The 57,671-nt window shown below is 51.9% G+C and carries 53 protein-coding genes and 1 other annotated feature (1 of these 54 running past the window's edge); of the genes, 46 read left to right on the top strand and 7 right to left on the bottom strand.

Annotated elements, in window-relative coordinates:
- The 7 genes from E0L13_RS06890 to E0L13_RS06860 all read left to right on the top strand — a co-directional run.
- Window positions 1-952, top strand: the 3' portion of a protein-coding gene (locus E0L13_RS06890; protein ID WP_087478865.1) for a PLP-dependent aminotransferase family protein. The gene continues 236 nt to the left of window position 1, outside the view; 952 of the gene's 1,188 nt are visible here — the last part of the coding sequence; the start codon falls outside the window, past its left edge; it ends in the stop codon at window positions 950-952.
- Window positions 953-1,076: 124 nt separating this feature from the next.
- Window positions 1,077-2,906, top strand: a complete 1,830-nt coding sequence (recQ, locus tag E0L13_RS06885) for a DNA helicase RecQ (protein WP_168061265.1) — start codon at window positions 1,077-1,079, stop codon at window positions 2,904-2,906.
- Between the two features lie 5 nt (window positions 2,907-2,911).
- Window positions 2,912-3,703, top strand: a complete 792-nt coding sequence (locus E0L13_RS06880; RefSeq protein WP_095629422.1) for a thymidylate synthase — start codon at window positions 2,912-2,914, stop codon at window positions 3,701-3,703.
- Window positions 3,704-4,192 carry a dihydrofolate reductase gene (locus tag E0L13_RS06875; protein ID WP_095629423.1) on the top strand — a complete coding sequence of 163 codons (489 nt, stop codon included), beginning with the start codon at window positions 3,704-3,706 and terminating at the stop codon, window positions 4,190-4,192.
- Window positions 4,193-4,325: 133 nt separating this feature from the next.
- Window positions 4,326-4,964, top strand: coding sequence for a hypothetical protein (locus tag E0L13_RS06870; RefSeq protein ID WP_168061263.1), 639 nt, complete (start codon window positions 4,326-4,328; stop codon window positions 4,962-4,964).
- Window positions 4,965-5,200: 236 nt separating this feature from the next.
- Window positions 5,201-5,398: a cold shock domain-containing protein gene (locus E0L13_RS06865; protein WP_087478254.1), complete on the top strand. Its 198-nt coding sequence runs from the start codon at window positions 5,201-5,203 to the stop codon at window positions 5,396-5,398.
- 352 nt (window positions 5,399-5,750) lie between these two features.
- A complete protein-coding gene (locus E0L13_RS06860; RefSeq protein ID WP_168061261.1) occupies window positions 5,751-6,692 on the top strand; it encodes an ornithine carbamoyltransferase in 942 nt (313 codons plus the stop codon).
- An 82-nt stretch (window positions 6,693-6,774) separates the two neighbouring features.
- Here the strand turns inward: E0L13_RS06860 and fosX are convergent, their stop codons facing one another.
- A complete protein-coding gene (gene fosX / locus E0L13_RS06855) occupies window positions 6,775-7,221 on the bottom strand; it encodes a FosX/FosE/FosI family fosfomycin resistance hydrolase (RefSeq protein WP_168061259.1) in 447 nt (148 codons plus the stop codon).
- A 166-nt stretch (window positions 7,222-7,387) separates the two neighbouring features.
- Between fosX and E0L13_RS06850 the strand changes: the two genes are divergently transcribed.
- Entirely contained in the window at window positions 7,388-8,356 is a 969-nt protein-coding gene (locus E0L13_RS06850) for a D-2-hydroxyacid dehydrogenase (RefSeq protein ID WP_168061257.1), read from the top strand.
- 48 nt (window positions 8,357-8,404) lie between these two features.
- On the opposite strand, the gene E0L13_RS06845 is transcribed toward E0L13_RS06850, so the two are convergent.
- The 3 genes from E0L13_RS06845 to E0L13_RS06835 form a co-directional block, all read right to left on the bottom strand.
- Window positions 8,405-9,055 (bottom strand): YigZ family protein, encoded by a 651-nt coding sequence (locus E0L13_RS06845; RefSeq protein ID WP_168061255.1) that lies wholly within the window; start codon window positions 9,053-9,055, stop codon window positions 8,405-8,407.
- A gap of 79 nt (window positions 9,056-9,134) precedes the next feature.
- Window positions 9,135-9,497: a helix-turn-helix transcriptional regulator gene (locus E0L13_RS06840; protein WP_168061253.1), complete on the bottom strand. Its 363-nt coding sequence runs from the start codon at window positions 9,495-9,497 to the stop codon at window positions 9,135-9,137.
- 269 nt (window positions 9,498-9,766) lie between these two features.
- Complete coding sequence (locus E0L13_RS06835; protein ID WP_240924681.1) at window positions 9,767-11,059, bottom strand: M18 family aminopeptidase; 1,293 nt, start codon at window positions 11,057-11,059, stop codon at window positions 9,767-9,769.
- 407 nt (window positions 11,060-11,466) lie between these two features.
- Here E0L13_RS06835 and E0L13_RS06830 point away from each other — a divergent pair, with 407 nt between their 5' ends.
- The 17 genes from E0L13_RS06830 to E0L13_RS06750 all read left to right on the top strand — a co-directional run bounded on the left by E0L13_RS06830 (window position 11,467) and on the right by E0L13_RS06750 (window position 35,576).
- Entirely contained in the window at window positions 11,467-12,894 is a 1,428-nt protein-coding gene (locus tag E0L13_RS06830) for an amino acid permease (protein ID WP_168061251.1), read from the top strand.
- Between the two features lie 136 nt (window positions 12,895-13,030).
- On the top strand, window positions 13,031-14,230 hold the full coding sequence (alr, locus tag E0L13_RS06825; protein WP_168061249.1) for an alanine racemase: 1,200 nt from the start codon (window positions 13,031-13,033) through the stop codon (window positions 14,228-14,230).
- A 226-nt stretch (window positions 14,231-14,456) separates the two neighbouring features.
- On the top strand, window positions 14,457-15,785 hold the full coding sequence (miaB, locus tag E0L13_RS06820; RefSeq protein WP_168061247.1) for a tRNA (N6-isopentenyl adenosine(37)-C2)-methylthiotransferase MiaB: 1,329 nt from the start codon (window positions 14,457-14,459) through the stop codon (window positions 15,783-15,785).
- Between the two features lie 39 nt (window positions 15,786-15,824).
- Window positions 15,825-18,389, top strand: a complete 2,565-nt coding sequence (mutS, locus tag E0L13_RS06815; RefSeq protein ID WP_168061271.1) for a DNA mismatch repair protein MutS — start codon at window positions 15,825-15,827, stop codon at window positions 18,387-18,389.
- Window positions 18,386-20,332, top strand: coding sequence for a DNA mismatch repair endonuclease MutL (gene mutL / locus E0L13_RS06810; protein ID WP_168061245.1), 1,947 nt, complete (start codon window positions 18,386-18,388; stop codon window positions 20,330-20,332). Before mutS ends, mutL begins: the two co-directional genes overlap by 4 nt.
- A 2-nt stretch (window positions 20,333-20,334) precedes the next feature.
- On the top strand, window positions 20,335-21,120 hold the full coding sequence (locus tag E0L13_RS06805) for a class I SAM-dependent methyltransferase (protein ID WP_168061243.1): 786 nt from the start codon (window positions 20,335-20,337) through the stop codon (window positions 21,118-21,120).
- Window positions 21,121-22,050, top strand: a complete 930-nt coding sequence (gene miaA / locus E0L13_RS06800) for a tRNA (adenosine(37)-N6)-dimethylallyltransferase MiaA (protein ID WP_168061241.1) — start codon at window positions 21,121-21,123, stop codon at window positions 22,048-22,050.
- Window positions 22,051-22,147: 97 nt separating this feature from the next.
- Complete coding sequence (locus tag E0L13_RS06795) at window positions 22,148-23,398, top strand: methionine gamma-lyase family protein (RefSeq protein ID WP_346766167.1); 1,251 nt, start codon at window positions 22,148-22,150, stop codon at window positions 23,396-23,398.
- A complete protein-coding gene (gene rnmV, locus E0L13_RS06790; RefSeq protein ID WP_168061237.1) occupies window positions 23,391-23,951 on the top strand; it encodes a ribonuclease M5 in 561 nt (186 codons plus the stop codon). The genes E0L13_RS06795 and rnmV overlap by 8 nt, the downstream gene beginning before the upstream one ends.
- Complete coding sequence (gene rsmA, locus E0L13_RS06785) at window positions 23,938-24,804, top strand: 16S rRNA (adenine(1518)-N(6)/adenine(1519)-N(6))-dimethyltransferase RsmA (RefSeq protein WP_168061235.1); 867 nt, start codon at window positions 23,938-23,940, stop codon at window positions 24,802-24,804. Before rnmV ends, rsmA begins: the two co-directional genes overlap by 14 nt.
- Before the next feature lie 25 nt (window positions 24,805-24,829).
- Window positions 24,830-25,351: a gamma carbonic anhydrase family protein gene (locus E0L13_RS06780; RefSeq protein WP_168061233.1), complete on the top strand. Its 522-nt coding sequence runs from the start codon at window positions 24,830-24,832 to the stop codon at window positions 25,349-25,351.
- Window positions 25,352-25,354: 3 nt separating this feature from the next.
- Window positions 25,355-26,446 (top strand): iron-containing alcohol dehydrogenase family protein, encoded by a 1,092-nt coding sequence (locus tag E0L13_RS06775; RefSeq protein WP_168061231.1) that lies wholly within the window; start codon window positions 25,355-25,357, stop codon window positions 26,444-26,446.
- 152 nt (window positions 26,447-26,598) lie between these two features.
- The gene (locus E0L13_RS06770; RefSeq protein ID WP_168061229.1) at window positions 26,599-29,022 is read left to right on the top strand and encodes a DUF3656 domain-containing protein; all 2,424 of its coding nucleotides are present in this window, start codon (window positions 26,599-26,601) and stop codon (window positions 29,020-29,022) included.
- A gap of 20 nt (window positions 29,023-29,042) precedes the next feature.
- Window positions 29,043-31,406 (top strand): endonuclease MutS2, encoded by a 2,364-nt coding sequence (locus E0L13_RS06765; protein ID WP_168061227.1) that lies wholly within the window; start codon window positions 29,043-29,045, stop codon window positions 31,404-31,406.
- A 24-nt stretch (window positions 31,407-31,430) separates the two neighbouring features.
- Complete coding sequence (locus tag E0L13_RS06760; protein WP_087478275.1) at window positions 31,431-31,706, top strand: metal-sensing transcriptional repressor; 276 nt, start codon at window positions 31,431-31,433, stop codon at window positions 31,704-31,706.
- A gap of 195 nt (window positions 31,707-31,901) precedes the next feature.
- Window positions 31,902-32,146, top strand: a binding site (T-box leader).
- Window positions 32,147-32,214: 68 nt separating this feature from the next.
- A complete protein-coding gene (locus tag E0L13_RS06755; RefSeq protein ID WP_168061225.1) occupies window positions 32,215-33,549 on the top strand; it encodes an MFS transporter in 1,335 nt (444 codons plus the stop codon).
- A gap of 152 nt (window positions 33,550-33,701) precedes the next feature.
- On the top strand, window positions 33,702-35,576 hold the full coding sequence (locus E0L13_RS06750; protein WP_168061223.1) for a cation-translocating P-type ATPase: 1,875 nt from the start codon (window positions 33,702-33,704) through the stop codon (window positions 35,574-35,576).
- A gap of 121 nt (window positions 35,577-35,697) precedes the next feature.
- On the opposite strand, the gene E0L13_RS06745 is transcribed toward E0L13_RS06750, so the two are convergent.
- From E0L13_RS06745 to E0L13_RS06735, 3 genes are all read right to left on the bottom strand, one after another.
- Window positions 35,698-36,315, bottom strand: a complete 618-nt coding sequence (locus E0L13_RS06745) for a YrbL family protein (protein WP_168061221.1) — start codon at window positions 36,313-36,315, stop codon at window positions 35,698-35,700.
- Between the two features lie 105 nt (window positions 36,316-36,420).
- Window positions 36,421-37,143 (bottom strand): NAD-dependent protein deacylase, encoded by a 723-nt coding sequence (locus tag E0L13_RS06740; protein ID WP_168061219.1) that lies wholly within the window; start codon window positions 37,141-37,143, stop codon window positions 36,421-36,423.
- Between the two features lie 15 nt (window positions 37,144-37,158).
- Window positions 37,159-37,659: an HD domain-containing protein gene (locus tag E0L13_RS06735; RefSeq protein WP_168061217.1), complete on the bottom strand. Its 501-nt coding sequence runs from the start codon at window positions 37,657-37,659 to the stop codon at window positions 37,159-37,161.
- Window positions 37,660-38,016: 357 nt separating this feature from the next.
- Here E0L13_RS06735 and E0L13_RS06730 point away from each other — a divergent pair, with 357 nt between their 5' ends.
- The 21 genes from E0L13_RS06730 to E0L13_RS06630 all read left to right on the top strand — a co-directional run.
- Window positions 38,017-39,417 carry an alanine/glycine:cation symporter family protein gene (locus E0L13_RS06730; protein ID WP_168061215.1) on the top strand — a complete coding sequence of 467 codons (1,401 nt, stop codon included), beginning with the start codon at window positions 38,017-38,019 and terminating at the stop codon, window positions 39,415-39,417.
- 262 nt (window positions 39,418-39,679) lie between these two features.
- Entirely contained in the window at window positions 39,680-40,216 is a 537-nt protein-coding gene (thiW, locus tag E0L13_RS06725) for an energy coupling factor transporter S component ThiW (protein WP_095629448.1), read from the top strand.
- Window positions 40,194-41,036, top strand: coding sequence for a hydroxyethylthiazole kinase (thiM, locus tag E0L13_RS06720; RefSeq protein ID WP_168061213.1), 843 nt, complete (start codon window positions 40,194-40,196; stop codon window positions 41,034-41,036). The genes thiW and thiM overlap by 23 nt, the downstream gene beginning before the upstream one ends.
- A 128-nt stretch (window positions 41,037-41,164) precedes the next feature.
- Window positions 41,165-43,171 (top strand): molybdopterin-dependent oxidoreductase, encoded by a 2,007-nt coding sequence (locus tag E0L13_RS06715; protein ID WP_168061211.1) that lies wholly within the window; start codon window positions 41,165-41,167, stop codon window positions 43,169-43,171.
- A 114-nt stretch (window positions 43,172-43,285) separates the two neighbouring features.
- On the top strand, window positions 43,286-43,615 hold the full coding sequence (ylxM, locus tag E0L13_RS06710; protein WP_168061209.1) for a YlxM family DNA-binding protein: 330 nt from the start codon (window positions 43,286-43,288) through the stop codon (window positions 43,613-43,615).
- Window positions 43,616-43,627: 12 nt separating this feature from the next.
- Entirely contained in the window at window positions 43,628-44,980 is a 1,353-nt protein-coding gene (gene ffh / locus E0L13_RS06705) for a signal recognition particle protein (RefSeq protein WP_168061207.1), read from the top strand.
- A 46-nt stretch (window positions 44,981-45,026) separates the two neighbouring features.
- Window positions 45,027-45,299 carry a 30S ribosomal protein S16 gene (gene rpsP, locus E0L13_RS06700; RefSeq protein WP_168061205.1) on the top strand — a complete coding sequence of 91 codons (273 nt, stop codon included), beginning with the start codon at window positions 45,027-45,029 and terminating at the stop codon, window positions 45,297-45,299.
- A gap of 15 nt (window positions 45,300-45,314) precedes the next feature.
- Window positions 45,315-45,542, top strand: a complete 228-nt coding sequence (locus tag E0L13_RS06695; RefSeq protein WP_087478288.1) for a KH domain-containing protein — start codon at window positions 45,315-45,317, stop codon at window positions 45,540-45,542.
- A gap of 8 nt (window positions 45,543-45,550) precedes the next feature.
- Complete coding sequence (locus E0L13_RS06690) at window positions 45,551-45,958, top strand: YlqD family protein (RefSeq protein WP_087478289.1); 408 nt, start codon at window positions 45,551-45,553, stop codon at window positions 45,956-45,958.
- Window positions 45,959-45,964: 6 nt separating this feature from the next.
- Window positions 45,965-46,468, top strand: a complete 504-nt coding sequence (rimM, locus tag E0L13_RS06685; protein WP_107196759.1) for a ribosome maturation factor RimM — start codon at window positions 45,965-45,967, stop codon at window positions 46,466-46,468.
- Entirely contained in the window at window positions 46,465-47,202 is a 738-nt protein-coding gene (gene trmD, locus E0L13_RS06680) for a tRNA (guanosine(37)-N1)-methyltransferase TrmD (RefSeq protein ID WP_168061203.1), read from the top strand. Before rimM ends, trmD begins: the two co-directional genes overlap by 4 nt.
- Window positions 47,199-47,771: an RNA methyltransferase gene (locus E0L13_RS06675; protein ID WP_107196761.1), complete on the top strand. Its 573-nt coding sequence runs from the start codon at window positions 47,199-47,201 to the stop codon at window positions 47,769-47,771. The genes trmD and E0L13_RS06675 overlap by 4 nt, the downstream gene beginning before the upstream one ends.
- Before the next feature lie 15 nt (window positions 47,772-47,786).
- The gene (locus E0L13_RS06670; RefSeq protein ID WP_087478293.1) at window positions 47,787-48,521 is read left to right on the top strand and encodes a YebC/PmpR family DNA-binding transcriptional regulator; all 735 of its coding nucleotides are present in this window, start codon (window positions 47,787-47,789) and stop codon (window positions 48,519-48,521) included.
- Window positions 48,522-48,952: 431 nt separating this feature from the next.
- Window positions 48,953-50,401: an undecaprenyl-phosphate galactose phosphotransferase WbaP gene (gene wbaP / locus E0L13_RS06665; RefSeq protein WP_206081563.1), complete on the top strand. Its 1,449-nt coding sequence runs from the start codon at window positions 48,953-48,955 to the stop codon at window positions 50,399-50,401.
- A gap of 32 nt (window positions 50,402-50,433) precedes the next feature.
- Window positions 50,434-52,086, top strand: coding sequence for a phospho-sugar mutase (locus tag E0L13_RS06660; RefSeq protein WP_168061201.1), 1,653 nt, complete (start codon window positions 50,434-50,436; stop codon window positions 52,084-52,086).
- Between the two features lie 13 nt (window positions 52,087-52,099).
- Window positions 52,100-53,488 (top strand): mannose-1-phosphate guanylyltransferase/mannose-6-phosphate isomerase, encoded by a 1,389-nt coding sequence (locus E0L13_RS06655; protein ID WP_168061199.1) that lies wholly within the window; start codon window positions 52,100-52,102, stop codon window positions 53,486-53,488.
- Entirely contained in the window at window positions 53,489-54,616 is a 1,128-nt protein-coding gene (locus E0L13_RS06650) for a glycosyltransferase family 4 protein (protein ID WP_168061197.1), read from the top strand. It begins immediately after the preceding gene.
- A gap of 14 nt (window positions 54,617-54,630) precedes the next feature.
- Window positions 54,631-55,419: a glycosyltransferase family 2 protein gene (locus tag E0L13_RS06645; RefSeq protein WP_168061195.1), complete on the top strand. Its 789-nt coding sequence runs from the start codon at window positions 54,631-54,633 to the stop codon at window positions 55,417-55,419.
- A 22-nt stretch (window positions 55,420-55,441) separates the two neighbouring features.
- Window positions 55,442-56,224 carry a glycosyltransferase gene (locus tag E0L13_RS06640; RefSeq protein WP_168061193.1) on the top strand — a complete coding sequence of 261 codons (783 nt, stop codon included), beginning with the start codon at window positions 55,442-55,444 and terminating at the stop codon, window positions 56,222-56,224.
- Window positions 56,225-56,253: 29 nt separating this feature from the next.
- Window positions 56,254-57,132 (top strand): glycosyltransferase family A protein, encoded by an 879-nt coding sequence (locus E0L13_RS06635; RefSeq protein ID WP_168061192.1) that lies wholly within the window; start codon window positions 56,254-56,256, stop codon window positions 57,130-57,132.
- Between the two features lie 24 nt (window positions 57,133-57,156).
- On the top strand, window positions 57,157-57,671 hold a 515-nt coding region (locus tag E0L13_RS06630), incomplete at its 3' end, for a glycosyltransferase (RefSeq protein WP_206081562.1).

The raw sequence follows: 57,671 nt of genomic DNA, 5'->3' as shown, positions 1-57,671 counted from the left end.
GCGCATGAAGGATAAATTCTTTGTAGACTGCAAGCCTGAAGACGTCGTCGTCACGACAGGTTCGCAGCAAGCCTTGTTTATTCTGGCTCAGATTTTGGTAGACAAGGACCAGACGATTTTGATGGAAAGCCCGTCTTACATGGGCGCTATCATGGCTTTCGACCCTGTCGGACCGAAATATACGGAAGTTCCGACAGATGATCAGGGCATCGTTCCGGAAGAATTGGAAAAGATCTTGGCTGCCGATGATTCTATCCGCATGATTTACGTCATTCCGGAGTTCCAGAACCCGACGGGCATTACCTGGCCTGTAGAACGGCGCAAAGCCTTCATGGATATCGTCAATAAGTACGACGTCGTCGTATTAGAAGACGATCCGTATGGCGAAATCCGCTACGATATCGAAAAGCTGCCGTCTTTGAAATCGATGGATACGCAGGGCAAGGTCGTCTTCCTCGGCTCGTTCTCCAAGATTTTCATGCCGGGCCTGCGCCTGGGCTGGATTGTAGCAAATCCGGAAATTATCGATAAATTCGTAAAATTCAAACAAGCTGTCGACCTCGGCACGTCTACCTTCGGTCAGCGTCAGGCAGCATACTTCCTCAAGATGTTTGACATGGAAGCGCATATCGCTAAAATTACGGCATTGTATGCGAAACGCCGCGATCTCATGTATCAGTCCATGGAAAAATACTTCCCTGAAGGCGTTACCTTTACCTATCCGAAGGGCGGCTTGTTCACCTGGGTTACTCTGCCTGAAGGCATGGATGCGAAGGAATTAATGCCGAAATGCCTGGCGAAGGACGTTGCTTACGTTCCGGGTGGTATTTTCTATCCCAACGGCGGCAATGCCAACCATTTCCGCCTGAACTATTCCAACATGCCGGAAGACCGCATTGTCGAAGGTATCAAACGCTTGGGCGACGTATTGAAGGAAGAATTGGCAAAATAAGATTGTCATATAACAAAAGGCACATGTCTTATGGCATGTGTCTTTTTTATGCCCCTCATTGTGCTGAACCCTAATGCATGATACAATAAATTGTATTATGTAAGTGTTGGACAAGGAGGAGAGTATGGCGCGGCCTATTGATATATTAAAACGATACTTCGGTTACGAGTCCTTTCGTCCCGGCCAGGAGGAGGTTATTGATACCTTGCTGGAAGGGCGGGATTGTCTGGCTATCATGCCGACAGGTGCCGGCAAGTCGATTTGTTTTCAGGTGCCCGCTCTGCTGCTGCCGGGGATTACGCTTATCGTGTCGCCTCTCATTTCCTTGATGAAGGATCAGGTCGACTCGTTGGTCAATCAGCAGATTCCGGCGACGTATATTAACAGCCAGTGTTCCTTCGACGAGGCGAAGCAGCGCTTTGCGGCCATACGGGCTGGGCGGATCAAATTAGTATACGTGTCGCCGGAACGGCTGCAGAACGAATTCTTTTCGTCCTTTATGCAGACTATGCCGATTGCAATGCTCATCATCGACGAGGCTCACTGCGTGTCGCAATGGGGCCATGATTTCCGCCCGAGCTACTGCGCCGTGAAGGAATGGCTGGCTCGGCTGCCGCGCCGTCCTGTCGTCGGGGCCTTTACGGCAACGGCGACAGAAAAGGTCAAGACAGATATGATGAATTTGCTGGGGCTGAAGAATGAACGGGTATTTATCGGCGGCTTCGATCGGCCTAATTTATATTTCCGAGTCGTATCGCCGGTAGATAAGACGATGTTTATCCTGTCGTATTTGCAGCGGCACAAGCAGGACAGCGGCATCATCTATGCGGCGACGCGCAAGGAAGTGGAGCGGCTGTACGGCGAGCTGCGCCGCCGGGGCATGCGCGTCGGCAAGTACCACGCCGGTATGAACGACGAGGCGCGGCGAAAGGCCCAGGACGATTTTACCTATGACAATATCGACGTCATGGTGGCGACGAACGCCTTCGGCATGGGCATCGACAAGAGCAACGTCCGCTTTGTCATTCATTACCAGATGCCGAAAAATCTGGAAAGCTACTATCAGGAAGCGGGACGGGCCGGACGGGACGGCGGACCGGGCGAGTGCATCCTGTTGTTCAGCCGGCAGGATATTATGATTCAGAAGTATCTCATTGAAATGTCCGTCCAGGATCCGCAGCAGCAGGACAAGGAGTTCCACATGCTGCAGCGCATGGTTCAGTACTGTGAAGGACGGCATTGCCTGCGCCGCTACATCTTAACGTATTTCGGCGAGGAGCCGTCGTGGCAGCGCTGCGAAAAATGCGGCAACTGCGATCAGGAGACTGTAGAAGAAGACCGAACCTTTGAAGTGCGCAACATTTGCCAGTGCGTCGACGAGCTGAAAGGGCGGTTTGGCCTGACGATGGTCTGCGATATCTTGAAGGGCAGCCAAAATGCCAAGGTCAAGCGCTACGGGTTTCAGAATAAATCGTCCTTCGGCCTGCTGCAGTCCTATTCGGGACCGGAAATTCGCGATATGGTCAAGCAGGCTGTCGAAGACGGATACTTGGAGCAGTCGGAAGGAAAATATCCCGTTCTTTCCCTGACTGCGTCGGGACGGGACGTGCTGGCCGGCAACTGTCAGGTCGTACAAGCGCGGGTCGTCGCGCCGCCGGATGCGGAAATCGACCTTCCGAAACGGCAGGTCAAAAAGAAAGCCTCCGTTATCGACGAAGACGCCTTACGGCCCTTATTCGACGCCTTGCGGGCCAGGCGCTACGAATTGGCGCAGCGCGAGCATATTCCGCCCTTTGTCATCTTTTCTGACGCGACGCTGTGGGAAATGGCGGCGCAGAAGCCCCTGAGCCTGGAGGCCATGGCGCAGATCAAGGGCGTCGGCGATTTTAAGCTGAACAAGTACGGGAATCAGTTTATTCACGTTATCGAATCGTACATACAGAACCAGAGGTGATACTCATGAGCACTGCTGATACGCAGTATTTAAATATTGTAGAAAACATTTTAGCACGGGGCTATTACGCCAACAACCGCACGGGCGTACCGACATATAAGCTGCCCCATCAAATCATGCAGTTTGATTTGGCCGAAGAATTTCCCATCTTGACGACGAAATTCGTCGCCTTCAAGACGGCTGTCAAGGAAATCCTTTGGATTTGGCAGCTCCAGAGCAACGACGTGAGGGAACTGCAGAAAATGAACTGCCACGTGTGGGACGAATGGATGCGGCCCGACGGCACCATCGGCAAGGCCTACGGCTATCAGATACGGAAATACAAGCAGGTAGACAAGCTCCTCGACATGCTGCGCAACGACCCGCAGAACCGCCGCATGATCGTATCGCTGTGGAATATTGAAGACCTGCCGGATATGGCGCTGCAGCCCTGCGCCTTCCAGACGCTGTGGGACGTGACGGATGGCCGCCTGAACTGCATGCTCATCCAGCGCAGCGGCGACATGGGGTTAGGCGTGCCGTTCAACATGACGCAGTATGCCGTGCTGATTCATCTCATTGCCCAGTCCGTCGGCCTCCAGCCGGGTTTGTTTACGCACGTCATCAACAACGCCCATATTTATGAAAACCACGTAGAAGCCCTCAAAACGCAGCTGGCCCGCCGCGGCGAAGCCATGGACGCACCGAAGCTCGTCATCGCTAAGGATATTACCGACTTCTACGCCTTTACGCCCGACGATATTGCCCTGGATAATTACCGGCATTTAGGAAAGCTGCCCATGGAGGTGGCTGTGTAAATGATACATATGATTGCTGCCGTAGCCCGCGACGGGGGCATCGGCAAGGACAACGGCTTATTGTGCCATATTCCGGCTGATTTGAAGCGGTTTAAGGCGCTGACGATGGGACATACCATCGTCATGGGCCGCAAGACCTTTGAAAGCCTTCCGGGCCTGTTGCCGGGCCGGCCTCACGTTGTTGTGACGAGACAAGCCGCTTATGGCGAGGCCCATGAAGGCATTCAGGTCTGCCATTCTGTCGACGAGGTCTGCCGCCTCATGGCCGACGGCGAAGAGTATTTCATCATCGGCGGCGCGGCCATGTACGAAGCGTTTATGGACAAGGCTGACAGCCTGTATTTGACGGAAATCGACGACGTTTTTCCGGCTGATACGTTTTTTCCGGAATTCGATAGGAGCCAGTGGCGGATCTGCGAGCGGGAAGAGCATACGGCCGAAGAAGGAAAGGGGCATGACTTCGCGTTTGTCCATTATGTCAGAAAATAGAATAAGAAGCGGCATGGCAAGGCGGCGCCGCAGCGTTTCTGCAAAACTTCCTATTGAGAATGGTACTGAAACATAGTAAAATAGTACCAGAGCCTGCGTGCTGTAAGTTTATGATTTATAGGAGTGATGTATTGTGTTGCAAGAAGACATGCGCCGCCGTTTGTACGTATCGGCTATGCAGCGCGGTGCTGCCGTATATGCTGTCCTGCTGCTGCCCCTTGGCTATGTCATGCCGCCTTATTTGGCTTGGGAAAACGGGGTATTGGAAATGCTCCAAAACATAGTCTTATTTGGCGATATGTGTTTGGCGGCCTATTTTTTCCGCAAGACGGCGGGAATGGGCGGAAAATCTATTCACCGGCTGTGGCTGGCGGCAGCCGGATATTTTTTACTGCTTCTGGGGCGGGAGCTCAGCTGGGGACGAGTCTTTTTCCCGACGGGAATGGACAGCCACGGCCCAACCTTTGTGTCCATGAATTCGATTCCCGGCCATGAAATGATACACGCCGCTATCGGCGTATACACGGCCGTCGTATTTTGCTCTCTCGTCGCTTGTATGCCTTGGAAGAAAATTCTTCATGATATTCCCTTTCCCACCTTTTTATTCTGCGTCTTGGCGGCAGCGGCCATGCTGGCGTCATGCGGCGATAAGGGCTTGCTGTTTCATTCGTATATGGACGCCAACGTGGAAGAATTATCTGAATTATTGGTATACCTCATCCATGGGTATTTTGCCTGGTATTATTACGAATGGTTCCGGCGCCTGACGTAACAATAGCATGTGCGGCTATACGAAATATTGCATGCTGCTTGCCCTGCGAGGCAGCATTTTGCCGTGCGGCGGCGGACTGTGATATCCCCTATGCAGGGGAGGGATGCATTATAGGTTACGCCGTAAATATATGGCATAATACAGCCATAAATTTGGTTGACATTGCTTATCGGTTATGTTACACTAACACAAGAGCTAGAAGCTAGCTGGAATTGTTTTTTTAGGAGGATTTCGTTATGCACGGAAAAGTAAAATGGTTTAGCGCAGAAAAAGGTTATGGCTTTATTGAAAGAGAAGATGGCGGCGATGTATTCGTACATTTCTCGGCTATCCAGGAAGAAGGCTTCAAATCCTTGACGGAAGGTCAGGAAGTTGACTTCGAAATCGTTGATGGCGCTCGTGGACCTCAGGCTGCTAACGTAGTTAAAGCGTAATAGCGTTCACAAAACCAAGTTCATAAATCGACCTTTTAACCGGTGACCCTGTTGTTGCCGGTTTTTTATATGCCCGTCGAAAGATAGGTTTTTCTAGGTCAAGAGGCGGCAAGCTGCACTGGCGGCATAAGGAAAAGAGAAAACGATTTGTATCCTGTGCCGGTAAAAAAATATACTGCAACTATTTATATGCGTATGGAATAATCGGCGTAATCATGCGGATTTATAGCTGTATGTCAGTTGATACATGCATTAATTTGTATAAAATATGCATAAAAACTTGAAAAGTTATACTGTCTGTGCTATGATATGCACAGACAGTATTGTTTTTCAAGTTTGGAGGATGCATAGAATGAAACACGCAAATAGCTTTGCTGAGTATACGGCAGATGAAATTAAAGGAATCTTGTTATTAGCCGAAAAAATCAAACAGAACCAGAAAGCCTATTCCCATATTCTGGAAGGCAAGAAATTATACACCTTGTTTGAAAAAACATCGAATCGGACCTACCTGTCCTTTGCCATCGGCATGGAAGAACTGGGCGGCCGCCACTATAACCAGAAATGGGCGGACAGCAACTTCACCATCGGCGATTTGGGCAGCGAGGTAAAATATGTCTGCCGCAACGTCGACTGCATCATGGGCCGGTTTAAGAAAGCCGAAACGACGCATGGCTTTATGAAGAACGCTACCGTTCCGGTCATCAACGGCTGCGACAATACGTTCCACCCGACGCAGGCCTTGGCCGACATGCTGACCTTGTATGAAAAGACGGGCCGTTTTGACGTGAAGGTACTGTACATCGGCGCGAAAAACAATACGTACAATTCCCTGAGCGAAATCGTCGCCAAGCTGGGCGGCACGATGTACGGCTTGACGCCGTTCAGCCAGGTCATGGCCGTAGGAGACGAATTTTACGATGAATTGAAGCAGACCGGCCATTATGTCGAAGTGCCGACGGATATTTCCCAGGCCGATTTGAAAAAAATCGTTGCCGACGTGGACTGCGTATATACCGATACGTGGGTAGATATGGAATTTTTCACCAATCCCGAATATAAGGAAAAGAAAGAATCTATCATCAATATGATGATGCCGTACCAGATCAATGCGGACCTGCTCGAAGGGACGGATACGATGGTATTCCACGATATGCCGATTCACCCGGGCTTTGAAATTTCTCAGGACGTCATGGAGGCGCATATGGAAACTATTCTCGACGAAGCGGAAAATCGCCGCCACGCCGAAAAAGGGCTGCTCGTATACTTGATTACAGGTACCTTAGACTGGTAAATTCTCGTATTAGACGACAAGAAAACACACCCGGAACAGTGCGTTTCAGGCGAAATCGCGCTGTACAGGGTGTGTTTGCATTTTACTGAGAGGAACGCTGTTCGGTCTGCTTTCCTTCTTCCTGAAGACGGCGGCTGTACGCTGTCAGACGCTCTTCCAGCGTGCCCGTATGGAGCTCGAACAGGTGGTTGTCGTAGTCGTAAAAATAAAGGGAACGGCCCTCGCCGGGGATGCGGCTCCGCGCCTCCCGCATGGGAACGCCGGCCTTCGACAGCCGCTCTTTATAGGCTTCGAACTCGCCGTCGCTGATTTGAAAGGCAATGTGGTTGTACGTCTGTTCCGGCAGGGAAGGCCCTTCCATGATAACGATCCATAAGGTGCCAACGAGGAAAAATCGTTCCCGTGACAGGGAAAAGGTGCGGCTGCCGCTGTCGTAGACGATGCGGGCGGAAAAGATGGTCTGGAAAAATTCTGTCGCTTTGTCCAGATCCTGAACGATAAATGTCATGTGGCTGACGCCGGAAATCATAGGCGATCCCTCCTGTGTGCGTTTGTTTTACTATACCATGACCGATGGAGACGCACAAGGCAGAATGAAGAAAGTCGTTCTATCTTCGGAAACGGTCTCGACAAGACGGAGAGTTTTTGATAGTGTATATATGAATCTTTTAATAGGATATAGAGGGGGATATTGCATGAGAATTTTAGTAGCAATGGAAGTCCATGAAGAACATAAGCGTTGGATCGAAGAGGCTGCGCAGGGCCATGAAGTCGTATATTGGCCTGTCAAGGGATTGGTCAGCGCCAGCGTATCGGAAGAAGAATTGGCCAAGGCCGACGTCGTCATCGGCAACGTCGTGCCCGCCCAGCTGCGCCATGCCCGCAGGCTGCGCTGGCTTCAGCTCAGCAGCGCCGGCGCCGACGCCTACTGCAAGGACGGCGTCATGCCTGACGGAGCGGCCCTTACGAACGCGACAGGCGCTTTCGGCCTGGCCATAGCGGAGCATATGACGGCGTTGGTCTTCGCCATGATGAAAAAGCTGTACCGATACTACGACAATCAGAAAGACGCTAATTGGCGCGATGAAGGCCAGGTAGAGTCGGTATACGGAAAAACGGTTCTGGTTATTGGATTCGGTGATTTGGGCCGCCAGTTCGGAAAGCGTATGAAGGCTATGGGGGCTCATGTCGTCGGCATGCGCCGACGCAGCGGTGACGTGCCGCCTGAAGCCGATGAAATGGGTACGATGGACAAGCTGGACGAGTATCTGGCCAAGGCGGATATCATAGCGTCGTGCCTGCCAAATACGCCGGAAACGCATCACTTGTATACGAAGGACCGCTTCGACGTCATGAAGAAAGGAGCCTATTTTATCAACGTCGGCCGGGGCAGCAACGTCGTGCAGGACGATTTATGCGCCGCTGTCCGCAGCGGTCAGTTAGCCGGCGCTGCCGTCGACGTGACGGAACCGGAGCCGCTGCCGGCAGACAGCCCGATGTGGCACACACCGGGGCTTTTCGTTACGCCGCACGTATCGGGCGGATATCATTTGCAGGCTACGCACGACAACATCGTCCGCATTGCCGCCGCCAACCTGCGCCGTTTCTTAGCCGGAGAGGCGCTGGAAAACGTCGTCGACTTCGCCACAGGATATAAGAAATAAGAGGAAGCACATGAGAAAACCCGCAGTAACGCGAGATAGTATTCGCTGTTACTGCGGGTTTTTCGGCCGAATGATGGGTATCGTTTGACTTCCCTTATCGGTAAAGACCGCCGTCCCGTTCGTCGTGTCGATGAGGGCGGCTTTGAAAGCCGCTGTCCGTTCCTGCGGAATTTGCAGGGTAAAGGTCACGGTGTCGGAAAAGGCCCGGTCGGCGACGAGAATATCGAAGGACGGAGCCATCCGTTCCAGCGTGCTGACGAAGGAGTAGGCGACGGTGACGCCGGCAATGTCGTAGGGCTTGTAATCGGCGATATCCGCTGCCTGAAGCCCGAGGGTGACGGCGTGACTGTAGGCCCGGATCAGGCCGCTTGCGCCGAGCTTGACGCCGCCGAAGTAGCGCGTAACGACGACGACCGTATTGGTAACGCCGCTTTTTTTCAGCGTTTCCAGCATAGGCCGTCCGGCCGTACCCGACGGCTCCCCGTCGTCGCTCGATTTCTGCAGCGCGCCATCTATACCGATTTGGTAGGCGTAGCAATTGTGATTGGCGTCCCAGTACTGCTTGCGCAGCTCTTCGATGCGCGCCGCCGCTTCGGCTTCGCTGCGGACCTCCGTCAACGTCGCGATGAAGCGGGATTTTTTTACGATGTATTCCGTTTCGGACCGGCCGTATACGGATGTGATAAAAGAAGTAGCCATAGATATCTGTCCTCTGTCCTTTGCACTATACTTTTCTCTTATCATATCGCATTTGGCGGCGTTTGACAAAGGGGAAGGGCTATTTCCGCACCGTTAGGTCTTCGATGTTCAGCAGCGTTTCGATGGCTTGCTGCTGCGATTGCGGCAAGGCGTGGATTGCACGGATGATGCGGCTGTCCTTTTCGGAAATAGAGGCGCAGTACTGACAGTCTGATTCGGTTTCCTTATCATCCTGACAGAACATTCCCGGCCTGCCGACTAAGATGCAGATGGGGATTTGGAAAAAGTCGGCCATTCGCAGCAGTACGGAAATGTCGGGGGAATACAAGCCCGTTTCCCATGAATATACGGCTTGCTTGGACATACCGAACAGCGCGCCGAATTCCGTCTGCGTCAATCCTTTTTTCTTGCGGTAATACCTGATTTCTTGTCCTAGTGTCATAATGTAATCTCCCAGTATGAACAAATGATACGTTATAGTGTACTGCCCTTATTATAAGGTGAATATAAATGCAAGTCAATACAAGAATTGCATATTTCTCAATCTTGTCAAAAAATATCTGAATATTTAAAAGATAAGATAAATTCTATTACTGCAACTATTTATACTCAAATCATATAATATGCATAAATATGAATAAAAATTCTATAAATGCGGCATAAACACTGGGGATATTGATAATAAAATATTATATATACGATAAATATAATTTATATTGAAAAGAAAGTATATACTAAATCGTGGAGGGCTTTTTGGTCGGCCGCGCCCATCAGTTCCCGGGCGGAGTGCATAGCCAGGATGGGAATACCGACGTCCATAGTACGGATTGGGAGATTGGCCGATAAAAGGGAACCGAGGGTCGAACCGCCGGGCATATCGGAGCGATTGACGAACCGCTGGCAGGGAATCTGGGCCCTGCGGCATAAGGCGACGACAGCTGCAGCCGCTTCGGCATCGCCGGCGTAGGACTGGCTGGCCGCTGTCTTGAGGGCGACGCCCTGGCCGAGGCGGGGCGTGTTGGTAATGTCGCACTTTTCCGGCACGTTGGGATGCATGGCGTGGGCGACGTCGATGGACAGGATGAAGGCGTTGGCCGCGTCGATGCGATACTCCCGGCGCGTATAGCCGAGGGAGGCGTATAATTCTTCCAACAGGGCGGGGAAGGCTTGAGATAAGGCGCCCTGCTTCGTCCGGCTGCCCACCTCTTCATTGTCGAACAAGGCGACGACGTGGAGGCCGTCGTGCTCCTGGCTTCGGACCAGACTGTCGATGCAGGCATAGGCCGACGTCAGGTTATCGAGGCGGGGCGAGGAAATGAATTCGTTTTTCAGGCCCATCAGGCAGCCTTCTTCGTACAGGTATACCGTAAGGTCGTAAGATAAAATATCTTCGGGCCGGCAGTGGCATTCGTCGGCGAGAAATTGGAGAAAATAGGAGGCGTTGTCGTCCGGTCCCGTCAATGTCATGAGGGGCAGCATGTCCTTTTGGGGATTCAGGGCGATGCCGTCGTTGACATGGCTGTTCATGTGTATGGCCAGGCGAGGGATCGTCAGCAGGGGCTGTCCGGCATCGATCAGATGTACTGCCGGCTTGAAGGGATCGCCGCTGGCTGCTGCTACCTTTCCGGCCAGGGAGAGAGGTCTGTCGAGCCACGATTCGCGAATCATGCCTCCGTAAATTTCGACGTTAAGCTTTCCATAGCCCTGTTGTGACAGCGCTGCCGCCGGTTTGACGCGAAGACAGGGGAAATCCGTATGGGCTGCGGCAATGCGCAGATTGGCCCGCGGGTTAGGGCCAATCGTAAAGGCGATGAGGCTGGAATCATAAAGGGAAATGTAGTATCTCTGGCCAGATTCCAGCTGCCAGGGCTCATTCCAGCGAAGTTCCCGGAACCCTGCTTCCTTCAGGATGGCCATGCCGGCCTTTACAGTATGATAGGGCGAGGTAGCTTGGCTGATAAAATGCAGCAGGCGCTGCGAAAGATTCATGTCAGAGTATGTCATAATCGTACCGTCCTTTTCTGGAAAACTAGTATATCTTGGTATTTATTATAGCATATCTGAAAATATGCGTTTAGAAAGGACATTTGCACGAAGAAGCATGACGATTATGGGCTGAAACAGAGGCTTTCAGGAATTTCATGCCTTTGGCCGCCTTTAATGGAACCATACATTGAGTTTAAATAAATAAATTCAACAAAAGATATTTCTTTAAAAATATCAAACAATGGGCAGATAAACATTGACATAAGTAAAGAGGGAAGTTTATAATAAGTATTGTAATTTGATGTATGCAAAAAAGGTATACTGAATGGAAAGCATGCAATGTGTAACGGCAGTGTATTTTCCTGACGAACAGCCGTTTCAGGACATATGCCGCCGGAAATTTATGATGACAGAGGTGACGTAGTATGAGTGAACAAAATGCGAAAGTCGTTCATGAAGATTTGAACCGCGGCCTGCAGGAAAGGCATATCCAGCTGATTTCCTTTGGCGGGGCCATCGGCGTCGGCTTGTTCTTAGGGTCGGCGTCGGCTATTGAAAAGGCCGGCCCGGCTGTCGTTGTAGCCTATATTATCTGCGGCTTGGCTATTTTCTTCGTCATGCGGGCTATGGGTGAAGTCGTCGTCGAATATCCCGTGTCGGGCTCCTTCAGCGCCCATGCCTATCAATTCTTAAATCCTTTGGCCGGATATATTTCCGGATGGAATTACTGGTATTTCTGGATCGTTACCTGCATGGCTGAGATTACGGCTGTCGGCGTGTACATGCATTTCTGGTATCCCGATTTGCCCCAGTGGATATCCTGCCTGGCTGCTTTGGCTATTATGACCTGCGCCAATTTGATTTCCGTCAAAGCCTACGGAGAATTTGAATTCTGGTTTGCCCTTATTAAGATTATTACCATCATCTTCCTCATTATTACGGGCGGCGCCATGATTTTCTTCGGCTTCGGAAACAACGGCGTGGCTGTCGGTCTCAGCAATCTGACGGCGCACGGCGGCTTTTTCCCCAACGGCTGGGAAGGCGTATTCGGCACGCTGGTCATGATTTCCTTTGCCTATGTCGGCATCGAGGTCATCGGCGTGACGGCCGGCGAAGCCCACAATCCGGCGAAGACCCTGTCCGGCGCGATCGACAAGGTGCTGTATCGAATCCTTTTGTTCTACGTGCTGGCCTTATTGGTCATCATGGCTATTTATCCCTGGAACCAGCTCGGCCATCAGGGAAGCCCCTTTGTCATGGTATTTGAAAAATTAGGCATCAGCAGTGCGGCTCACATCATCAATTTCGTCGTCATTACGGCGGCCCTGTCTTCGTGCAACTCCGGCATTTACAGTACGGGACGCATGCTGTACAATCTGTCCCTGCAGGGAAAGGCTCCCAAGTCGCTGAGCGTCGTCAGCTCTCATAAGGTTCCGTACCGCTGCATACTCGTATCCGTATTGTTCATGCTTATCGGCGTCGCTATGAACTATTTCCTGCCGGCGCAGGTATTCGTCATCGCTACGTCCATCAGCTCCTTCGCCTGCATGATTACGTGGAGCCTTATCTTGTTCAGCCAGATGAGCTACCGCAAATCGCTGAGTCCGGAACAGCGGAAATCTATTCGCTATAAAATGCCCTTATCGCCGTATTCCAATTATTTCGCCCTCCTCTTTTTCATCGTCGTCGTTATCTCAGCGGCCTTCGACGCCACGACGCGCATCGCTATTTTTGCGACGATCGTGTGGGTAGCGGCCTTGCTGCTCGTCTACTACGGCACGGGCGTCCATAAGGCGGAAAAAATCCGTTTCGAGCATTATAAGGGAGACGCCGTGGACCCGTCCAACCGGTAGGCCCGCATCTTGAAAAAGACGATAGCGTGCAGTATAGTTATCATAGTGGAAATAATATAAGCAACGTATGGAAAGCAGTGGCCGGTCAGGACGACTGGCGGCTGCTGTTCCTGTTTAGACAGGATGGTGACAAACCGTGGATGTACTGGAATTAACGGAGCATTTTACGAAACGGCCTGTGTGGGCCCAAATTGATTTAGACGCGGCGGCGTATAATATGCGGCACATTCGTCAGGCTGTCGGGCCGGATACGCTGATTACATCCGTCGTCAAGGCCAACGCCTACGGTCACGGCGCAGTAGAGCTGGCGAAGGTGTTTTTGGAAAACGGGGCGGATCGGCTGGCCGTTGCCTGCGTCAGCGAGGCTGTAGAATTGCGGCGGGCCGGCATTACGGCGCGCATCGTCATCCTGGGCCATACGGATGGCCGCCGGGCGCGGGACGTCGTGCTGTACGGCATTGACGCCGCTGTATTTCATTATCAGGATGCGGTCCTGTTTTCTGAAGAAGCACAGCGACAGAATCAGACGATACACGTCCATATCGCCGCCGACACGGGCATGGGGCGCATCGGCTACAGGCCCTGTGAAGAAAGCATTGCAGAAATCAAGCAGATTGCAGCCTTGCCCAATGTAGCCATTGAGGGGCTGTTTACGCATTTTGCTGTCGCCGATATGGACGGAGACGAGTCGGTCGGCTATACGAAAAAGCAGTATGAAACCTTTGCCTGGTTCTGCCGGCGTCTGGATGAAGAAGGTGTTCACGTCAACGTCCGCCATTGCTGCAACAGCGCCGGCACGGCAGTATATCCCGATTTCCGATGCGATATGGTGCGGCCCGGCATCATCCAGTACGGGTACAATCCGTCCGACGAAGTGGCGGTGCCGTCCTTTACGCCTCGGCCGGTCATGTCCTTGCGGTGCTGCGTGACCCACATCAAGACGATTGAACCAGGCGATACGGTCAGTTATGGCCGTCACTTTACGGCAAAGCGGCCGACGGTCATTGCGACGCTGCCTCTGGGCTATTCCGACGGCTATCCCCGCGTATTGGCCAATCGGGCTGAAGTCCTCATCCATGGACGGCGGGCCAGGCAGGTCGGCAATATCTGCATGGATCAGTGCATGATCGACGTGACCGGCATTCCCGACGTTCAAATTGGCGACGAAGTCGTGTTGTTCGGGCAGCAGGGCGGCGAAGCGATTCCTTTGGAAGAAATCGCCGGATTGATCGGCACGATAGATCATGAAATCCTCTGCAACATTAACCGCCGCGTCCCCCGCGTGTATATTCAAGGGGGAAAGGTCGTTAAGCGCGTAGAGTATCTATTCGAATAAGCTCGGCAGCAGGCCGTCGAGAGCTCGCTGCCGTAATACAGGTTCTCATATAGGCGCGGCAGGACGTACGTTGATTTGTACGGACTGCCGGGTCTATTTTTTGTTGCTTATTCTGCGGCCCCTATGGTATTATATAATGTAAACCTCAATGGGGCATAATTGTCGTAACGCAAGCCCCGATGGAGGGATATTGCAGATATATTCATGGAAACGGAGAGAACCTGCATTGGATATCATAGAAAATAAATTTTACTTTTTGCTGACATACGGATGTCAGATGAACGAGTCCGACAGCGAGCGCTACGCCGGCCAGCTGGAATCGCTGGGGTATCGCCGTACGGAAGACATGGATATGGCCGACGTTATCCTGCTCAACACCTGCTGCGTCCGCGAGACTGCTGAAGGAAAAATCTTGGGAAAAATCGGCGAGCTCAAGCACGTCAAGCAGCATAACCCGAATCTCATCATCGCCGTCACAGGCTGCATGGCCCAGGAATGGCAGGACCGCCTGTTTGAACGGGCGCCGCATATCGATTTGGTCATCGGCACGCACAATATACACAAGCTCATCGAGCTCATTCGGGAACGGCAGGCCACGTCGGGCCATTATTTAGAAGCCGACATGACCATGCCGGCCTTTCACGATTTGCCGACGAAACGGTTCCAGAAATTCTTCGCCTGGGTGCCGATTATGAACGGCTGCAATAAATTCTGCACGTACTGCATCGTGCCCTACGTGCGGGGCCGCGAAGTAAGCCGGCCCATTGCCGACATCGTCGGGGAAATCGAGGAGATTGCCAAAGAAGGCTATAAGGAAATTACCCTGCTGGGGCAAAACGTCAATTCGTACGGGCTGGACTTAAAGGACGGTACCGATTTTTCATCCCTTCTCCAGGCCGTCGACCGCATCGACGGCATCGAACGGGTGCGGTACATGACCAGCCATCCCAAGGATATGACCTTTGCCATGATCGATGCCATTGCCGACAGCCGGAAGGTCGTCAACCACATGCATCTTCCGATTCAGAGCGGCTCCGACGAGCTGCTGAAAAAAATGAACCGGGGCTATACGGTAGACCAATATATGGAACTGGTAGAGTACGCCCGCAAACGCATCCCCGACCTGGTGCTGACGACAGACATCATCGTCGGGTTCCCCGGCGAAACGGAAGAAATGTTTTGTCAGACTCTGGAGCTGCTGAAACGGGTTCAGTACGACATGGCTTACACCTTCATTTATTCGCCCCGCACGGGAACGCCGGCGGCCAAGATGGATCATCAGATTTCCCAGGAGGAAAAGAGCCGCCGCCTGCAGCGCCTCATGGATGTGCAGAACGTGTACAGCCTGCAGCTGAATCAGGCTATGGAGCATAAGGAATACGAAGTCATCGTCGAAGGGCCGACTAAAAACGACGAAAATCACTGGTTCGGCCGGACGACGGGCAATAAGATGATTATATGGGAACACGACGGGTCCGCAGCCATAGGCGACACCGTAAAGGTTGCCGTCGATAAGGGGCAGACCTGGGTATTGAAAGGACATTTAATTCATTAAGGAGGCAGCGCGTTGGCTGATACAGTAAAGTTGACTCCTATGCTTAAGCAGTATTTGGAGGTCAAGGCTCAGTGCCCGGATAAGATATTATTTTTCCGGCTTGGCGATTTTTATGAAATGTTTAATGACGACGCTTTGACGGCATCGCGGGAATTGGATTTGACGCTGACCGGACGGGGCGTCGGAAATAAGGAGCGGGTTCCCATGTGCGGCGTGCCCTTCCACTCGGCCGACACCTATATCGAGCGGCTGGTCCACAAGGGCTACAAAGTGGCGATCTGCGAGCAGATGGAGGATCCGAAGACGGTCAAGGGCATCGTCAAGCGCAAGATCATCAAGGTCATCACGCCGGGGACGATTACCCTGGAAAACGCCGTAGCCTCGAAGAAGAACAACTATATCAGCTGCGTCTGCGCACGCGACACGTCGATTGCCGTTGCCCTGATGGACGTGACGACAGGCGAATGCCTGTGGTCCCTGTGCAACGCCGGCGCCATGGACGACGTGCTGTTTGATATTTTTTCGGTATATGAGCCGAGCGAGCTCATATACGCCCATATGGACGAATACATGGACGCCGTCCAGGCTTATCTGCGCAGCCGGCTGGCCCAGTGCGCAGTGACGCCCTTTGCCGCCGACAACGCCGTCGACTACGAAGCGGTCGCAGTCCGGTATTTTGGGGCGGAAGCGGTAGAGGAAGCGAAGGGAGCGGCGGCCTGCATCGGCATGCTCCTGACCTATGTCGGCGAAGTCATGCAATCCGATATCGGCCATATCAACTCGCTGGAACGTATTGACAACGAGCGCCGCCTGGTTATCGACGCCGCCAGCCTGCGCCATCTCGAAATTACGCAGAACGTCCGCGACGGCGGCCGCAAGGGCACGCTCCTGTCGATTTTGGACAAGACGAAGACCGCTATGGGCGGCCGGCTGCTGCGCAAGTGGCTGGAAGCGCCTCTGGTGCGCATGGCCGATATTACGATGCGGCAGGATGCCGTCGAAGATATTCTCAGCCATGAAATCATGCGGCAGGACCTGGCCGATACGATGGACCGGATTTACGATTTCGAACGCATCCTGACCCGCATCGAAACGGGGACGGCCAGCCCGAAGGACCTGGTGGCTCTGCGGGAATCTCTGGCGGCAATACCGCAGCTCCGGCACATCCTGGAGCAGGCCGACGCGGATTTGCTCAAGCGACTGCGCGACCGGATCCAGACGCACGACGACATGTACGACCTGCTGTGCCGCAGCATCAAGGACGAGCCGGGACTGGTTATCCGCAACGGCGGCGTCATCCGCGACGGCTATTCAGCCGAGCTCGACGAAATCCGATCTATTGCTGCCAACAGCAAGGCCTATTTGAAGGAGCTGGAAGAGCAGGAAAAAGAAAAGACGGGCATCAAGATGAAAATAGGCTATACGAAGGTATTCGGCTATTACTTTGAAATTTCCCACGCCAATACAAAGCCTATTCCCGATTACTACGTGCGCAAGCAGACGCTGGTCAATGCCGAACGGTACATCACGCCGGCGCTGAAGGAGTTTGAAGTCAAGGTGCTGACGTCGCAGGAACGGATGCTGGAGCTGGAATACCAGCTCTTCGGCCAGCTCCGTAAGGACATACAGGGCCATATCCGGGAAATGCAGCAGACGGCCCGGGCCATCGCCCGCGTCGACTGCCTGTACAGCTTGGCCTGCGCCGCCCATGACAACCACTATATACGGCCGGGCCTGAATACAAAGCAGGCCGTGCAGATCAAGGACGGACGCCATCCGATTATTGAAAAATTCCTGAAGGACGAGCTGTTCGTGCCGAACGACGTGACGCTGAACCACAGCAGCCATGAAATCCTGGTCATCACCGGCCCGAATATGGCCGGCAAGTCGACGTACATGCGGCAGGTTGCCGTCCTGGTACTCATGGCTCAGACCGGCTCGTTTATCCCGGCCCGAGAGGCGTCTATCTGCCCGGTGGACCGTATTTTCACCCGCATCGGCGCCAGCGACGATATCCTGAGCGGTCAGAGCACCTTTATGGTAAAAATGAAAGAGGTATCCTATATTTTAAGCCACGCGACGGAGCGCAGCCTCCTCGTCCTCGACGAAATCGGCCGGGGCACAAGCACCTTTGACGGTATGTCCATTGCCCGGGCCGTCATCGAGTATTGCCTGAAGCACATCCACGCCCTGACGCTTTTCGCTACTCATTACCACGAATTGACCGACATGGCCGATACGTCGGAAAAGATAAAGAACTACACCGTGGCCGTAAAGGAACGGGGCAAGAATATAAAATTTTTGCGGCGCATCATTCCCGGCGGCGCCGACCGCAGCTACGGACTGCACGTAGCCCGGCTGGCCGGCCTTCCCGAAAGCTTGCTGAAGCGGGCCGACGTCATCCTGTCGGAGCTGGAGTCCCAGGGAGCCGTGGCGGCGCCGGTGCCTAAAAAAGAAAGCCGTCCGCTGGCGGACAGCCTGTTTACCGATCCCGTGCTGGAGCGGCTGTTGTCCGTCGACGTGTCGAGTATGACGCCTATTGAAGCGATTTCATTTCTCTACTCCTTGCAGAAAGAAGCTAAAGAAGGGAGCGGCATGAATTGAGTTCTATTATAAATTTGCTTGACGAGGCGACGCGCAATAAAATTGCCGCCGGCGAAGTCGTAGAGCGGCCGGCGTCGTGCGTCAAAGAATTGGTGGAAAACGCCATCGACGCCGGCGCGTCGGCTATCGAAGTGGAAATAGCCGACGGCGGCCAGTCGTATATGCGCGTTACCGACGACGGCTGCGGTATGAGTCCCGAAGACGCGCGCAAGTGCATTATCCGCCATGCGACGAGCAAGATCAGCGCCGTTGAAGATATCTTTGCCATCAGCTCGCTGGGGTTCCGCGGCGAAGCCGTACCCAGCATCGCCGCCGTATCGCATATGCAGATTACGACGCGCCGGCCCGACGACGACTTTGCTACGCATCTCCTTCTCGACGGCGGCGAAATTACCAGCGAAGACCAGATCGGCGCGCCTGTAGGCACGACGATGGAAGTGAGCGATTTATTTTACAATACGCCGGCCCGCCGCAAATTTTTGAAAAGCGAGCGAACGGAAAGCTCCAAGATCAGCGAAATGATTACCAAGCTGGCTTTATCACATCCGTCCATTGCCTTTACCTTTACGAATAACGGCCGGACGACGCTGCATACGGGCGGAGGCGGCGATCTGAAGGAAACGATAGCCAATATTTACGGCGCGGCGCTGGCGAAGGAAATCTTCTCCATTTCCCATGACGACGGCGACATCGCCGTCGAAGGCTACGTAGGCAAGCCGTCGGTATTAAAGAGCACGCGGGCTTGGCAAACCTGCATCGTCAACGGCCGCATCGTGCACAATCCCCTCATATTTAAGGCCGTGGAAAACGCCTATCACGCCATGCTGCCTAAATCGGGCTATCCCTTCGCCATGATTCACATTCACATGGACCCGGCGGCGGTAGACGTCAACGTCCATCCGGCCAAGACGGAAATAAAATTTGCCGACGAACAGGCCGTGTATCGGGCCGTATACCACAGTATCATTACGGCCCTGATAGCCCAGGAAAAGCCGGAAGACATTGCGACGAACATCGATATGCCGCCGCAGCAGATACAGCGCAGGGAAGCGGAGGAAGAGTTGTTGGAGCTGAAAGAGCAGACGGCGGCTCCGCCGGCACAAGCCCAGGAACTTCCCTTTGAGGACCTTTCGCCCCTGCCGCAGCGGCGCGCCGACGCCGTACAAGAACCGAGGCGTATGCCCGTGTGGGAAACGAGAGATGCCGTGACTCCCGTATACAGCCGTCAGGACGAGACGAGTGCACAGCGGCCGTTCCATGCATACGAGCCCTCCCGGTCTTCAGCTGACGAGTGGGAAAGCTTTAGCCGCGAACTGGCATCGAAGGGACAGGCGGCGCAGGACGACGCGCCGATCATTACCTTCGACGGCGATGAAGACGTATTTATTCCTCTGGGCGAGGTAGCCGACTGCTTTATTATCGCTAAGAAGGGCCAGGATTTGTACATTATAGACCAGCATGCGGCCCATGAACGGATACGCTATGATAAATTCTGCCGGCGGGCGGAGAAAATGCCCAGCCAGCAGCTTCTGACGGCGGAATTCGTGGAAGTCGACGGCGACGACATGACCTTGCTTCTGGAACGGCCGGACGTATTCGCCGATTTGGGCTATACCTATTCCGAGGCGGGGCCGTCGACGCTGCGCGTGGAAGAGGTGCCCTGCGACTTGCCGACGAGCCAGATAGCCGATTCTCTCGAGGATATCTGCCGGGCTCTTCACGAAAACGCCGCCGTGGATAAGGCGACGCTGCGCCATCGTTCTCTGGCGTATTTGTCGTGTCACGGCGCGATCAAAGCCGGCGACGCGCTGAATATCCGCCAGATGAAGCAGCTGCTGGAAGACTTGTTCCATACGGATAAGCCTTACGTATGCCCCCACGGCCGGCCGATTATCGTGCGTTTTACGCCGGACGAGCTGGCAAAATTATTCAAACGGACGTAATAATGGAAAACATATATGTAACGCCTTCGCTGAAGGCGAAAGATAAGCTGACTCAAGAAGCCCGTGCCTGGGCTGATGAAATCGGCGCCGCCTTCGTGCCGCGCCGGGGCCGGACGATGGAAGAATTGCAGGCTGCGTACGGAGAAGATATCCTCGTATATACGTCGCGGGGGCCGCAGCTCACGCGGGCCGAGGGAACTCACTTTTTCAGCCTGAATATGGCGGAGCTCCGCATTCAGCATATTCGAAGGGGGCAGACAGATCATCTGCTCGAGGCCATCGGCGCGGAAGGGCCGATACGGCTCCTCGACTGCACCTGCGGCTTTGGCGCCGACGCGATTACGGCGTCCTTTGCCCTGCCTGCCGGGTCCGTCGTCCATGGGCTGGAAGCTTCGCCGCTGCTGGAAGCCGTGACGGAATGGGGCTGCCGGTACTTTTGTCATGAAATGGACGATGTGACGGCGGCCTTGCGGCGCATCCAGGTGCGGCGGGGAAATTATAAAGAGTATTTAGAAGACGAGTCGGCCCCTCCGTATGACGTATTGTATTTTGACCCTATGTTCAGCCGGCCCGTGGCGTCGAGCTGCCAATTCCAGCCCGTGCGGCCTATTATGGATCACGAGCCGCTGACGGTGGAATCCCTGCGGCTGGCAATCAAAAAAGCGCGGCGGCGCGTCGTCGTCAAGGATCGCTATTTCCGCGAGCTGGAACAGACGTTTCCGCAGATGAAGCGGTACGGCGGCAAATACAGCCGCGTCGGCTACGCCGTCTTAGACGGGGAGGCATAAATGGAGAAAGTAATTGCAATTATCGGCCCGACGGCCGTCGGCAAGACGGCCCTGAGCTTTTCCCTGGCCGAACATTTTCATACGGAGCTCATTTCCGGCGATGCCTATCAGATTTACAAGCGCATGGACATCGGTACGGCCAAGCCGACGGCCGGCGAGCTGCGCCGTTATACCCATCACCTCGTCGACATCGCCGAGCCGGACGAGCCCTATTCGGCGGCCTTGTTCTGCCAGATGGCCCGGAAGGCTATTTCCGACGTAGCGGCGAAGGGGAACATCCCCATTCTCGTCGGCGGAACGGGATTGTATGTCCAGGCATTGCTGGAAGGCTACAGCTTTGATAGCTCCGGCGCCGACGAGGCGCTGCGGCAGAAGGCCAGAGAGCGTATCGCTGCATTGTCGGAAGTCGAGCTGAAATCCTACATTATGGAGCAGACGAAGTGGCAACCTGCGGACTGGCATGAACTGCTGTCGAATACGAATCGCCTCGTGCGCCTCATGGCGGCGATTGAAAGGGGCGAAGGCCGGCAGCTCGTGCGGGCCGGAAAGGCGGAAGGCCTTGTGTACGACGCCTTCGTCGTCGGCTTATCCCTGCCGCGAAGCGAATTGTACGAGCGCATTGAACGGCGCGTCGATTTGATGCTGGAAGCAGGTTGGCTCGAAGAGGTCAAGGGGCTGCTGGACGCCGGCGTATCGCCTCAGTGCCAATCCATGAAGGCCATCGGCTACGAAGAGCTGGCTTTGTACGCCCAGGGAAAGATGACGCTGGCAGATGCGGCGGAGCGCATTAAGATACGGACACGGCGCTTTGCCAAACGGCAGATGACCTGGTATCGCCGTATGCCCTATATACGCTGGTTTGAAAAAGAACAGTACTCTTCGGAAGCAGCGCTGGCCGACGACGTCATCGCCTGGATCGAAGGCAGATAATATATACCTATTGTGAAAACAAATTAGAATCGTTCCTGCAAAGAGCAAAGACAGGATGCAGGGAACGCAGCAGGAGAAAGGATCTGAGTTTTTGTCTATCGATTTGGAACATATCAGAAAGCAGGCTATGGCGGCCTGCGCCGCTCAGTTTGAACGGATTGACGCGATTTGCCTGCATAACACGCAGAAGGTACTGCAGGCGTATAGAGAGTGCCAGATCTCGTCCTATCAGTTTGCCGGCACGTCCGGATACGGATACAGCGACATGGGACGGGAAAAGCTGGACGAAGTATTCGCTCACGTATTTAAGGCGGAAAAAGCCCTTGTACGGCCCCATTTCGTATCGGGGACGCACGCCCTGGCTACGGTGCTGTGCGCTCTCCTGCAGCACGGCGATACGATGATATCCCTCATCGGCGCGCCGTACGATACGATGCAGAGCGTTATCGGCTATGCCCACGAAACGCCGCATTCCCTGAAGGAAAAGGGCGTCATATACGATGAAGTGCCGCTGAAGGACAACGCCTATGATTTAGATGGCATCCGGGAAAAAGTAGGGGCAGCCCAGCCGAAGCTGGTGCTGATTCAGCGTTCCCGCGGCTACAGTACGCGGGCGTCCTTGAAGATTTCCGACATCCGAGAAATTATTCAGACCGTCAAATCCGTAAGCCCGCAGACGATCTGCTTTGTCGACAACTGCTACGGCGAGTTCGCTGCTGAAGTAGAACCGATCGAAGCCGGCGCAGATATCATTGCCGGTTCGCTCATCAAAAATCCCGGTGGCGGCATCGCGCCGACAGGCGGTTACATTGCCGGCCGGGAAGATTTGGTCTCGGCGGCGGCGGACTATTTGACGGCGCCGGGGCTGGGCGACGAGCTCGGCTCCTATGCGGCGGGCTACCGCCTGTTCTTCCAGGGATTTTTCATGGCTCCCCACGTGACGGCGCAAGCCATTAAAGGGGCCGTTTTCGCGGCGGCCGTCTTCGCCCAGCTGGGATTTAAGGTATCGCCGCTGCCGGAAGAAGAACGGTACGACCTGATTCAGACGATTTACCTGGAAAACGAACAGAATATGTGCCTGTTCTGCCAGGGAATTCAGTCCTTCTCTCCTGTCGATGCCCACGTTACGCCGATTCCCGACGACATGCCCGGTTATGCCGACAAGATCATCATGGCTGCCGGCGATTTCGTGCAGGGCTCGTCCATTGAATTATCGGCTGACGGCCCCATTCGCGAGCCCTATATGATTTATCTCCAAGGGGGCATCGTCTTTGAGCACAACGTATTGGCCGTTATGAGCGCTGCCAAATACATCAGCGACCATGCCGAAGGAGACGCCCATGATTAAGGAAGTCCTCGTCGTCGAAGGCCGTTCCGACGTGGCCCGCATTCAGGCCAGCGGCATCGACGCCGACATGATTACGACCGACGGGTTTAACCTGCGCCCGGACACGATCCGGCAGATACAGTATGCCTCTGAAAAGCGGGGCATCATCATCCTGACCGATCCGGACAGCGCCGGCGAGCGCATCCGCAAGTATTTGACCGAGCGCTTTCCCGACGCCAAGCACGCCTTTATTCCCCGCAAGGACGCTATTGCCAACGGCGACCTGGGCGTAGAACAGGCGTCGCCCGAAGCGATTCGCCTAGCCTTGGAGAAGACGCGCTGCGCCGTGTACGAGCCGGAAGAACAGTTTACGATGGCTGACGTCGTATTGGCTGATCTGAACGGCTCTCCCGAAGCGGCGGACCGCCGGGCTGCCGTCGGTGCTATTCTCGGCATCGGCTACGGAAATGCCAAGCAATTTTTAAAGCGCCTCAATCACTACGGCGTTACCCGCGCCGAATGGGAAGAGGCTCTTGCCAAGATAGAGGAGGTAGACGACAGTGAAAGACGTTGATTTGTCTAATCCCGACGTAGTCCGCTACGTCGTCAATCGCTTCGGCCTGCGCATGAATAAGAAGCTGGGCCAGAATTTTCTTATCCGCCATGCTGTCGTCGACGATATCGCCGCGGCGGCGGAGCTCAAGCCCGGCGATCCCGTACTGGAAATCGGGCCGGGCATCGGTACCCTGACCCAGGCGCTGGCCGAAACGGGGGCGGCTGTAACTGCCGTCGAGCTGGACGACCACCTGCTGCCCGTATTGGACAAGACGCTGGAGCATTACGACAATGTCCGCGTCGTCCACGGCGACATCATGCGCATCGACATTGCCGAAACGATGAACCATAAGCCCTTTAAGGTCTGCGCTAATCTGCCCTATTACATTACGACGCCGATTATCATGAAGCTCCTCGAGCAGAAGCTGCCCATTGAAAAAATCGTCGTCATGGTGCAGAAGGAAGTGGCCGAGCGGATGGTAGCCGCGCCGGGCAGCAAGATATACGGGGCCTTATCCGTGTCGGTCCAATATTATACGGAGCCGCGGATGTTATTTGAAATTTCGCCGAAATGCTTTATGCCTGCGCCGGAAGTAACGTCGGCTGTTGTGTCTATGGATGTACGGCAGACGCCGCCCGTACAGGTACAGGAAGAAAAACGGTTTTTCCAGGTCGTTAAGACGGCCTTTTCACAGCGCCGCAAGACCTTTTCCAATACCCTTAAATCAGCAGGCTTGTCGAAAGAACAGATTGCCGGCATATTGGAAGCCAGCCATATAGACGGCAGCCGCCGCGGCGAAACGATGAGCTTGCAGGAATTTGCCGACGTAGCCGATGCTTGGAGCAATCTGGCGGCGGACGAAGCAAAGTAATATTTCTTTAAGGAGGATTCAGACTATGGCACAGATTATTCCCTTTGGCGGACACACGCCGCAGATAGACCCGACGGCATATATCGCCGAATCGGCCGTTATTATTGGCAACGTTACGATTAAAGCCGGCGCGAATATTTGGCCTCACGCCGTTATCCGCGGCGACGAAAGCCAGATCATCATCGGCGAAAACGTCAGCATTCAGGACAACTCGACAGTTCACACCTACCCGGCCCTGCCTATGATCATCGGCGACAATACCCTCGTCGGCCACAACGTCATCCTGCACGGCCATTCGATCGGCAAGGGCTGTCTGATCGGCATGGGCTCTATCCTCATGGACGCTACGGAAATCGGCGACGAATCGATCATCGGTGCCGGTACGATGATTACGAAAAAGAAGGTCATTCCGCCCCGTTCCCTCGTATACGGCATGCCGGCCAAGGTAGTCCGCGAGCTGTCGCAGGAAGAAGTCGACGGCGTACAAAGCGAGGTCAAGCTGTATGCCGATTTAGGGGCAGAATACAAGAAGATACAGGGGGAATAAACTATGTTTTCCTATGAGATGCCGACAAAACTGTACTTTGGCAAAGGCTGCGTAGCCGAAGCCGGTGACGACGTCAAAGCCTTGGGCAGCAAAGCCCTGCTCGTTACGGGCCGCCGTTCGGCAAAGCAAAACGGTTCCCAGGATGCCGTCGTATCCCTGCTGGAATCCTTGGGAATCGAATGGGTCTTGTTCGACGACGTAGAAGCCAATCCGTCTGTCGAAACGGTGCGCAAGGGCGCGGCTCTGGGCCGGCAGGAGGGCGTCGATTTCGTCGTCGGCATCGGCGGCGGTTCGCCTATGGATGCGGCCAAGGTCATCGCCTTGCTGTGTACGAATGAATTGGACGACGCGGCCCTGTTCAAAGGCCCGTATAACGCGCCGTTGCCGATCGTCGCCGTGCCTACGACGTCGGGTACCGGCAGCGAGGTGACGAAGATCAGCGTCCTGACGAATCACAGCGCCGGCACGAAACAGTCGGTCAAGTCGCCGCTCTTGTATCCGAAGCTGGCCCTGGCCGATCCGTCCTTTACGATGGATGTGCCGGAAGCTGTCACGATCGATACGGCTATCGACGCCTTATCCCACGCCATAGAAGGCTACATGGCCAAGGCTTCGACGCCGGTCAGCGACGTGTGGGCCGAAGAAGCCATGCGCTTCCTCGGCGTTCATTTGACGAACCTGCGCGGCCATTTGCCTTACGCCGTCCGCGAAGACCTCATGTACGCCTCGACCTTGGCCGGCATCGTCATTTCCCAAGCTGGCACGACGCTGGTTCACGGCATGGGCTATCCCCTGACCTATTACAAGGGACTGTCCCACGGCCGGGCCAACGGCCTGCTCCTGCCGCAGTACATGAAGCTCATGGAAGAATCCATGGCCGATAAGGCCGAACGGGTATGGGAAATCCTGGGATTTTCCGACGCCGAAGACTTTGGAGCCTTCATGAAAGACCTCATGCCCGAAGTGGTGGAGCTGAGCAACGAAGACGTTGCGAATTTCACGGCCATGACGATGAAGACAAATTCCGTAAAGGCTACGTCTTATGACGTGACGGCCGGTGTAGTGTCGAATATCTACAAGGCTATACGAAGATAATATATGTAACGATAGGAGAGGGTGATTGCCTGAGAGGCGGGCAATCACTCTTTTTGTGAATTTTTGCTGATAAATAACGTACAGCCTATTTACATAATCTATGATATAATAGCCTATATGTATTACTTGGATTGGCTTGTAAAGGAGGACTCATGGCAGAATTATTAGCGCCGGCAGGATCGCTGGACCATGTGCTGTCGGCTATTGACGCCGGGGCGGACGCCGTGTATTTAGGCGGCAAGTCGTTTAACGCCCGCAAGTTTGCCCACAATCTTTCAGATGAAGAATTAGCCGAAGCCGTGCGCATCGCCCACGTATTCGGCGTAAGGATATATGTGACCGTCAACATCGTCATGGCCGATAAGGAGCTCAAGGCGCTGACGGGCTATTTGAAATACTTGGATTCCATCGGCGTAGACGGCATCATCGTGCAGGATTTGGCTGTCGCCGCCATAGCCCGCAAGGCTGCGCCCAATCTGCCCCTGCACGGCAGCACCCAGATGACCGTCGCCGATTTGGACGGCGTGCGCTTTTTGGAACGACTCGGCTTTACGCAGGTCGTCTTGGCCCGGGAAGTATCCCTTGATGAAATCCGGGAAATATGCAGTCATACGACGATGGCTATCGAAGTATTTATTCACGGCGCGTCGTGCATGTCCTATTCGGGACAATGTCTCATGAGCAGCTTTATCGGCGGCCGCAGCGGCAACCGCGGCGCCTGCGCCCAGCCGTGCCGCCTGCCGTATAACTTGACGAAAGACGGCAGCCCCTTGCTGAAGGAAGACGCCTATATTCTGAGCTTGAAGGACTTAAACAGCCTCGAATATATCGACGCACTCATGGACGCCGGCGTGTCTTCCTTTAAAATCGAAGGCCGCATGAAGGGGCTGGGCTATGTCCGTTCCGTCGTGCAGGCTTACCGCCGCGTCATGGACAGCCATTGCCGCTCGGCTCAGGAGCGAAAGGACGCCATGGCCGATGCGGTGCAGCTGACAGCGGAAAGCTTTAACCGCACGTATCAGCACGATTTCCTCGCCGGGACGGTAGGCCGCCGTACTCTTACCGAGCAGGGCGGCGGTAATCAGGGCCGGCGCGTCGGCGTTGCCTCGGCGTATCGGGACAACGTCGTCGATGCCGTATTGGACGAGCCTTTGGCTGCCGGCGATATGATCAAAATCATCGCGCCTGACGGACGGGAATGTATCGATGAAGTTCGCTCTGCCGTCGGTACGTTTTCCAATAAGAAGCAATTTGCCCTGGAAATGCGCCGCAGCGATTTGTTGACCGGCACCATATACCGGCTGGCCCGCAAGGAAGACAGGCAGAGCCATGCCGAACGGCTGCAGCGGCGCATCGCCCTGTACTGCCACGTCGACGCAGACGGCGAAGGGCGGCTGCGGCTGACGGGTTGGGATGAAGGCGGCCATACGGCGGATATCGTATCGGACTATATCGTGCAGAAGGCTAAGAAGCGTCCGGCTACGGCTGAATGGGTGAAGAGCCAGCTTGATCGCCTCGGCGATACGCCCTTTACGCTGGCCGACGCTGCGATTTGGGATGAATCGTATATGATTCCGGCCAGCGTGCTCAACGAGCTGCGCCGCCAATGCGTCGATATGCTGACAGAAGACATTCTGGCAGAGTACGTCCGCCCGTCGGCCGGGACGCCGTCTGATGACTGCTTTGTCCAAGCCTCAGACAATGGGCAGCGCATGCCCTTATCCATAGCCGTCCGCTGCGATTCCATAGACGCTGTCCAGGCTGCTGCAGACAGCGGTGCCGACCGGGTGATTTTCGGCGGCGAATCGTACCATCACCGTTCGTTTTCTGCCGCCCAATGGCTGGAAGCCGTCCGCATTGCTCATGAACGGGGCGTTTCCTTGTGGGCGGCGACGCCCCGCATCGTGTCGCAGCGGCACAACGGGTTGGTGCGGCGTGAGCTGGAACAGGCCCTGAAGAGCGGCGCTGACGGCGTGTACGCCGGCTCTATAAGCGTATTTTCCATGCTGCGGGATATGGGGGCCCATATACCTGTATATGCCGATTGGCCGTTAAATATATTCAACAGCGCGGCGGCTGGCGAATACGTGCGGCTGGGCTGCGCCGGCATTACCGTGTCTGCCGAAGCGACGCTGCGGCAGATAGGGAAGATAGCCGAAGCTGTCCGCTGCCCCGTCGAAGCCGTTGCAGCGGGTCGGCTGGAAATGATGATTACCGAATCGTGCGCCGTCGCGGCCTTCGCCGGAACGGGTCATAAGACCGGCTGTTCCGCTCCCTGCATGAAGGGCGGCTTTGCCTTGGAAGACCGGCGGAATGAACAATTTCCCGTCGTGACGGACCAGTATTGCCGCAGTCATATCCTGAACAGCAAAGAGCTGGACATGGTTCCCTATTTCAACGAGCTGAAGCGGGCCGGCATTTCTGTACTGCGCATTGAAGGACGGGGATGCTCTCCCGAATGGATAGGCCGCACGACGAAGCAGTATGTCCGCCTCCGCGACGGCTTGGAAACGATGGTCTTCGGCAAGGAAGACCGCGGCGTTACGCGAGGCCATTTTTTCCGCGGTATTTTATAAATCAGGAGTAACAAAAATAGATGAATAAACGAAGTTTGCGTATTCTCGGCTTTTATCAAGTACAAAACATGCTCGTACGCCTCGCGCCGTCTCGCATGTCCAAGGAGATTGCCCGCCGGCTCAAGCCGGTATGTGAGGCAGAAGAAGTAGCCCGGAGCCTGAACGATACGGAAGAAGCCTATCGCTGCCTGCAGAGCGAGGCGTCCGTGCCGATGGGGGGCATCGTCGACATCCGTCCGGCCCTGGAAAAGGCCCTGCGCGACGTGACGCTCGAAGGGCAGGATTGCATCGATATTTGGAACAACGTCCGGCGGTACGGCGACATCCGCCAGTATTTCATGGATAAGGGGGAGGAATATCCCCAGCTGGCAGAAAAAGCCGAAGGTATCGGCGATTTTTCCCTTATTTCTCATAAAATGGCCGGCGTGTTCGACCAAAACCACCAGATTCGCGACAACGCGTCGCCGGAGCTCATGCGCCTGCGAAACCGCATCGTCGAGCTGGAACGGCAGACGAAGCGGTATGTAACGGGCGTGCTGCAGAATAAAGAATATCAAAAGTATTTCCAGGACGCTCTGGTAACGGTTCGCAACAACCGCTACGTCGTGCCCATCAAGCAGGAGTACCGCCATGCCTTTCCGGGCATCGTCCACGACACGTCGGCCAGCGGCTCAACGCTGTACATCGAGCCCTTGGCTATCGTCAACGCCAACAACGATCTGCAGGCTGCCCGCATCGGCGAGACGAAGGAAATCGAGCGTATTTTCCGCCGCCTGACAGCTCTTGTGAGCGGCCAGTATGACGATCTCATGGACAGTACGAAATGCGTCGCCGCCCTGGAATTCGCCTTTGCCAAGGCGCAGTTGGCCCAGCAGATGAAGGCCTGCCGGCCGTCCGTTTCGCAGAAGGGAATCGTCCGGCTCGTCCAGGCCCGTCATCCTCTCATCGACGCTAAGGCCGTCGTGCCAAATACGATCATTCTCGGCGGCGAATACCGCATTCTCCTCATTACGGGCTCCAATACAGGTGGCAAGACTGTCTCGATGAAAACGCTGGGGCTGTTGGTTCTCATGCATCAGGCCGGCTTGTTCATCCCTGTGGGCGAAGATTCGGAGCTGCCCATTTTCCGCGACGTCTTTTCTGATATCGGCGACGAACAGGATATTTCTCAAAACCTCAGTACCTTTTCCAGCCATATGAAGCAAATCGTCTACATCCTGCGCCACTGCACGGCCGACGATCTCATTCTGGCCGACGAACTGGGCTCCGGTACGGACCCGGCCGAGGGGAGTGCTATTGCCATTGCCGTACTGGACGCCTTGTATCGGAAAGGGTCGTATGTCATGGTGACGACCCATTACAACGATTTGAAAAACTACGCCTACAATACGCCGGGCATTGAAAACGGCCATGTGGAATTCGATGAAGAAACGCTGCGGCCGACGTATAAGCTGCGCATCGGCGCCGCCGGCAGCAGCCATGCCTTCAGCATCAGCGAACGCCTCGGTATGCCGGCGGAGATACTGGCCAAGGCGAAGGAGTTGCGCAGCAAGGCTCAGGACGTCGACATGGAAGCTATTTTGACCAAGCTCAACAGCCAGTCTAAGCGCATGGACGAAGAACAGGCCGAGTTGGAACAGAAGCTGGCCGACGTGCGCCGCATAGAAGACGAGCTGCGCCGGGAAAAGGAAAAGGTATCGGCCAAGCGGCAGGATATTATCGACTCGAGCCGCCGCGAGGCCTTCGATTTGAAGCGCAATCTCCGCGTCGAAGCGGAACGGATCATCCGCGAGCTCAAGCAGCAGTCCAAGGACAGCTCCGACAAGGAAAAGGCCAAGGCTATCGACCAGGCCCGCCGGGCGATTCAGCAAATTTCCCTGCCCGATAAGGAAAAGCCGCGCCGTGACCCTGTCGACCCGTCGCAGCTTAAAGCGGGCCAAAGCGTATTTATCAACTCCCTGGACGGACTGGGCACGGTTACGGAAATCAACGGCAAGAAGCTGACCGTATCGGTCCGGGGCATGACGGTCCGCGTCAAGCTGCAGGATGTCAGTGCACCTTATCTGGAGGAAATCAAGAGGGAAGAGCAGGCGGAACGCAAGGCCAGCGCTTCGTCTTCCTTCCGGCCTATCCTCACGGCCAGCATCGCGACGGAGCTCAATATCATCGGCAAGACCTATCAGGAAGCGCTGCCGGACGTTGAAAAGTTCCTGGATCAGGCTTTGGCTGCCGGATTCAGTCCGGTGCGCATTATCCACGGCAAGGGAAGCGGCGCCCTGCGCCGTCAAATCCACGAGTTTTTAGACGGCCAGCCCTTTGTCAAGAAGTACGCCCTCGACGACGTAGAAGGCGGCGGCGCCGGCGTAACGCTCGTATATTTTTAGACAGCACATAAGGGGGAATGCTACATGAAACAATGTATGGATGCAGAGAATCTGCACCGCCGGCTGAAGAAGATCATTGGCCAGGTACAGGCTATCGACCGCATGATCGACGAAGATATTCCATGCGAAGATATCCTGTCGCAGATTAATGCGGCGAAATCGGCCCTGCATAAGTGCGGACAGGTTATTTTAGAAGGGCACATCCGCCATTGCGTCCGCGACGGCATTGCCCACGGCGACCCGGACAAGACCATCGAAAAGTTTACGAAAGCCGTCGAACGGTTTGCTAATATTAAATAAAAAGTACATGAAAAGTCACAGCGAATCCCGTGTCTAACAAGGGCCTTCGCGGTGGCTTTTCTTTATTATTTAAACGATTAACTTAAAATTGGCGGGATAAATAAAACGATTAACCTAAAAATTTACTGTAAAATTTCGAAAAACTGCTTGCCAAAGACTATGAGTTGTGGTAATATGCATACGTCAAGTCAAAATAAAAATGCGTTGAAGAGAAATAGTAAGTTCCAGAAAGTTTGCAGAGAGCCGCTGGCTGGTGGGAAGCGGCAACGGAATGGAAGTGAACTCGTCTCTAAGCAGCTCCCTGAACATTGCAGTAGGCGGAGCCGGGGCCTGGCCGTTAACAGACAGGAGGGTATCGACACATTGTCCGTACCTGCTGAGGGCATGCCGTATGGCGTGAATTAGAGTGGTAACGCGTGAGTAAATCTTTCGTCTCTTGTGAGATGAAAGATTTTTTTATTTTGAGTTGTACTATGGAAAGAACAGAGATTTTGAAGGAGATGGTAGTATGACGAACGAAACGAAGATTCCAAACACGCGATGGTGGCGCATTTTGCCGGCGACAGTGCTGGTATATATTGTGGCCAACATCGACCGTGCCAATATTTCCTTTGCCATGGCCGGCGGCATGATGGAAGAGCTGGGCTTAGACGCCGTGGCTATCGGTATGGCTATCGGTATTTTCTTCTGGGGCTATTTGCTCCTGCAGGTTCCGGGCGGCCATTTGGCGGAACGGAAGAGCGCTAAGAATTTTATTGCGGCCATGATTGTCATTTGGGGCGGCTGCGCGACGATTTGCGGATTTATCAGCACGTCCTTTGAATTCAACGTCGTACGCTTTATTTTGGGCATCGCTGAAGGCGGTATTTTTCCTGCGATTTTAGTCATCATTTCTCATTGGTTCCCGCCGGCGGAACGAGCCCGCGCCAATTCGATTTTCTTGCTGAGCTTCCCCTTATCGGCTATTATTTCCGGCCCCATTTCAGGCTGGCTCATCGCGACCTGGGGCTGGCGTGAAATGTTCATCATCGAAGGCGTAGCTTCCATCGCCTTGATTTTCTTGTGGATGCCTCTCATCGCTGACCGTCCGAGCAAGGCGAAATGGCTGAGTGCAGAAGAACGCAACTGGATTGAAAGTGAGCTGGCTGCCGAAGCGGCCGCGAAAAAAGCCGCTGCCGCCACGAATAAGAGCGCGACGAAGACGAGCTACAGAGAATTGGTCTTCGATATTAACTTGTGGAAAATGGTTGCCGTATACTTCCTCATTTGCTGCGCCTTCTACGTATTGAGCTTCTGGCTGCCGACGATTATCAAGGATATCCTGAAAGCTGATATCGGCATGGTTGGCTGGCTGTCGGCGCTGCCGAACATCGCTGCCGCCCTGGGCATCGTCTTCTTCGGCCGCATGGCCGATAAGAGCCAGAATCGCCGCAAGTACTGCATCATTCCGTACGTCTGCGTCGGCCTGTGCATCATCGCTTCCGTATTTACGGCGTCCTATTCGGGTTGGTTGTCCTTTGCCTTCCTGTGCCTCTGCGGCTTCTTCTGGCTGTCGGGCCATCCCGTCCTGTGGACTATCGTTGCCGAAACCTTCCAGCCCGAAGTGGCCGGCGGCGCCCGCGGAGCCATCAATGCCTTAGGCAACCTGAGCGGCTTCTTCGCTCCCATGCTGCTGGGCTACATGATTCAGAACTACAGCCGCGACGCCGGCATGTATATCTTTGCCGTATTGGTATTCCTGGCTGCCGTCATCGTCTGGTCCATGCCTAAAAATGCCGAAACGAAAGCTGCCGTAGAAAAGACGAGAGAACACGTAGCGGCGACGACGAACGCCCACGCCTAGGTCTGTTGTTAGAAAACCATAAGAGATAGCGTGAAGGAGAGATTCCGACGCGCTGTCTCTTTTTTATTTTACTTGACTGCCTATACCCCTATATGTATAATGGATACATGAAATATACATATAGGGGTATACCTATTTAGGAGGGATATGATATGGTTGAGCGACTCGAATGGTTCTTGGAATTAGGCGGCATGAAAAAGGATATTGTTTTGCTGGTCATATCGGGGATTGCCTTGGTTATCAGCATTTTTGATCTATGGTCCCTGCCCTTTGAGCCGGCATGGGTGGCTATCGTACTGTGCGGCGTGCCGATTATCTTAGAAGCCTGTATTGGGCTGATTACGAAATTCGACATTAAGGCCGACGTACTCGTGTCGATTGCCTTAGTCGCGGCAGTTATCATCGGCGAAGATTTTGCCGCCGGTGAAGTTGCCTTCATCATGCAGCTCGGCGCGCTGCTGGAAGAAATGACCGTTTCTAAAGCTCGGGCCGGTATTGAAAAGCTCGTCCGCCTGACGCCGCAGACGGCTCGGGTGCTGCGCGGCGGCAAGGAAGAACTCATCGAAGCCAGCCAGGTACAGGTCGGTGATATCCTGCGCGTGATTCCAGGCGAAACGATTCCCGTCGACGGAGTCATCTTGTCCGGCCAGACGTCGGTAAACCAGTCCGTCATGACCGGCGAATCCCTGCCCGTAGACAAAAAAGCCGGCGATACCGTGGCAAGCGGTACGGTAAACCAATTCGGAGCCTTTACAATGGAAGCGAAGAAGGTCGGCGAAGACAGCTCTATTCAGCGCATGATCCGCCTCGTCCAGTCGGCTGACGCCGGGAAGGCCAAGATTGTCGGCATTGCTGACCGTTGGGCGACATGGATTGTCGTCGCCGCGTTGTCGGCTGCCGCTGCAACCTGGTTTGTTACTGGGGAAATAATCCGTTCCGTTACGATTCTCGTCGTATTTTGTCCCTGTGCCCTCGTATTGGCTACGCCGACGGCTATCATGGCTGGTATTGGCAACGTGACGAAGCACGGGTTCCTCGTCCGCGAAGGCGATGCACTGGAACGCTTGGCCGGCGTATCGAAAATGGCCTTTGATAAGACAGGCACCTTGACGTATGGATTACCGCAGGTGACCGCCGTCTGGACGGCAGGAGCCGCTATGGGCGAAGAACAGCTGTACCGGCTGGCAGCATCTGCGGAAGCGTCGTCGGAACATCCCTTGGGCAAAGCCGTCGTGCGGGGATTTCAGCAGCTTTACGGCACCGCCTTGCCGAGGGCAGAGCAGTTTCACATGATCGTCGGCTCCGGCGTGACAGCTTGCATAGAGGGAAGAGACGTCCGTGCCGGTAATGAATCCATGATGGAAGCGGCTGGTACTGTCCTATCGAAAGAAGCAAAAGATAGGGCCGAGGAATATATTGCCCAAGGCAGTACGATCATATACGTTGCCGTTGATTCCGTATTTGTAGGTTTTCTGGCACTGACCGATACGGTGCGCAGGGAAAGCGCAGCTATGATGCAGGATTTAGCAAGATTAGGCGTACAGCCGGTGCTGCTGACCGGGGACAACGAAAACGCTGCGAAGGCCATTGCTTCCCAACTGGGAATTCAGGACGTGCATGCCCAATGCCTGCCGGAAGACAAGCTCCGTCATATTCAGGATTACCAAAAACGGCGGGAACGCATCTGCATGATTGGCGACGGTATCAACGACGCGCCGTCCCTGAAGCGGTCCGACGTAGGCATCGCTATGGGCGGCATTGGCAGCGACATCGCCATTGACGCCGCCGATATCGTCCTCGTAGACGATGAAGTTAAAGAGCTGCCTCATTTAGTGGCCTTGTCGAAACGGATGATGTTTACGATTAAATGCAACCTAACCTTTTCTATGACCTTAAATTTCATCGCCGTTTCCTTGGCCATGTTCGGCATGTTAACCCCCGTTGTCGGCGCCTTGGTGCACAATGCCGGCTCGGTCATCGTCATCGTCAACTCGGCCTTTTTGCTGAAATGGAATTATAATTCATAATAATGCATTCATATGTATAAAAAAGAGGCAGGCCGAATGGGGATTGTCTCTTTTATCTATACCGCCGAATCAGTATGATAAAAGAGCTGCTGCATGTAAAAATACAACAGCTCTTGGTTTATTATTTTATTGCCTGGATAAGTGAAATTATAGCAGGATCGGAATAGTTACGTTCCAAATGCAGTATGAATCGATTCCAGTGACGGATAATTTTAGCTTTTGCAATGGAACTGAAATAATATTCTAGTGGAATCAGCGCTGGGCTGCCCATGTCGTTGATGACTCTGAGACGATAATTGGATTCCCCCCTCCATTGGACAAGAATGTTTGTGGGAAAAATATCCATCGTAATGATTTCATTTTCAATTAAGTCTGTTTTTAATTTTTGAAGTTCTTCTATTAACATGGATACATTGGAATTTAATAATGTTGGATCCTGCAAATAGTCTGTTAAAGTTTTGCATTGGCCTCCATTAATATCCTGAATGAACTCATATACATGCCCTGTGCCTAGGTTGGTTTCTATAGGCCCATAATAGGCCGGCAGGATATCATAATTTTTATTTTTGCGTTTCAGGACTTTTAGATACTTAATTTCTCTATCTAAATCCTTTTGTCCCTCGTCACTGTAGGCCATTTTTATGCATAAGCCGGGATCGTGGGGATGACGATAGCATTTTTTGTGATACCCTTTGCCGATAAATAAATCGTCCGTTAATGTGATTGTTGTGGTTTCCATAGTTTATATCTCCTAATTAATATCATTAATAATAAAAGAGGTATTTGAACAAAAAGAAAAGGCTGTTGCACATCATCAGCAGTGTAACAGCCCCTTGTCTTTTGCTTATACGGTAATGCGGCGGAATACTTCGCCGATAGGCTCGTTGATGACTAAATCGGCCGACTTGTCCATATCCGTCGCCGACTTATTGATGAGGACCAGCTTATGGCCGCCGTAGTAGCGGACCAGGCCGGCTGCCGGATAGACGACGAGGGATGTGCCGCCGATGATGAGCATGTCGGCATGGCTGATATAGTACAGGGACTGTTCGATGACGTCGTTGTCCAGTCCTTCTTCATACAGGACGACGTCGGGCTTAATGGGGCCGCCGCAGGCATCGCACTTCGGCACGCCGTCGCTATGGAGCATGTATTCGGCGTCAAAGAATTTATGGCAGCGCTGGCAGAAATTGCGGTGTACGCTGCCGTGCAGTTCGAGGACATTTTTGCTGCCGGCTTTTTGATGGAGGCCGTCGATGTTCTGCGTGACGATGGCTTTCAGCTTGCCGGCCTGTTCCAATTCGGCCAATTTTATATGGGCGGCGTTGGGCTGGGCGTCCAGGCAAAGCATCTTGTCGCGATAAAACCGGTAAAATTCTTCGGGCTGGCTGACGTAAAAGGAATGGCTCAAGATCGTTTCAGGCGGGTACTTATATTTCTGATTATATAAGCCGTCGACGCTGCGGAAATCGGGAATGCCGCTTTCCGTCGATACGCCGGCACCGCCGAAGAATACGATATTATCCGAATGCTGGACCATATCGATGAACTTGTCTACGTTGGTCATGGAAAACTCCTCCTTTTATATATCTTGTATATCAAATGTTTCTCGCAGCAGCCCGATGCCGCTTTCTGTACGGAACACTTTGCGGCAAAAGGTGCGGATCGCATCTTTGGGCAGGTTGTCTTCGTAAGCGTTGACGAGGAAGTCTGCTTCCAGCAGGATTTGATAATCCATGCCGTCTACGCCGTCGTACGTATGGTGATGGGCAATGAGGTAGCAGACGCGGTCGATGCGCCCTTCATCGCAGCCTAACGACGAGAGGATGTGCCGTGCCGGCGCCGGCCCTTCGAGTTCTTGGTATTTGCCGCTGGAGCTGCCGTACTTTTCTTCGGCGGCGTGGATGCCGATGTCGTGAAGGACGGCCGCTGCGGAGAGCGTTTCCTGCACGTCGTCCGGGAGGCCTTCCAAGCGGCCGATCGTATCGGCATAGGCGTAAACCTTGAGGAAATGATGGATGCGCCGGGCGTCGCCTCGGTCGAAGGCAATGGCTTGCGCAATGAGATTTGGCAGTAAGGACATGTATAATCACCTTTCTTTCTTTTTTATTATACTACAGGGCTGAAGTAAAGAAAATAAATGGAACGGCACTTTGAAAAATATAAATTACGAAAGAGGTCATAATCTTGCAGATTTTCAGTCGCTCGTCCCTTTACATAAGATATGCAATACGCAATGGAAAGACAAACTGCATATCAATTTGATATAGGCTATTCCTGTATAATTATTGACAATCATCGTAAAACGTATTACGCTTTTTATATAGTGAAAAAAGATTTTATTATTTGATTGCTCAGGCCGTACTGTCCTATCGTCTGCACTCCCGGGATAGACAAGATGCGCCGAGATGTCAAAGAGAAAGGAAGTGCGAGACGTAGTATGGATTTATTATTAGCTTTAGATGATTTTATGTACTATCCCGTGCTGATCGTCGTCCTCAGCGTAGCCGGCCTGATTTTTTCGGCTAAGACGGGCCTCGTTCAGATCCGCATGTTCGGCGAAAGCGTGCGCGTTGTCATGGAAGAGCCTGTAGAAAAGGGGGCTATTTCCTCCTTTCAGGCCCTCATGATTTCTACGGCCTCCCGCGTCGGTACGGGCAACATCATCGGCGTATCGACGGCCGTCTGCCTGGGCGGTCCGGGCTCGGTATTCTGGATGTGGCTGCTGGCTTTCATTGGCGGAGCCAGTGCATTTATCGAAAGTACCCTGGCTCAGGTATACAAACGGCGCGACAGCCAGGGCGGCAGCTACGGCGGACCGGCGTACTATATCGAAACGGCCATGCATAACCGCACCTTAGGCGTCATCTTCGCCGTCTTTTTGATTTTGACCTATGCCGGCGGCTTTAATATGCTGGCTTCGTACAACCTCCAGTCGACCTTTGCCGTATACGGCTTTTATGACCAGACGTCGACGCCGTGGATTCTCGGCGCCATTATCGCCCTCCTCGTCGGCTACTGCGTCATGGGCGGCGGCAAGCGCATCGTCAAGGTGACGTCGGTCATGGTTCCCGTCATGGGCGCGATTTATATTTTAGCGGCCCTGTTTGTCGTATTGTTCCACATCGGTGAAATTCCCAATGTGTTGGCCATGATTTTTGCCGACGCTTTTGACTTTGAAGCGATCTTTGGCGGCGTTGCCGGTTCGTGCATGATTTACGGCATCAAACGCGGCCTGTTTTCCAATGAAGCCGGTATCGGCTCGGCTCCGAACGCCGCCGCGTCGGCTCACGTCAGCCATCCCGTAAAGCAGGGCTTGGTACAGATGCTGTCCGTCTTCATCGATACGATGCTCGTCTGCAGTGCGACGGCTTTCCTCGGCCTGTGTTCCGGCGTACCCATTACGGAAGAAGCGGCCGGTGCCGTATACATCCAGCAAGCCGCCACAGCGGCATACGGCAGCTTCGGCCCGATGCTGATTACCTTCAGCATGGTATTATTTGCTTTTACGACGCTCATCGACAACCTGTTCTACGTCGATAACTGCATCAACTTCATCCACCGCGGCGAACCGACTAAGCAGTTCATGACGGCCTTCCGCGCCGTTTGCGTCGTCGCCATCTTCGTCGGCGCCGGCATGTCTATGGCCGCCGTATGGGCTATTGCCGATATTCTCATGGGCTTCATGTGCCTTATCAACATCCCGGCCTGCCTCATTTTGGGCAACGTCGCCGTCAAAGCCTTGAAGGATTACCAGCGCCAGCGCGCCGAAGGCAAGAACCCGGTCTTCAGAGCTGAATCCATCGGCCTTAACCTGTCGGAAGTGGAATTCTGGAAATAAAAGAGAATCTGTGCATATAGAATTGACATCTCCCTCGATTTTGCTATACTAAGACTTGAGATTGAGGGGGAGCGCCCTGAGTCTTTTTTCAATACATAGCGAGGGAACCCGTGTTTCGGGGTGAGAGGGTACTAGGGAGTACCGACCGCTGCCTTGGCGTCTGCAGGCGGGAGCCGTGTATTTAAGCTGCAATCATAAAAACTTCGCTCCTCGTGTTGCCGCAGATATGCCGGGAATACAACAAAGGGAGTGAAGTTTTTTTATGGAAAAAGATAAAAAAGTGCTGCGGCTGGTGCTGCTGGCTATGCTGATTGGTCTGGGCGTCGTCATTTCGCCGATTCTGCGTATTGAAGGCATGTGCCCCATGGCGCATTTGATCAATATTGTCTGCGCCGTTCTCATGGGGCCCTGGTATGCCCTGCTGTGCGCGACTCTCATCGGCATTATCCGCATGACGATCATGGGAATTCCGCCGCTGGCGCTGACCGGCGCCGTCTTTGGCGCCGTCTTGTCGGGCTTGCTGTACCGGGCGTCGAAGGGCAAGATTATCGGCGCCGTCATCGGTGAAATCATCGGCACCGGCATTATCGGCGCTGTCGTGTCTTACCCAGTTATGGAAATCTTCTACGGCCGTACGGGCCTGTCGTGGATGTATTACGTGCCTATGTTTATCAGCGGGACCCTCATCGGCGGCTCCATTGCCTTCTGCTTGCTCATGGCCTTGTCCCGCAGCGGCACGCTCCGCGAATTCCAGCAGAAATTAGGTATTCAGGTATATGAAAATGGAAAACGAAAATAATCTGTATGAGTCCTTTGCGTCTATTCTTCGCCATGTCGAAGAGACGAAGCCGCTCATTCACTGCATCACCCATCCCATTACGATGAACGACTGTGCCAATTTGGTTTTGGCCGTCGGGGCCAGTCCAAATATGGCGTCTCACCCGGAGGAAGCGGCGGAATTCGTGTCGCTGGCATCCGTACTGGCCGTGAATTTGGGAAATATTGCCGACGACCGCATGGAAGGCATGCAGCGGGCCGCCGCGCGGGCCAACGAGCTGGGCATACCCATCCTCATCGACGCCGTAGGCGTATCGTGCAGTACCCTGCGCCGTCGCTTTGCCCATGACTTTATCGAGACGTATCGTCCGGCAGTTATCAAGGGAAACAGTTCGGAAATCCGCGCCCTTTGCGGGCTAGATTCTCATGGCTCAGGTGTCGATGCTGGCGCGGCCGATGCCGTGACGGCAGATACCTTTGCCGAGGCGGCTGAAGAATTCGGCGCTTATGCGGCGGCCCATCAGGCTGTCGTATTGGCCAGCGGTCCTGTCGACGTCGTAACCGATGGAACGCAGGCCTGCGGCATTGTCAACGGTACGCCGGTCCTGGCGAAGCTGACCGGCACAGGCTGCATGCTCGGCGTACTGACGGCGGTGTACATGTCGGCCCAAAAGCCGTGGCACGCTGCGGTGCTGGCTGCGGCGGCTATGGGCATCGCCGGCGAGCAGGCGGCAGCGGAATCCAAGGGCATGGGCAGCTTCCATATCGGCCTGTTCGACGCCATATCGAATGTGACGCTGGCTGACATATGGAAAGAAAAACGATTTCTTTTAATACAATAATATATGTACATAAAAGGCGTTCTTTCGGCAGAACGCTTTTTTACGTATATAGAAGGTTTTTTGATTTTGACAAAAACACATCTGTTTTATACAATGCGGATATAGACTAGTGCATACGAGGTGAGACTATGGAAATCTGCAAAACCGTTTGTCCTTATGATTGTCCCGACGCCTGCGGGCTGTTGGCTTACAGAGATAAGGGAGTCGTCGTCAAGGTGTCTGGCAATCCTGATCATTCCTTTACCCGGGGCATGCTGTGTCCGAAAATGGCTCATTACGAGCGGACAGTGTATTCGCCTAGGCGGCTGCTGACGCCGCTGCGCCGGACCGGTCCAAAGGGCTCCGGCCAATTTGAGCCGGTGTCATGGGACGAGGCGCTGCATGTCATTGCCGCAAGGTGGCGGCATATATTAGATGTGTACGGCGGTGAAGCCATATTGCCCTATTCTTTCTCCGGCACGATGGGCATGGTTCAGCACAATGCATACCACGGCTTATTTTATCGGCTTGGTGCGTCTGAGCTGGAACGGACGATTTGCTCGGCCGCTAAGAACTACGGATGGAACTGCGTCATGGGACATACGCTGCGCATGAGGCCTCAGGAAGCACAGCACAGCGATTTCATCATTCTCTGGGGGATCAGCATGTTGTCGACGAACCTCCATTTTCTCAAGGATGTGCGGGAAGCGAAGAAGCGGGGCGCTCAAGTCTGGTGCATTGATACGTATGCTACCGAGACGGCGCGGCGGGCCGACCGGTTTATCCAGACCCGGCCGGGCAGCGACGGGGCCTTGGCCTTGGGCGTCCTGCATTGTCTCCAGCGGGACGGCCTGTGCGACGAGGCCTTTATCCATGCATATGTGCAGGGCTGGACGGAGCTGCAGAAGGACGTGCTGCCGAAGTATACGCCGGCCTATGTGCAGGAGGAAACAGGCGTTCCGGCAGCTGTCGTGGAAGAGCTGGCCGCGGCTTACGGCAGAGCGAAGGCTCCCTTTATCCGCCTCGGCGCGGGATTATCGCGCTATACGAACGGAGCCATGACCGTGCGGCTCATCGCTTGTCTGCCTGCTGCCATCGGCGCATGGCAATATACGGGCGGCGGCCTGATGATGTCGACGTCGTGCAGTACGGCCTTCGACCAGTCCGTCGTGACAAAGGACGAGTGGAAAAAGCCGGTACGGCGCGTTAATATGTGTGAAATCGGCTCGGCCCTGCTGCAGACAGAGCGGCCTATACGCAGCCTTTTTGTCTATTCATCCAATCCGGCCTGCACGGCTCCTAACCAAAATCAAGTCATCGCCGGCCTGTCACGGGAAGATTTGTTTACCGTCGTTCACGAGCGGTTCATGACCGATACGGCCCGTTATGCTGATATCATCTTGCCGGCGACGACTTCGCTGGAGCATGACGACCTCTATTATTCGTACGGCAGCTACGTCGTCGGACGAGGAAAGGCCGTCATCGAGCCCTTAGGGCAATGCCGTTCCAACTGGAGCGTCGCCTGCGATTTGGCGAACGCAATGGGAATAGACGATCCGTTTTTCCATCAAAGCGAAGATGATCTCGTCGAGGCGCTTATCGATTCGACGAGTTCCTGGCCCGTGCCCGTCGACGGGGAAGCGTTGCGCCGCGGCGACCCCGTCGAGCTGGGACTGCCGGAGCAGTACAAGTTGACCTTCGGCACGCCGTCGGGAAAAATCGAAATCAGAAATGACAGGGAAACGCCGGCCGTGCCTGACTATTTCCCCGCCTGCGAGGAAGACGGAGATTACTATTTCACCAACGGAACGGACCCGCGCGTATTGGATTCGTCCTTTAATGAACGGGACGAATTGACCCGTTCCCGGACGATGGTATTATTCATGCATCCCAATGACGCGGCCCGGCAGGGATTCAGCGATGGCGAGAAGGTCGTCGCCTGGAACAGCCGGGGCGAAGCCCTATTTACCCTCCATATAACGAACCGGACGGCTCCAGGGCAGGTCGTATCGGAAGGCCTGTGGTGGATTGAGCGCTGCCCGGGCGATCGGTCGGTCAACGCCCTGACGTCGCAGCGCCTGAGCGATAAGGGACGGGGAAGCACCTTTTATAACGTTCGGGTCAACGTGAGAAAAGCGCAGCAGGTAGTCCCATAATTCGGACAGCATAAAACCGCCGATAAAATCACATCTGACAAGTAAAACTACTTGACAGGCAGCTCCTTTTTCTGTATACTATCACAGTACGCTGAATGCGGAGGCGGTGACAACATGCTGGAAGATGTAGTGCGCAAGGGAAGGCTCCTCGATATATATGGGCCTCTTTTGACGGAGCGGCAGCGGCGCTGTATGGAAATGTATTTTGAAATGGACCTGTCGCTGACAGAAATCGGCGAAGAGCTGAACATTTCCAGACAAGGCGCGTACGACATGCTGCGCCGGGCATCGCGTTCGCTGGAAGAGTATGAAGAACGGCTTCACCTGCTGGCCCGAAACGACGCGGCCCGGGAGAAGCTGGATAGTGCTGTCGCCTTGCTTGAGCAGGGGACGGCCGAGCAGATTGAACAAGCTGCGCATATATTGAAAGAAATCGAGCTATAAAGGAGGCTTTTTATGCCATTCGAAAGTTTGTCAGAACGGTTTCAAGCGGCCTTCAAAAAGCTTCGCGGCAAGGGCAAGCTGTCGGAGGAAGACGTAAGCGAAGCGCTGAAAGAGATGCGCCGCGCATTGCTGGAAGCCGACGTTAACTTTGCCGTTACGAAAGATTTTATCAAGCGCGTACGGGAAAAAGCCGTAGGCGAAGAAGTATTCGGCAGTTTGAATGCTTCCCAAACCGTTATTAAAATTGTCCGCGACGAGCTGACAGAGCTCCTCGGCGGGACGCAGAGCCGCATCGCCATCGCGTCCAAGCCGCCGACAATCGTCATGCTCGTAGGCCTGCAGGGCGCCGGTAAGACGACGACGGCAGGCAAGCTGGCCCGGCTGCTGAAAAAGCAGGGCAAAAGCCCGCTGCTGGTCGCCGGCGACGTATATCGTCCGGCTGCGATTACGCAGCTCCAGGTATTGGGACAGGAACTGGACGTGCCTGTCTATACGGAAGAAGGATGCCAGGACCCGGTGAAGATTGCCAAGGACGCCATTCCTTACGCCTTGAGCCATCTCCGCGATATCGTCATCATCGATACGGCCGGCCGCCTGCACATCAACGAAGTCCTCATGGACGAGCTGGTCAACATCAAGGGAGAAGTTCATCCCCATGAAATCCTCCTCGTCGTAGACGCTATGACCGGCCAGGACGCCGTAACGGCAGCCTCGGCCTTCGACAATGCTCTCGGCATCGACGGCATGATCATGACCAAGCTCGACGGCGACGCCCGCGGCGGCGCTGCCTTGTCCATCAAAGCCGTGACGGGCAAGCCGATCAAGTACATCGGCGTCAGCGAAAAGCTCGACGGCTTGGAAGAATTCCATCCGAACCGCTATGCGTCGCGAATCCTCGATTTGGGCGACGTAGAAACGATTATCGAACGGGCTCAGGCCGCCTTCGACGAAGAATCCATGGCCAACATGAAAAAGACCATGAAGAGCGGCAACTTTACCTTCGATGATTTCCTCAGCCAGCTGCAGATGATCAAGAAAATGGGAAATATGGGCAGTCTCATGAGCCTTATTCCCGGCATTGGCAAATATAAAAAAGAACTCGACAAAATCGACATGGACGGCAAGGAGTTCAAGCGCATTGAAGCGATTATCACGTCCATGACCGCCCAGGAACGGGCGAGTACGAACCCGAAAATGCTCATCAAGGACAGCCGCAAGCGGCGTATCGCCAAGGGCAGCGGCACCCGCGTCCAGGATGTAAACCGCCTTCTCAAGCAGTTTACGGAGATGCAGAAAATGATGAAGCAGGCTAAGAAAGCACAGCAGGGGAAACGGCGCGGCTTCCTGCCCCGCCTGCCCTTTTAAATAGCTGATTCCCCATAGGGATACCATATAGAGGAGGTGAATTTCAATGATTAAAATTCGTTTGGCTCGTTTAGGTGCTAAAAAGAAACCCGTTTATCGCGTTGTCGTAGCTGATTCCCGCGACGCCCGCAACAACGGCCGTCCGGTTGCGACGATTGGCACGTACGATCCGGCTAAAGACGCTGACAGCCGTTTGGTAGTCAACGCTGAAGAAGCAGTAGCATGGCTCGGCAAAGGTGCACAGCCTACCGATACGATTCGCTCCCTTTTCAAAAAAGCCGGCATCATGGCTCAGTTTGAAGCATCCAAGAAGAAGTAAGAGAGGCTGAGACATATGGAAGAATTAATTGCATGTATTGCCAAGGCGCTCGTCAAACAGCCCGAAGCAGTTACAGTTACGAAAATTCAGAAAAAAGGCCTCGAAGTATATCAGCTTCATGTCGCGCCCGAAGATATGGGCAAAGTCATTGGCAAACAAGGCAAAATCGCGAAAGCGCTGCGCCTTGTTGTCAAGGCTGCGGCAGTGAAGGCGAACAAGAAAGTATCCGTTGATATCGTATAGGAGGAACCATGGATCAGATTACATTGCGCGTTCCTGTCGCCGTAAAAGCCAAGGTAACCCAGGCGCTGAAGGATAAAATCCTCAGAAATACGGACCAGGCGCTGAGTGATATCGATCGGGAAATGCAGAACCTGGAATTCCAGGCCAAACGCATGATGACCGAACAGGCGAAAATCGACGCCCAGGGCTTGATTTCCCTGCGGGCCCGCGTAGAAGAACAAAAACAGCGTCTCCAGGCTGCCAAAGCAAAAGCGCAGCATGACAGAAACGAAGCTGAACAGTTAGCAATCGGTTCCGAAATCAGACAAGGCACGCTTGAACAGACCGTAGTCGTCCAAGTCGGCGATGATTTGGGTAAATTAATGGGAACGGAAATCTTGGTCGAAGATGACAAGATCGTTGCCATTCGCCAATAAAATACGATGGCTGGATTGGATTTCTTTACAATCGGTCAAATAGTTGCCCCGCACGGCGTGCGGGGTGATGTTCGTATTTATCCCGATACGGATTTTCCGAAGCGTTTCCTGCAAATGAAATATGGCTACATCGACGGCAAGAAGTACGAAGTTGCCGCCGCGCGGCTCCATAAGCGCGTCGTCCTTATGAAGTTCGTCGGCGTCGACGACCGCAATGCCGCCGAGCTGCTCCGGGGCAAAGAGCTCCAGGTGCCGAGAGAAGATTTGATGCCTCTGAAAGAAGGCCAGCATTACATCTTCGACATCATCGGCATGACGGCCTACGATTTGCAGGATGTGAAATTAGGGACTGTTACCGACGTCTTGCGGACGGGCAGCAACGACGTGTACGTCGTAACCGACGACGAAGGAAAGGAAACGCTCTTTGCGGCTATTCCCGACGTCGTCAAATCCATTGACGAAGAGTCTGGAAAAATGGTGCTCGACCCGCCTGAATGGGTAGACGAATGAGAATCGATATAATATCACTTTTCCCGGAATTGATAGAGGCCTTTTACCGGCACAGCATTATCGGACGAGCCCGCGCGGCCGGCCTGCTGGAGCTGGATGTAACCAATCCGAGAAATTTCACCTATGACCGTCATCATATGGTAGACGACACGATTTATGGCGGCGGTTGCGGCATGCTTATGAAAGCAGGGCCGCTTTTTGCGGCTGTAGAGGCCGTGCGCCGCGACGTGCCGAAACGGCGCGTCATCCTCATGGGGCCTGCCGGTGAAACCTTCACGCAGGCCAAGGCCAGGGAGCTGGCGGCGTACGACCAGCTCATTCTCCTGTGCGGCCACTACGAAGGCGTAGACTACCGCGTAGAAGAAAGCCTGGCCGATGAAACCATTTCCGTCGGCGACTACGTCCTGACCGGCGGCGAGCTGCCGGCGATGACCATTACCGACGCCGTAGCCCGCATGATTCCCGGCGTCCTCGGCGCAGCCGGAAGCGCGGCCGACGATTCGTTTTACGCTTCTCTGCTGGAATATCCCCAATATACCAAGCCGGCTGTATTCCGCGGCCTGACCGTCCCGGAGGTGCTCCGAAACGGCGACCACGCTAAGATAGACGCCTGGCGGCGCCGCAAATCCCTGGAGCGGACGCTGCAGAAGCGGCCCGACCTGCTGGAAACCTGCAACCTGTCAGCGAAGGACAAGGCTATATTGGCGGAGTTGGAAGGAGAAGAAAGCCGATGAAATCGTCTCTGTACGTAGGATTGGTGCACTACCCCATATATGACAAACATTTCAACGTCATAGCCACGGCCATTACGAACTATGATCTCCACGACATATCCCGTTCGGCCAAGACCTATGGCGTGAAAAAATACTTCATTATCCATCATGTGCCGGGACAGCTGGACATGGTGCATAAGATCATGGACTTTTGGGAAAGCCCGGCCGGCAGGAAGTACAACGCCTACCGCACCCAGGCTTTCGACATCGTCGACATCCGCCCGTCTATTGAAGACGCCGTCAAGGCCGTCGAAGAGGCGGAGGGAAAACGCCCTTACGTCGTGACGACGGACGCGCGAACCTATGCCAATACCATTTCCTATAAGGAGCTGCGCCGCAAGCGCGAAGAAGACGACACGCCGGTGCTGCTGCTCTTTGGGACAGGCTACGGCATGACGAAAGAGACGATGGAGCAATTTGATTATATCCTGGAGCCCGTATACGGCGCAGGAGAGTATAACCACTTGTCAGTACGCTCGGCGGCGGCCATTATTTTAGACCGCCTGGCCGGCGAGGAGTGGTGGAAATAAGAGGGAGGCATTAGAATGTCTGGACATTCGAAGTGGGCAAATATTAAGCGCAAAAAAGGCAAGAACGACGCCATCCGCGGCAAAATCACCACGAAAATCGGCCGTGAAATCACCATTGCCGTTCGTATGGGCGGCCCGGATCCGGTCGGCAACATGCGCTTGAAATTGGCTCTCCAAAAAGCAAAAGAAAATAACATTCCGAAAGATAATATTAAGCGGGCTATCCAGAAAGGCGCCGGCGCTACAGAAGGCCAGAACTACGAAGAAATTACGTACGAAGGCTACGGCCCGGCCGGCGTCGCCGTTACGGTCAACGTCCTTACGGATAACCGCAACCGCGCGGCCGCCGAAGTCCGCCACGTATTCTCCAAATACGGCAACAGCCTCGGCGAAACAGGCTGCGTAGGCTGGATGTTCAAGAGCAAGGGCATCTTCGTCGTAAGCAAGGAAAACGCCGACGAAGACCAGATCATGGAAGTTGCCCTCGAAGCAGGTGCCGACGACGTCAAGACCGAAGGCGAAGAATTTGAAATCGTAACGACGCCCGAAGCCTTTGACGACGTAGAAAAAGCCTTGGCTGACGCCGGCATCGAAACAGAACACGCATCCATCACCATGGTTCCGGACAACACCATTACCTTGGACGCCGAAGGCACAGAAAAGCTCGAAAAACTCATCGACGCCCTGGAAGACTTGGACGACGTCCAGGACGTATACCACAACGGCGACATGGTAGAAGACGAAGAGTAAGACAACGAAATATGGCAGTACAAATAAAAAGAAGAATGGCTCAGGCTGTTCTTCTTTTTTTGATACAGCGTTTGCAAAAAAGAGATATAACGTCCGTTTGGAAATACGGTGTTGCTTTTGGCGGCAATCAGATAGGCATACACATGCAGTGATACAATAATGGAATATATTTGACGCAAAAAGAAGAATAGCTGCAGCTGATTTTCTTTGGTTTTCCGCACTTCTGCTGATATTAAGCACAGTTCATAAATTATGCTGTCGGCTTATGGAATTATCGAGATAAAGTAAAGAATATAGAGATAATTATTAACGAATGAATAGATAATTGCTGCGATTGATACCAGGGGGAATAGAGACAAAACATCATATTTGGTGTATAATTTACGATGTAACAGATACTGACAACGCTAGTTTAATTGTGAGGGATTTTGATGATTGAAACACATGCGTCAGCTTCTTCTATATCTATAAAAAATCGTTACACTACTGTATTGCTGCCGGTTATATTGCTCCTTGTCGATTATGGGGCCATTTTGGCGGCCGAGTGGTGCTCCTATACGCTGCGCAACTGGTGCGTGCCGGATACGCAGTTCCAGCTGTCGTGGCTAGGCATACATGTCATTATTCCTGTCGTGTATTTATTCTTTATGCAGGCCCATAAGCTATATACGAAGCGAGTCCAGTTTTGGCGCATCATATCGGAAATCTTCAAGGTCAATATGTATGCCGTCGTATCCCTTGTCGTCGTCATGTATTTGGCCCAGACGGCGGCCCATACGTCGCGGCTGTTTGTAGCCCTTATGTGGCTGCTGGGATTTATATTCCTCGTGTTGGGCAGATATATTGTAAAAAATATATTGCGGCGCATAGGCGTTCTGCAGGTTCCGGTACTGATCATGGGCGCAGGAAAAACGGCGGCCTTGATGCTGGACCATTTAAAAGACGATACGGGCCTGGGCTATGATTTTATCGGTTTTCTGGAAGATAATACGCCGGAGTCTAATGTTGCGGCTATGATGCCTCATTTAGGAACCTTTGCCGATGCGGAGGCTGTCATTAAGCAGACCGGCGTGCAGCAGGTATTGGTCATCGCGCCGGGATTAAAAAATGAACAGGTTGAGGATATCGTATATCGCCTGCAGCCATTGGTTAAGCGGATTTCTTTCATTCCCGACATGGGAAAGCTCCCATGGGCAACATTGGAAGCTGAAAGCCTTATTGATGGCCATATTGCTTCATTCAGCTTCCGCAATAATTTGTCTCAGTGGTATAATCGCTTTTTAAAGCGCCTGTTTGATATTGTCTGCACCGTGCTGGGCATTATCTGCATATCGCCGGTTTTAGTGGGCATTGCAGTATGGATTTATCGCGATTCGCCCGGCCCGGTTATCTTTAAGCACCGCCGAGTCGGCCGAAACGGCAAGGAATTTCCCTGCTATAAATTCCGCAGCATGTGCGTTGATGCAGACGTGAAATTAAAAGAGTTGTTAGAACATGATCCCGAAGCTAGAGCTGAGTGGGAAAAAGACTTTAAGCTTAAAAACGACCCGCGGATCACAAAAAGCGGCGCGTTCCTACGTAAGACCAGCCTGGATGAACTGCCACAACTGTTTAACGTCCTGAGAGGCGAAATGAGCCTCGTAGGTCCCAGGCCGATTATCCGCGACGAAGTATCCCGATATGGCAAGTTTATAGAAGACTTTTACATGGTGCGCCCTGGCGTAACCGGCATGTGGCAGACAAGCGGACGCAGCGACGTATCCTACGACGAACGCGTGCAGATGGATACATGGTACGTGAGGAATTGGAATGTGTGGTTTGATATGGTACTGATTTGGCGGACGATTAAGGTTGTGCTGAAGCGAAAAGGCGCATATTAATAACAGCGTATTAAAGAGAAAGGAGCAGCATCTTGTCCTATAAAGACGTATACAAAGATTGGCTTACTTGGGTGGATGAAAAAACGAAAAAAGAGCTCTTGGCTCTTACAGACGAAAAAGAAATTGAAGATCGATTTTATAAGAATTTAGAGTTTGGCACTGGCGGCTTGCGCGGCATAATGGGGGCCGGCTCTAATCGCATGAACAAATACACGATCCGTAAGGCGACAAAGGGGTTGGCAGATTACTTATGGGCAGAAAAGAAAGACGACGTACAGCGCGGCGTCGTGATTGCCTATGATTCACGAAATCATTCGCCGGAATTTGCCTTGGAAGCGGCTCGTGTACTTTGCTCTGCAGGTATTCCTGTAAAGTTATTTGAAGAATTAGAGCCAACGCCTGTCTTATCTTTTGCTGTCAAATATCTTCATGCTATTGCTGGCATTGTTATTACGGCCAGTCACAATCCTAAAGAATATAATGGCTATAAAGTATATGATGAATTTGGCGACCAAATAGTTCCGCAGATTGCGAATACACTGATTCAGTATGTCAACGCTGTAATTGATATACCACATATTGATGCAGCGGGAAATGATTCGCTGCTGACTTATATTGGCGATGAAATAGTCGATGCATTTGTGCAGGCAGTATATGAACAGTCTGTATTTCCAAATACAGAAAAACATCTGAAAATCGTTTATACGCCGCTGCATGGCGCTGGCAATAAGCCGGTTCGCAAGACGTTGGAAACAGCAGGGTTTCATGATGTCCACGTCGTAGTATCACAGGAGCAGCCAGATGGGAACTTTAGTACTGTAGTTTCGCCGAATCCAGAAGAACCTGGCGCATTGGCATTAGGGATTGCGTTGGCAAAAGAGATGCAGGCTGATATTGTTATTGGCACGGACCCGGACAGCGACCGGATTGGCGTCGGCGTCCGTGATGGGGAGAGTATCGTATTGCTTACGGGCAATCAAATTGGCGCTTTGCTTGTCGATTTTATCCTTTCTATGAGAAGGGATTTTCTTAAGCCGGCTTCTACGCTTGTAAAAACCGTTGTAACTGGCGAATTAGGTGCCGATATAGCTCGAGCCAAGGGTGTGCAAGTTGCAGAAACGCTGACAGGGTTTAAATATATTGGGGAAAAAATTACGCAGTACATGAATGATACCAGTCATGATTTTATCATGGGGTATGAAGAAAGCTATGGGTATTTAGTCGGGACGCATGCACAGGATAAAGATGCGGTTGTCGCAGCCTTGCTTATTTGTGAAATGGCTGACCATTACAAGTCTCAAGGTAAAACGCTGGTAATGGTATTGCAGTCGTTGTATAATACATATGGGTATTATTTTGATGCCTTGTCTTCGTATACGCTGAAAGGCATTGAAGGCATGGAACATATTCAATCCATTATGAAGCAGCTCCGGGAGTCTGCAAAAAATGCATTCATTCCCGACGTAAAAGAAAAATTGGATTATGCGGCTGGTATCTGCGGATTACCTCCTGCCGACATGATAAAATTTGTGCTGCAGGACGATTCGTGGATTGCCGTCCGCCCTTCGGGAACGGAGCCGAAAATAAAGATATACTATTCGCTGCGCGGCGAGCATAAAGAGGCGGCGCAAATGCGGATGGAGCAGTATAAAACCATATTTGAAAAGAACTTTACCTTGATATGAGGATGTGTATAAAGTGAAAGTAGTAATTCTTGCCGGCGGCGGAGGCAGTCGGTTGTTTCCCTTATCGCGGACATGCTATCCGAAACAGTTTTTGCATATCGTTGGGAATGCGTCGTTGTTGGCACAGACTGTACAGCGGTATCTGCAGCTTGTTGCGGCGGAAGATATTCTCATCGTTACGAATAAAGAGTATGTGTTCCATGTCCAGTCGGAAATGGAATGCATTGGTGCGTCGCAAGTTCATGTTATTACCGAGCCAGTGGGGCGAAATACGGCGCCAGCCATTGCCTTAGCTATGGCGTACTGCAAGGAACAGATGCAGTGTAATGACGACGAAGTACTATTTATCGGGCCGTCTGATCATGTCATTAAGCCGGAAGACGCATTTTGCCAATTAGTTCGTGACAGCGTAGAAACGGCGCGGCATGGATATATTGTGACGATGGGTATTACGCCGACCAAGGCGGAAACAGGCTATGGATATATAGAAGCCTCAGACGAACCTGTCGGCAACGGAAAAAAGGTCGTTGCATTTACCGAAAAGCCGGATAAAGAAACAGCTGTCTCCTATCTAGAAAAGGGAAATTATTATTGGAACAGCGGTATGTTTATGTTTTCTATTGCGGCAATGGAAGAGGAGTTGCGGCAGTACGCGCCGGATATTATGGACATTGCTGCTTTAGGGTATGCTGAAGCTGTGCGGCAGTTTTCCCAGATGCCGGATATCTCTATTGACTATGCTGTAGCTGAAAAATCTAATAAAATAGCTGTCGTTCCCATGACAAGTATATATTGGAATGACATCGGCAGCTTTGATGCTATTTCCGATATGCTGGCTGATGAACAGGGAAATACTATTCATGGAGATGTCGTAACGCAGCAATGTGAGAATACGATGATTCTCGGCAGTAATCGGTTAGTCGCCGGCATTGATTTGCAGGGTATTATGATCGTCGATACACCGGATGTATTGCTGGTTGCCAAGAAAGGCGAATCGCAGAAAGTTAAAAATTTGGTGACGGAATTAAAATCTCAAAAGCGCCCTGAAGTATCAGAGAATGTCACGATGTATCGACCGTGGGGCAGCTACACTGTTTTGTCCGAAGGACCGGGGTATAAAGTAAAGAAAATCTCCGTCAAACCGGGTGCAAGCCTGAGTTTGCAAATGCACTATCATCGCAGCGAACATTGGACTGTCATCAGTGGAACGGGCCAGCTTACGTTAGACGATAAAACTATCATCTTCCGCGAAAACGAAAGTACATATATTCCCATCGGTACGCGCCACAGACTGGCAAACCCGGGGAAAATCCCCTTGGAAATTATAGAGGTACAGAATGGGAAGTACTTAGGAGAAGATGATATTGTGCGGTTTGATGATGAATACGGAAGGATGAAATAATTGAGAGTAGCAATTGTATGTGACTGGCTTGTAACGTATGCTGGTGCAGAGCGGGTTTTGGAACAAATATTGGAAATATATCCTGAGGCGGACTTATTTGCCGTCGTAGATTTCATCAAGCCTGCAGAACGAGGATTCATCAAGAATAAAACGGTTGCAACTACGTTCATTCAAAAACTCCCTAAAGCAAAAACAAAATACCGCTCCTATCTTCCGTTCATGCCTATCGCTATTGAACAATTAGATGTATCGGCTTACGATTTGGTTATATCCAGTTCTCATTGTGTAGCAAAGGGGGTTCTGACAGGACCGAATCAAATTCATATTTCCTATGTCCATTCGCCTATCCGATATGCTTGGGATTTGCAGCATCAATATTTGCGGGAATCGGGATTGGATCACGGACTAAAAGGCAAAGTTGCGAAGGCTGTTCTTCATTACATGCGTATGTGGGATGTACGGACGAGCAATGGCGTTGACTATTTTATTGCTAATTCTCAGTTTATTGCTAAACGTATTTGGAAATGCTATCGTCGTGAAGCGAATGTTATTTATCCACCCGTGGATATTGATTCCTTTGCGTTTTGCAATACAAAAGAAGATTATTACATGACTGCGTCTCGTATGGTGCCATATAAAAAGATAGATATTATCGTCGAGGCGTTTACCCAAATGCCGGACAAGAAGCTGATTGTCATTGGTGCAGGTCCGGATTTCGATAAAATCAAAGCAAAAGCCGGCCCCAATGTGCAGATGATGGGATATCAACCGAATGAGGTGCTTCGAGAAAAGATGCAAAAAGCGAAAGCCTTTGTCTTTGCAGCAGAAGAAGATTTTGGTATTGTCCCTGTAGAAGCGCAGGCCTGTGGTACGCCAGTTATTGCCTATGGTAAAGGCGGAGCGTTAGAAACCATAAAGGATTTAAATAAAGAAAAATGTCCAACGGGATTATTTTTTTATGAACAATCTGCTGCAAGTATTGTCGAAGCAATCAAAAAATTTGAAGGTAATATTGGTAAATTTGATTATGCGTGGTGCCGAAGTAATGCAGAGAATTTTTCTAAAAAGATATTTAGGGAAAACTTTCTGTCATGTATAAATAGATATATAGCTCAAAATAAAGGGTGAAAGGAAAGAATTTTATGATATCACTGATTATGGCTACATTAGGGAGAAAAAATGAAGTAGATAGATGTTTGCAGTCATTGTGTATGCAGACATATACTTCTTTTGAGCTTATTATCGTAGATCAAAATCCCGAACAGTTTTTATCAGATATCATAAAAAAATATAAAGATAAAATTCATATTAACCATATTTTGACTGCGGAAAAAGGGTTATCAAAAGCAAGGAATATTGGATTAAAGTATGTTCATGGAGATATTATTGGGTTTCCTGATGATGATTGTGTATATAGAGACGATACGTTAAAAAATGTGGTATCTTTTATGCGAGGAGATGCTGATGCTGTGACGGGAACTGTTATTAGTAACTTACATCAATTGCCAGGAAATATGGTAAGGAACGTTAATATATATAATGTTTGGCGCCGAGGTATTTCTTTTACGATTTTTTTTAAAAGACATGTTTTTGAGAAAGTTGGATACTTTGATGAAATGCTTGGTGTAGGAAGCGGAACAGTTTATGGTTCAGGTGAAGAAACGGATTATTTAATTCGAATTTTGAAGGCAGGATTCTGTTTACAGAATACAGATTCAATATTAGTATGGCATCCAGCTGTAGACTATAGCAACTGTAAAAAAGCCTATAACTATTCCAAGGGCCGTATGTATGTGTTGAATAAGCATAGATATCATTTTCTTTTTATACAAGCGAATATATTTTGGCCCTTATTTAAGTTAATTAAAAATTTCTATAATATACATAAAGTTAGATATTGTTGGTATCAGTTTTTGGGAAGACTATTCTAATGTTTGGAGAGCGAGCGTTTTTATGATTCCAAAAATAATTCATTATTATTGGGTTAGTGATGGGGATATGCCTCTGTTAGTACGAGAATGTATTGAAAGCTGGAAAAAGTATTTGCCTGATTATGAAATACGAGAATGGAATAATACTAATTTTGAAGCAATGAGTGTAAAGTTTACAGCAGAAGCTATGGCAAAAAAAAAGTATGCGTTTGTTTCTGATTATGTAAGATTGCATGCTCTGTATAAATATGGCGGTGTATACTTAGATACAGATGTTAAAGTATTAAAAAGTTTTAATAATTTATTGAATAATAGAGCTTTTATAGGTTTTGAAAATGAAAAAAGTGTAGGCGTTGGGGTATTTGCATCTGAAGCACATAATCCATTGTTAAAACAAATGCTAGATCTATACGCTAGAAAAACGTTTTTAGATAATAGAGGGAATATGGACTTAACTCCTATTCCTAAAGTTTTAGAACCTATTTTTTTGATGCAGGATATTAAATTGAATGGTTTATTACAGAAAAAGGAATATATAACGGTTTATCCGGTAGATGCTTTTTATCCATTGAATTATAATACGGGAAAAATGAATATTACTCCCAATAGCTATGCAATTCATTTATACAATGCTTCATGGAAAGATATTAAAGATAAAAAATATATAGAAGCTTGCCGTAGGTATTATATTGTATTTGAGCGCTTTTTTCCTTGTTGGTGTGCGAGTCTACTCAGTAAAATTTATGCGACAATCGAAATTGAAGGGAAAAAAAGTCTGTGGAATAAAGTAAAACGTAGTTTTTGATATTAGCCTATGAGTAGAGGAGTAAAGGAATGCTGGATATTACTGTGTTTACACCGACTTATAATAGAGGGTATATACTGCCGACACTATATCAATCATTGCGGAATCAAACAGTTCATTCTTTCGAATGGGTTATTATTGATGACGGATCAATAGATAATACGCAAGATATGGTAAATACATGGAAATGGGAGAACAATTTTTTTAATATCGTTTATGTAAAGACAGAGAATGGTGGGAAACATAGAGCTATTAATCGTGGTATAAAATTAGCTAAAGGCAGATTATTCTTTATTGTTGATTCGGATGATTATCTCATAAATAATGCCTTGGCGCGTATTCTTTATTGGGAAAAAACTATACAAAACAAAAATAAATTTGCTGGTGTATGTGGGAATAAGATGTATTCTAATGGTAATTTGATTGGAAAAAGTTTTTGTGGGCAAATATTGGATTGCAAAGCTCATGAGCGAAAAAAATATGGTATAGCAGGGGATAAAGCCGAAGTATATTACACTGATATCTTGCGAAAATATCCTTTTCCTGCTTTTGAAAATGAAACTTTTCTTAGTGAGGCTGTTGTATGGAATCGAATCTCTGTTGATGGATATAAATTAAGATTTTTTAATGAAAGCATCTATGTTGCTGAGTATAGGGAAGATGGATTAACCCATAATATTCAAAAAAAGTTGCAAGATAGTATAAATGGTACATTATTATATTTAAAAGAGTGGTTCTTTTTGCAAGATAGTGTAGTAGAAAAAATAAAAGTTGGATCGCAATATATTTTTTATGGAAGAAAAAAAAAGAAGAGTTTTGTTGTAATAAAGAATGAATTAAAAAGCAATGTCTTTCTGTTTTTTTTCCTTATGCTTGCTTTTGGGGGAAGATTGATTCGCGGAAGATAAACGCTTTTTATGGGATTTGAGGGCATGTTGATGTGTGATAAAAAAATTGATATTAGTATTATTGTACCTATATATAATGAAGAAAAATGTTTGATTCGTTGTATAGAGTCTATATTAACACAGAATTTAGATAATTGGGAATTAATTTTAGTTGATGATGGTTCTATTGACAATAGTCGAAAAATTTGTGATGCATATTCCTATAAAGATAAACGTATAAAAGTAATTTATAAGGAAAATGAAGGAGTAAGCGTTGCTAGAAATGTGGGAATATCTGTAGCAAAAGGAACATATATCGGCTTTGTGGATGCTGATGATTGGATCAAGCCGACAATGTATAAGGTTTTATTAGCTGTTGCTGTTCACTTTAAGACTGATATAGTTATGTGTGATGTAACTACAGTTTTTTCTGATAAAAAAAAGTCTTTGGATACAATAAGGCAATTATCTGAAAGTATGAAGTTAAGTAAGGGAGATATCTCTCCCTCTTTATTAGTTGAATTAGCCGGTTCTACTTGTCGATGTATATATAAGAGAGA

The organism is Megasphaera sp. SW808 (assembly GCF_012027795.1).
GTDB classification, from domain to species: domain Bacteria; phylum Bacillota; class Negativicutes; order Veillonellales; family Megasphaeraceae; genus Megasphaera; species Megasphaera stantonii.
Note: the sequence above shows the minus strand (reverse complement) of the source record. Positions and strands in the feature narration are given on the sequence as shown.

What these genes read in the sequence shown, in the direction of transcription:
- recQ (WP_168061265.1), top strand. Translation starts at nt 1,077, where the DNA reads ATGGCGCGGCCTATTGATATATTAAAACGATACTTCGGTTACGAGTCC.
- E0L13_RS06880 (WP_095629422.1), top strand. Translation starts at nt 2,912, where the DNA reads ATGAGCACTGCTGATACGCAGTATTTAAATATTGTAGAAAACATTTTA.
- E0L13_RS06875 (WP_095629423.1), top strand. Translation starts at nt 3,704, where the DNA reads ATGATACATATGATTGCTGCCGTAGCCCGCGACGGGGGCATCGGCAAG.
- E0L13_RS06865 (WP_087478254.1), top strand. Translation starts at nt 5,201, where the DNA reads ATGCACGGAAAAGTAAAATGGTTTAGCGCAGAAAAAGGTTATGGCTTT.
- E0L13_RS06860 (WP_168061261.1), top strand. Translation starts at nt 5,751, where the DNA reads ATGAAACACGCAAATAGCTTTGCTGAGTATACGGCAGATGAAATTAAA.
- fosX (WP_168061259.1), bottom strand. Translation starts at nt 7,221, where the DNA reads ATGATTTCCGGCGTCAGCCACATGACATTTATCGTTCAGGATCTGGAC.
- E0L13_RS06850 (WP_168061257.1), top strand. Translation starts at nt 7,388, where the DNA reads ATGAGAATTTTAGTAGCAATGGAAGTCCATGAAGAACATAAGCGTTGG.
- E0L13_RS06845 (WP_168061255.1), bottom strand. Translation starts at nt 9,055, where the DNA reads ATGGCTACTTCTTTTATCACATCCGTATACGGCCGGTCCGAAACGGAA.
- E0L13_RS06840 (WP_168061253.1), bottom strand. Translation starts at nt 9,497, where the DNA reads ATGACACTAGGACAAGAAATCAGGTATTACCGCAAGAAAAAAGGATTG.
- E0L13_RS06835 (WP_240924681.1), bottom strand. Translation starts at nt 11,059, where the DNA reads ATGACATACTCTGACATGAATCTTTCGCAGCGCCTGCTGCATTTTATC.
- E0L13_RS06830 (WP_168061251.1), top strand. Translation starts at nt 11,467, where the DNA reads ATGAGTGAACAAAATGCGAAAGTCGTTCATGAAGATTTGAACCGCGGC.
- mutS (WP_168061271.1), top strand. Translation starts at nt 15,825, where the DNA reads ATGCTTAAGCAGTATTTGGAGGTCAAGGCTCAGTGCCCGGATAAGATA.
- E0L13_RS06805 (WP_168061243.1), top strand. Translation starts at nt 20,335, where the DNA reads ATGGAAAACATATATGTAACGCCTTCGCTGAAGGCGAAAGATAAGCTG.
- miaA (WP_168061241.1), top strand. Translation starts at nt 21,121, where the DNA reads ATGGAGAAAGTAATTGCAATTATCGGCCCGACGGCCGTCGGCAAGACG.
- rnmV (WP_168061237.1), top strand. Translation starts at nt 23,391, where the DNA reads ATGATTAAGGAAGTCCTCGTCGTCGAAGGCCGTTCCGACGTGGCCCGC.
- E0L13_RS06780 (WP_168061233.1), top strand. Translation starts at nt 24,830, where the DNA reads ATGGCACAGATTATTCCCTTTGGCGGACACACGCCGCAGATAGACCCG.
- E0L13_RS06775 (WP_168061231.1), top strand. Translation starts at nt 25,355, where the DNA reads ATGTTTTCCTATGAGATGCCGACAAAACTGTACTTTGGCAAAGGCTGC.
- E0L13_RS06770 (WP_168061229.1), top strand. Translation starts at nt 26,599, where the DNA reads ATGGCAGAATTATTAGCGCCGGCAGGATCGCTGGACCATGTGCTGTCG.
- E0L13_RS06765 (WP_168061227.1), top strand. Translation starts at nt 29,043, where the DNA reads ATGAATAAACGAAGTTTGCGTATTCTCGGCTTTTATCAAGTACAAAAC.
- E0L13_RS06760 (WP_087478275.1), top strand. Translation starts at nt 31,431, where the DNA reads ATGAAACAATGTATGGATGCAGAGAATCTGCACCGCCGGCTGAAGAAG.
- E0L13_RS06755 (WP_168061225.1), top strand. Translation starts at nt 32,215, where the DNA reads ATGACGAACGAAACGAAGATTCCAAACACGCGATGGTGGCGCATTTTG.
- E0L13_RS06750 (WP_168061223.1), top strand. Translation starts at nt 33,702, where the DNA reads ATGGTTGAGCGACTCGAATGGTTCTTGGAATTAGGCGGCATGAAAAAG.
- E0L13_RS06745 (WP_168061221.1), bottom strand. Translation starts at nt 36,315, where the DNA reads ATGGAAACCACAACAATCACATTAACGGACGATTTATTTATCGGCAAA.
- E0L13_RS06740 (WP_168061219.1), bottom strand. Translation starts at nt 37,143, where the DNA reads ATGACCAACGTAGACAAGTTCATCGATATGGTCCAGCATTCGGATAAT.
- E0L13_RS06735 (WP_168061217.1), bottom strand. Translation starts at nt 37,659, where the DNA reads ATGTCCTTACTGCCAAATCTCATTGCGCAAGCCATTGCCTTCGACCGA.
- E0L13_RS06730 (WP_168061215.1), top strand. Translation starts at nt 38,017, where the DNA reads ATGGATTTATTATTAGCTTTAGATGATTTTATGTACTATCCCGTGCTG.
- thiW (WP_095629448.1), top strand. Translation starts at nt 39,680, where the DNA reads ATGGAAAAAGATAAAAAAGTGCTGCGGCTGGTGCTGCTGGCTATGCTG.
- thiM (WP_168061213.1), top strand. Translation starts at nt 40,194, where the DNA reads ATGAAAATGGAAAACGAAAATAATCTGTATGAGTCCTTTGCGTCTATT.
- E0L13_RS06715 (WP_168061211.1), top strand. Translation starts at nt 41,165, where the DNA reads ATGGAAATCTGCAAAACCGTTTGTCCTTATGATTGTCCCGACGCCTGC.
- ylxM (WP_168061209.1), top strand. Translation starts at nt 43,286, where the DNA reads ATGCTGGAAGATGTAGTGCGCAAGGGAAGGCTCCTCGATATATATGGG.
- ffh (WP_168061207.1), top strand. Translation starts at nt 43,628, where the DNA reads ATGCCATTCGAAAGTTTGTCAGAACGGTTTCAAGCGGCCTTCAAAAAG.
- rpsP (WP_168061205.1), top strand. Translation starts at nt 45,027, where the DNA reads ATGATTAAAATTCGTTTGGCTCGTTTAGGTGCTAAAAAGAAACCCGTT.
- E0L13_RS06695 (WP_087478288.1), top strand. Translation starts at nt 45,315, where the DNA reads ATGGAAGAATTAATTGCATGTATTGCCAAGGCGCTCGTCAAACAGCCC.
- E0L13_RS06690 (WP_087478289.1), top strand. Translation starts at nt 45,551, where the DNA reads ATGGATCAGATTACATTGCGCGTTCCTGTCGCCGTAAAAGCCAAGGTA.
- rimM (WP_107196759.1), top strand. Translation starts at nt 45,965, where the DNA reads ATGGCTGGATTGGATTTCTTTACAATCGGTCAAATAGTTGCCCCGCAC.
- trmD (WP_168061203.1), top strand. Translation starts at nt 46,465, where the DNA reads ATGAGAATCGATATAATATCACTTTTCCCGGAATTGATAGAGGCCTTT.
- E0L13_RS06675 (WP_107196761.1), top strand. Translation starts at nt 47,199, where the DNA reads ATGAAATCGTCTCTGTACGTAGGATTGGTGCACTACCCCATATATGAC.
- E0L13_RS06670 (WP_087478293.1), top strand. Translation starts at nt 47,787, where the DNA reads ATGTCTGGACATTCGAAGTGGGCAAATATTAAGCGCAAAAAAGGCAAG.
- wbaP (WP_206081563.1), top strand. Translation starts at nt 48,953, where the DNA reads ATGATTGAAACACATGCGTCAGCTTCTTCTATATCTATAAAAAATCGT.
- E0L13_RS06645 (WP_168061195.1), top strand. Translation starts at nt 54,631, where the DNA reads ATGATATCACTGATTATGGCTACATTAGGGAGAAAAAATGAAGTAGAT.
- E0L13_RS06640 (WP_168061193.1), top strand. Translation starts at nt 55,442, where the DNA reads ATGATTCCAAAAATAATTCATTATTATTGGGTTAGTGATGGGGATATG.
- E0L13_RS06635 (WP_168061192.1), top strand. Translation starts at nt 56,254, where the DNA reads ATGCTGGATATTACTGTGTTTACACCGACTTATAATAGAGGGTATATA.